At 71.8% G+C, this 56238-nt stretch carries 49 protein-coding genes, 1 tRNA gene and 1 pseudogene (2 of these 51 only partly in view); 25 read left to right on the top strand and 26 right to left on the bottom strand.

Annotated features, from left to right (window positions below):
- The 6 genes from pknB to ACIP5W_RS06495 form a co-directional block, all read right to left on the bottom strand.
- A protein-coding gene (gene pknB, locus ACIP5W_RS06470) for a Stk1 family PASTA domain-containing Ser/Thr kinase (RefSeq protein WP_401467557.1) crosses the window boundary here: on the bottom strand, window positions 1–1087 show its 5' portion. Its footprint begins 902 nt before the window's first position; the window shows 1087 of its 1989 coding nt (coding positions 1–1087); its start codon is at window positions 1085–1087; its stop codon lies off the left edge, out of view.
- A gap of 169 nt (window positions 1088–1256) precedes the next feature.
- Window positions 1257–2729, bottom strand: a complete 1473-nt coding sequence (locus tag ACIP5W_RS06475; RefSeq protein WP_401467560.1) for a penicillin-binding transpeptidase domain-containing protein — start codon at window positions 2727–2729, stop codon at window positions 1257–1259.
- Window positions 2726–4165, bottom strand: coding sequence for an FtsW/RodA/SpoVE family cell cycle protein (locus ACIP5W_RS06480; RefSeq protein WP_401467563.1), 1440 nt, complete (start codon window positions 4163–4165; stop codon window positions 2726–2728). Before ACIP5W_RS06480 ends, ACIP5W_RS06475 begins: the two co-directional genes overlap by 4 nt.
- A 27-nt stretch (window positions 4166–4192) precedes the next feature.
- Window positions 4193–5746, bottom strand: coding sequence for a Stp1/IreP family PP2C-type Ser/Thr phosphatase (locus tag ACIP5W_RS06485; RefSeq protein WP_401467566.1), 1554 nt, complete (start codon window positions 5744–5746; stop codon window positions 4193–4195).
- A 140-nt stretch (window positions 5747–5886) separates the two neighbouring features.
- Window positions 5887–6402, bottom strand: a complete 516-nt coding sequence (locus ACIP5W_RS06490; RefSeq protein WP_401467569.1) for an FHA domain-containing protein — start codon at window positions 6400–6402, stop codon at window positions 5887–5889.
- 10 nt (window positions 6403–6412) lie between these two features.
- Window positions 6413–7288, bottom strand: coding sequence for an FhaA domain-containing protein (locus ACIP5W_RS06495; RefSeq protein WP_401467572.1), 876 nt, complete (start codon window positions 7286–7288; stop codon window positions 6413–6415).
- A gap of 422 nt (window positions 7289–7710) precedes the next feature.
- Here ACIP5W_RS06495 and ACIP5W_RS06500 point away from each other — a divergent pair.
- From ACIP5W_RS06500 to ACIP5W_RS06520, 5 genes are all read left to right on the top strand, one after another.
- A tRNA-Leu gene (locus tag ACIP5W_RS06500) sits at window positions 7711–7794 on the top strand.
- Between the two features lie 502 nt (window positions 7795–8296).
- Complete coding sequence (locus ACIP5W_RS06505) at window positions 8297–9766, top strand: DUF2252 domain-containing protein (protein WP_401468005.1); 1470 nt, start codon at window positions 8297–8299, stop codon at window positions 9764–9766.
- A 21-nt stretch (window positions 9767–9787) separates the two neighbouring features.
- Window positions 9788–10258 carry a hypothetical protein gene (locus ACIP5W_RS06510; protein ID WP_401467575.1) on the top strand — a complete coding sequence of 157 codons (471 nt, stop codon included), beginning with the start codon at window positions 9788–9790 and terminating at the stop codon, window positions 10256–10258.
- 35 nt (window positions 10259–10293) lie between these two features.
- On the top strand, window positions 10294–11091 hold the full coding sequence (locus ACIP5W_RS06515; protein ID WP_401467578.1) for a J domain-containing protein: 798 nt from the start codon (window positions 10294–10296) through the stop codon (window positions 11089–11091).
- A 468-nt stretch (window positions 11092–11559) separates the two neighbouring features.
- Entirely contained in the window at window positions 11560–11889 is a 330-nt protein-coding gene (locus tag ACIP5W_RS06520) for a rhodanese-like domain-containing protein (RefSeq protein ID WP_401468008.1), read from the top strand.
- 361 nt (window positions 11890–12250) lie between these two features.
- Here ACIP5W_RS06520 and ACIP5W_RS06525 read toward each other — a convergent pair whose 3' ends face one another.
- Genes ACIP5W_RS06525 through paaA form a run of 5 tightly spaced genes read right to left on the bottom strand, consistent with a single transcriptional unit; the run spans window position 12251 to window position 15870 of the window.
- The gene (locus ACIP5W_RS06525) at window positions 12251–13312 is read right to left on the bottom strand and encodes a 2Fe-2S iron-sulfur cluster-binding protein (RefSeq protein WP_401467581.1); all 1062 of its coding nucleotides are present in this window, start codon (window positions 13310–13312) and stop codon (window positions 12251–12253) included.
- Window positions 13312–13833, bottom strand: coding sequence for a 1,2-phenylacetyl-CoA epoxidase subunit PaaD (gene paaD / locus ACIP5W_RS06530; RefSeq protein WP_401467584.1), 522 nt, complete (start codon window positions 13831–13833; stop codon window positions 13312–13314). Before paaD ends, ACIP5W_RS06525 begins: the two co-directional genes overlap by 1 nt.
- Window positions 13827–14549 carry a 1,2-phenylacetyl-CoA epoxidase subunit PaaC gene (paaC, locus tag ACIP5W_RS06535; protein WP_401467587.1) on the bottom strand — a complete coding sequence of 241 codons (723 nt, stop codon included), beginning with the start codon at window positions 14547–14549 and terminating at the stop codon, window positions 13827–13829. Before paaC ends, paaD begins: the two co-directional genes overlap by 7 nt.
- The gene (gene paaB, locus ACIP5W_RS06540; protein ID WP_363087670.1) at window positions 14546–14833 is read right to left on the bottom strand and encodes a 1,2-phenylacetyl-CoA epoxidase subunit PaaB; all 288 of its coding nucleotides are present in this window, start codon (window positions 14831–14833) and stop codon (window positions 14546–14548) included. Before paaB ends, paaC begins: the two co-directional genes overlap by 4 nt.
- Window positions 14830–15870 (bottom strand): 1,2-phenylacetyl-CoA epoxidase subunit PaaA, encoded by a 1041-nt coding sequence (gene paaA / locus ACIP5W_RS06545; RefSeq protein WP_401467591.1) that lies wholly within the window; start codon window positions 15868–15870, stop codon window positions 14830–14832. Before paaA ends, paaB begins: the two co-directional genes overlap by 4 nt.
- Before the next feature lie 393 nt (window positions 15871–16263).
- Between paaA and ACIP5W_RS06550 the strand changes: the two genes are divergently transcribed.
- The 3 genes from ACIP5W_RS06550 to ACIP5W_RS06560 are packed head-to-tail and all read left to right on the top strand — an operon-like array spanning window position 16264 to window position 19066.
- Entirely contained in the window at window positions 16264–17097 is an 834-nt protein-coding gene (locus ACIP5W_RS06550; protein WP_401467594.1) for a DUF5819 family protein, read from the top strand.
- Window positions 17094–18311 (top strand): HTTM domain-containing protein, encoded by a 1218-nt coding sequence (locus tag ACIP5W_RS06555; RefSeq protein ID WP_401467597.1) that lies wholly within the window; start codon window positions 17094–17096, stop codon window positions 18309–18311. The genes ACIP5W_RS06550 and ACIP5W_RS06555 overlap by 4 nt, the downstream gene beginning before the upstream one ends.
- On the top strand, window positions 18308–19066 hold the full coding sequence (locus ACIP5W_RS06560; RefSeq protein WP_401467600.1) for a TrmH family RNA methyltransferase: 759 nt from the start codon (window positions 18308–18310) through the stop codon (window positions 19064–19066). The genes ACIP5W_RS06555 and ACIP5W_RS06560 overlap by 4 nt, the downstream gene beginning before the upstream one ends.
- Before the next feature lie 15 nt (window positions 19067–19081).
- On the opposite strand, the gene paaN is transcribed toward ACIP5W_RS06560, so the two are convergent.
- Window positions 19082–20773 (bottom strand): phenylacetic acid degradation protein PaaN, encoded by a 1692-nt coding sequence (gene paaN / locus ACIP5W_RS06565; RefSeq protein WP_401467603.1) that lies wholly within the window; start codon window positions 20771–20773, stop codon window positions 19082–19084.
- Between the two features lie 160 nt (window positions 20774–20933).
- Here paaN and ACIP5W_RS06570 point away from each other — a divergent pair, with 160 nt between their 5' ends.
- Together ACIP5W_RS06570 and ACIP5W_RS06575 are read left to right on the top strand one after the other, a co-directional pair.
- Window positions 20934–22448, top strand: a complete 1515-nt coding sequence (locus ACIP5W_RS06570) for a 3-hydroxyacyl-CoA dehydrogenase (protein WP_401467606.1) — start codon at window positions 20934–20936, stop codon at window positions 22446–22448.
- Window positions 22445–23032 carry a TetR/AcrR family transcriptional regulator gene (locus tag ACIP5W_RS06575; RefSeq protein WP_401467608.1) on the top strand — a complete coding sequence of 196 codons (588 nt, stop codon included), beginning with the start codon at window positions 22445–22447 and terminating at the stop codon, window positions 23030–23032. The genes ACIP5W_RS06570 and ACIP5W_RS06575 overlap by 4 nt, the downstream gene beginning before the upstream one ends.
- A gap of 2 nt (window positions 23033–23034) precedes the next feature.
- Here ACIP5W_RS06575 and ACIP5W_RS06580 read toward each other — a convergent pair whose 3' ends face one another.
- The gene (locus ACIP5W_RS06580) at window positions 23035–23559 is read right to left on the bottom strand and encodes an Lrp/AsnC family transcriptional regulator (protein WP_401468011.1); all 525 of its coding nucleotides are present in this window, start codon (window positions 23557–23559) and stop codon (window positions 23035–23037) included.
- Between the two features lie 190 nt (window positions 23560–23749).
- Between ACIP5W_RS06580 and pdhA (ACIP5W_RS06585) the strand changes: the two genes are divergently transcribed.
- The 5 genes from pdhA (ACIP5W_RS06585) (at window position 23750) to ACIP5W_RS06605 (ending at window position 29827) form a co-directional block, all read left to right on the top strand.
- The gene (pdhA, locus tag ACIP5W_RS06585; RefSeq protein ID WP_401467611.1) at window positions 23750–24883 is read left to right on the top strand and encodes a pyruvate dehydrogenase (acetyl-transferring) E1 component subunit alpha; all 1134 of its coding nucleotides are present in this window, start codon (window positions 23750–23752) and stop codon (window positions 24881–24883) included.
- Window positions 24883–25887: an alpha-ketoacid dehydrogenase subunit beta gene (locus ACIP5W_RS06590; protein WP_363087661.1), complete on the top strand. Its 1005-nt coding sequence runs from the start codon at window positions 24883–24885 to the stop codon at window positions 25885–25887. The genes pdhA (ACIP5W_RS06585) and ACIP5W_RS06590 overlap by 1 nt, the downstream gene beginning before the upstream one ends.
- Window positions 25887–27293 (top strand): dihydrolipoamide acetyltransferase family protein, encoded by a 1407-nt coding sequence (locus ACIP5W_RS06595; protein ID WP_401467614.1) that lies wholly within the window; start codon window positions 25887–25889, stop codon window positions 27291–27293. Before ACIP5W_RS06590 ends, ACIP5W_RS06595 begins: the two co-directional genes overlap by 1 nt.
- Before the next feature lie 177 nt (window positions 27294–27470).
- Window positions 27471–28427: an NTP transferase domain-containing protein gene (locus ACIP5W_RS06600; RefSeq protein WP_401468014.1), complete on the top strand. Its 957-nt coding sequence runs from the start codon at window positions 27471–27473 to the stop codon at window positions 28425–28427.
- Window positions 28424–29827 (top strand): molybdopterin molybdotransferase MoeA, encoded by a 1404-nt coding sequence (locus tag ACIP5W_RS06605; protein WP_401467617.1) that lies wholly within the window; start codon window positions 28424–28426, stop codon window positions 29825–29827. The genes ACIP5W_RS06600 and ACIP5W_RS06605 overlap by 4 nt, the downstream gene beginning before the upstream one ends.
- Before the next feature lie 122 nt (window positions 29828–29949).
- Here ACIP5W_RS06605 and ACIP5W_RS06610 read toward each other — a convergent pair whose 3' ends face one another.
- Entirely contained in the window at window positions 29950–31065 is a 1116-nt protein-coding gene (locus ACIP5W_RS06610) for a potassium channel family protein (protein WP_401467620.1), read from the bottom strand.
- Window positions 31066–31178: 113 nt separating this feature from the next.
- Here ACIP5W_RS06610 and ACIP5W_RS06615 point away from each other — a divergent pair.
- Window positions 31179–31847: pseudogene (locus ACIP5W_RS06615) on the top strand (potassium channel family protein); the annotation flags it as partial.
- Between the two features lie 66 nt (window positions 31848–31913).
- On the opposite strand, the gene ACIP5W_RS06620 reads toward ACIP5W_RS06615, so the two are convergent.
- Together ACIP5W_RS06620 and ACIP5W_RS06625 are read right to left on the bottom strand one after the other, a co-directional pair.
- A complete protein-coding gene (locus ACIP5W_RS06620) occupies window positions 31914–32762 on the bottom strand; it encodes an ABC transporter permease (protein ID WP_401467623.1) in 849 nt (282 codons plus the stop codon).
- On the bottom strand, window positions 32759–33763 hold the full coding sequence (locus tag ACIP5W_RS06625; protein ID WP_401467626.1) for an ATP-binding cassette domain-containing protein: 1005 nt from the start codon (window positions 33761–33763) through the stop codon (window positions 32759–32761). Before ACIP5W_RS06625 ends, ACIP5W_RS06620 begins: the two co-directional genes overlap by 4 nt.
- Window positions 33764–33911: 148 nt before the next feature.
- Here ACIP5W_RS06625 and ACIP5W_RS06630 point away from each other — a divergent pair, with 148 nt between their 5' ends.
- Entirely contained in the window at window positions 33912–34892 is a 981-nt protein-coding gene (locus ACIP5W_RS06630; RefSeq protein WP_401467629.1) for an NAD(P)H-quinone oxidoreductase, read from the top strand.
- A gap of 71 nt (window positions 34893–34963) precedes the next feature.
- Here ACIP5W_RS06630 and ACIP5W_RS06635 read toward each other — a convergent pair whose 3' ends face one another.
- Window positions 34964–35374 carry a hypothetical protein gene (locus ACIP5W_RS06635; RefSeq protein WP_401467632.1) on the bottom strand — a complete coding sequence of 137 codons (411 nt, stop codon included), beginning with the start codon at window positions 35372–35374 and terminating at the stop codon, window positions 34964–34966.
- A gap of 534 nt (window positions 35375–35908) precedes the next feature.
- Here ACIP5W_RS06635 and ACIP5W_RS06640 point away from each other — a divergent pair.
- Window positions 35909–36457, top strand: a complete 549-nt coding sequence (locus ACIP5W_RS06640) for a bacterial proteasome activator family protein (RefSeq protein ID WP_363087653.1) — start codon at window positions 35909–35911, stop codon at window positions 36455–36457.
- Window positions 36458–36552: 95 nt separating this feature from the next.
- Here ACIP5W_RS06640 and ACIP5W_RS06645 read toward each other — a convergent pair whose 3' ends face one another.
- Window positions 36553–38187 carry a protein kinase gene (locus ACIP5W_RS06645; RefSeq protein ID WP_401467635.1) on the bottom strand — a complete coding sequence of 545 codons (1635 nt, stop codon included), beginning with the start codon at window positions 38185–38187 and terminating at the stop codon, window positions 36553–36555.
- Between the two features lie 345 nt (window positions 38188–38532).
- Here ACIP5W_RS06645 and ACIP5W_RS06650 point away from each other — a divergent pair, with 345 nt between their 5' ends.
- A complete protein-coding gene (locus tag ACIP5W_RS06650; RefSeq protein ID WP_401467637.1) occupies window positions 38533–40140 on the top strand; it encodes a protein kinase in 1608 nt (535 codons plus the stop codon).
- A 93-nt stretch (window positions 40141–40233) separates the two neighbouring features.
- On the opposite strand, the gene ACIP5W_RS06655 is transcribed toward ACIP5W_RS06650, so the two are convergent.
- Window positions 40234–41238, bottom strand: coding sequence for a phosphotransferase (locus ACIP5W_RS06655; protein WP_401467640.1), 1005 nt, complete (start codon window positions 41236–41238; stop codon window positions 40234–40236).
- Window positions 41239–41868: 630 nt separating this feature from the next.
- Between ACIP5W_RS06655 and pdhA (ACIP5W_RS06660) the strand changes: the two genes are divergently transcribed.
- The 3 genes from pdhA (ACIP5W_RS06660) to ACIP5W_RS06670 are packed head-to-tail and all read left to right on the top strand — an operon-like array spanning window position 41869 to window position 45599.
- Window positions 41869–43122, top strand: a complete 1254-nt coding sequence (gene pdhA / locus ACIP5W_RS06660) for a pyruvate dehydrogenase (acetyl-transferring) E1 component subunit alpha (RefSeq protein WP_401467643.1) — start codon at window positions 41869–41871, stop codon at window positions 43120–43122.
- Window position 43123: 1 nt separating this feature from the next.
- The gene (locus tag ACIP5W_RS06665; RefSeq protein ID WP_401467646.1) at window positions 43124–44101 is read left to right on the top strand and encodes an alpha-ketoacid dehydrogenase subunit beta; all 978 of its coding nucleotides are present in this window, start codon (window positions 43124–43126) and stop codon (window positions 44099–44101) included.
- Window positions 44102–44111: 10 nt separating this feature from the next.
- Entirely contained in the window at window positions 44112–45599 is a 1488-nt protein-coding gene (locus ACIP5W_RS06670; RefSeq protein WP_401467649.1) for a dihydrolipoamide acetyltransferase family protein, read from the top strand.
- 117 nt (window positions 45600–45716) lie between these two features.
- On the opposite strand, the gene ACIP5W_RS06675 is transcribed toward ACIP5W_RS06670, so the two are convergent.
- Window positions 45717–47030, bottom strand: a complete 1314-nt coding sequence (locus ACIP5W_RS06675; RefSeq protein WP_401467652.1) for a nitrate/nitrite transporter — start codon at window positions 47028–47030, stop codon at window positions 45717–45719.
- Complete coding sequence (locus tag ACIP5W_RS06680; protein WP_401467655.1) at window positions 47027–47689, bottom strand: GntR family transcriptional regulator; 663 nt, start codon at window positions 47687–47689, stop codon at window positions 47027–47029. Before ACIP5W_RS06680 ends, ACIP5W_RS06675 begins: the two co-directional genes overlap by 4 nt.
- 257 nt (window positions 47690–47946) lie before the next feature.
- Here ACIP5W_RS06680 and ACIP5W_RS06685 point away from each other — a divergent pair, with 257 nt between their 5' ends.
- Window positions 47947–48849 (top strand): D-alanyl-D-alanine carboxypeptidase family protein, encoded by a 903-nt coding sequence (locus ACIP5W_RS06685; protein ID WP_401467658.1) that lies wholly within the window; start codon window positions 47947–47949, stop codon window positions 48847–48849.
- A gap of 73 nt (window positions 48850–48922) precedes the next feature.
- Here ACIP5W_RS06685 and ACIP5W_RS06690 read toward each other — a convergent pair whose 3' ends face one another.
- Window positions 48923–49747 (bottom strand): maleylpyruvate isomerase family mycothiol-dependent enzyme, encoded by an 825-nt coding sequence (locus ACIP5W_RS06690; protein ID WP_401467661.1) that lies wholly within the window; start codon window positions 49745–49747, stop codon window positions 48923–48925.
- Between the two features lie 178 nt (window positions 49748–49925).
- On the opposite strand from ACIP5W_RS06690, the gene ACIP5W_RS06695 reads away from it, so the two are divergent.
- A complete protein-coding gene (locus ACIP5W_RS06695) occupies window positions 49926–50747 on the top strand; it encodes a carbon-nitrogen family hydrolase (RefSeq protein WP_401467664.1) in 822 nt (273 codons plus the stop codon).
- Between the two features lie 103 nt (window positions 50748–50850).
- Here ACIP5W_RS06695 and ACIP5W_RS06700 read toward each other — a convergent pair whose 3' ends face one another.
- A complete protein-coding gene (locus ACIP5W_RS06700) occupies window positions 50851–51345 on the bottom strand; it encodes an LURP-one-related/scramblase family protein (RefSeq protein ID WP_401467667.1) in 495 nt (164 codons plus the stop codon).
- Between the two features lie 87 nt (window positions 51346–51432).
- On the opposite strand from ACIP5W_RS06700, the gene ACIP5W_RS06705 reads away from it, so the two are divergent.
- Entirely contained in the window at window positions 51433–53247 is a 1815-nt protein-coding gene (locus tag ACIP5W_RS06705; RefSeq protein WP_401467671.1) for an NHL domain-containing thioredoxin family protein, read from the top strand.
- Window positions 53248–53260: 13 nt separating this feature from the next.
- Here the strand turns inward: ACIP5W_RS06705 and ACIP5W_RS06710 are convergent, their stop codons facing one another.
- From ACIP5W_RS06710 to ACIP5W_RS06720, 3 genes are all read right to left on the bottom strand, one after another.
- The gene (locus tag ACIP5W_RS06710; RefSeq protein WP_401467674.1) at window positions 53261–53500 is read right to left on the bottom strand and encodes a DUF6458 family protein; all 240 of its coding nucleotides are present in this window, start codon (window positions 53498–53500) and stop codon (window positions 53261–53263) included.
- 102 nt (window positions 53501–53602) lie between these two features.
- Window positions 53603–54901, bottom strand: coding sequence for a M18 family aminopeptidase (locus ACIP5W_RS06715; RefSeq protein ID WP_401467677.1), 1299 nt, complete (start codon window positions 54899–54901; stop codon window positions 53603–53605).
- A 175-nt stretch (window positions 54902–55076) separates the two neighbouring features.
- Window positions 55077–56238, bottom strand: partial view of an acyl-CoA dehydrogenase gene (locus ACIP5W_RS06720; protein WP_401467680.1) — the 3' portion only. Its footprint extends 680 nt past the window's final position; 1162 of the gene's 1842 nt are visible here — the last part of the coding sequence; the start codon falls outside the window, past its right edge; the stop codon is at window positions 55077–55079.

Genomic DNA, 56238 nt, shown 5'->3' on the forward strand with positions numbered 1-56238 from the left:
TCCCGATCAGGATCGCGCCCACCAGGACCAGCACGGCGGCGAGGATCAGCAGGATCGTCGAGGTGTTGGACTTCTTCTGGCGACGCCGGTCGGGACGGTCGTCGTAGCCGAAGCCGCCGCCGTCCGGGTTCACCGGGGGCATCATCGAGGTGGCGCCGCCGTCCGAGGAGCGCAGCGCGGTGGTCGGCTGGTCGTCCGGGTAGCCGCCGTAGCCGACCGAGCCCATGGCCGCCGTGGCGGCGACGGGCTGGCCGTCGAGGCAGGCCTCGATGTCGGCGCGCATCTCGTCGGCGGACTGGTAGCGGTAGTCGGGGTCCTTGACGAGGGCCTTCAACACGATCGCGTCCATCTCGGGCGTGATCTCGGGGTCGAAGACGCTGGGCGCCTGGGGCTCCTCGCGAACGTGCTGGTAGGCGACCGCGACCGGCGAGTCGCCGACGAACGGCGGCCGTACGGTCAGCAGTTCGTACAGCAGGCAGCCCGTGGAGTACAGGTCGGAGCGGGCGTCGACCTGCTCGCCCTTGGCCTGCTCCGGGGAGAGGTACTGGGCGGTGCCGATCACGGCCGAGGTCTGCGTCATCGTCATGCCGGAGTCGCCCATGGCGCGGGCGATGCCGAAGTCCATGACCTTGACCTGGCCGTTGCGCGTCAGCATGACGTTCGCCGGCTTGATGTCGCGGTGCACGATGCCGGCGCGGTGCGAGTACTCCAGGGCCTGGAGGATGCCGATGGTCATCTCCAGCGTCCGCTCCGGCAGCAGCTTGCGGCCGGAGTGGAGCAGCTCGCGGAGCGTGGAGCCGTCGACGTACTCCATGACGATGTACGGGATCGAGACCCCGTCGATGTAGTCCTCGCCCGTGTCGTAGACCGCGACGATCGCAGGGTGGTTGAGCGAGGCGGCCGACTGGGCCTCCCGGCGGAACCGGGCCTGGAAGGAAGGGTCGCGCGCGAGGTCCACGCGCAGCGTCTTCACCGCCACGGTGCGGCCGAGGCGGATGTCATGCGCGAGGTAGACCTCGGCCATGCCACCACGGCCGAGCACGTGGCCCAGCTCGTACCGGCCGCCGAGGCGACGCGGCTCTTCCATAGCTACCTACCAGCCCTCTCCGTCGGTCCCGACCGGCACACGTGTGCGGTCGGCGGCTGCCGCCCGGGCATACCGTACCCGGACGGCGCTGTGTGACCTGGCCAAGCCCGTCACCCGATACCGGACCGGTATCGCAACGTGCACCGATGTGTGGGCGACGTGATGGGGGTCACTTCTTGTTGCCGATGACTGCCTTCATCACGTCCCTCGCGATCGGGCCGGCGAGACCGCCACCGGTGATGTCACCGCGGTTGGCGGCACCGTCCTCGACGACGACCGCGACGGCGACCGGCGAGCTGCCGTCGGCCAGCTTCGCGTAGGAGATGAACCAGGCGTACGGCTTCTCGCTGTTGTTCAGGCCGTGCTGGGCGGTACCGGTCTTGCCGCCGACCTTGACGCCGGAGATCTTCGCCTTGCCGCCGGTGCCCTGCGGGTTGTCGACGACCGTCTCCATCATTTCCTGGAGCTTCTGCGCCGTCTCCGAGGACACCGCCTGGGAGAGTTCCTGCGGCTCGGTCGTCTCGATGGTGTCCAGGTTCGCGGCCTTGAGCTGGTCGACCATGTACGGCTTCATCAGCTTGCCGTCGTTGGCGACGGCCGCGGCGACCATGGCCATCTGGAGCGGGGTGGCGCGGTTGGAGGCCTGGCCGATGCCGTCCATGGCGTTCTGCGGCTTGTTGTCCTCGGGGTAGACGCTCTCGGAGGCGCGGACCGGGGTGTCCAGCTCCTTGTTGTTGTAGCCGAACTTCTTCGCCTGCTCGATCATCTTCTCGTTGCCGACGGTGTCGGCCAGCTTCGCGAAGACGGTGTTGCAGGACACCATGAGCGCGTACCGCAGGTTGGCGTTCTCGCACTCACCGTGCTCGTTGGTGAGGTCGGTGGTGGTGCCCGGCAGCTGGTACGGGTCCGGCGTCTTGGTGGCGTCGTCGATGCCGGAGACCACGCCGTTCTCCAGTGCCGCGGCCGCCGTGACGACCTTGAAGGTGGAGCCCGGCGGGTAGGTCTCGCGCAGCGCCCGGTTCAGCATCGGGTCGTCGGGGTTGTTCTTCTTCTGGACCGCTTTCCACGCCTCGGCGTCCTTGTCGGAGGCTCCGGCGAACTTCGACGGATCGTACGACGGGGTGGAGACGAGGGCGAGGATCTTGCCGGTGGCCGGGTCGATCGCGGCGACGGCGCCCTTCTTGTCGCCCAGACCCTCGTACGCGGCCTTCTGCGCGGCGGCGTTGAGGGTGGTGACGACGCTGCCGCCCTCCTTCTTCTTGCCCGTGATCATGTCGAGCGTGTTGCGGAAGAAGAGCCGGTCGTCGTTGCCGGTGAGGATGCCGTCCTCGAGCTTCTCCAGCTGGGTGGCGCCGAAGGCCTGGGAGGAGTAGCCGGTGACCGGCGCCCACATGGGGCCGTTGGTCCAGGTGCGCTTGTACTTGTAGTCGCCGCTGGTGGTCTCGACGGAGCCGGTGATGGCCTTGTCGCCGACGATGATGTCGCCGCGCGGGGTGGCGTACCGGGCGATGTTGACCCGGCGGTTGTCGTCGTCGGAGGCCAGGGTGTCGGCCTTGACGTACTGGAGGTAGTTGTCGCGGAGCAGCAGGGTGAGGATCAGGAGGCCGCAGAAGATCGCGATCCGGCGCAGGGGCTTGTTCATGACGGGCGGACCACCTGGGTCATCTCGGCGTCGGGGTTGGATGCGGGGGCCGGGGCCGGACGGCGCGCGGTGTCGCTGATTCTGATCAGGATGCCGATCAGTGCCCAGTTGGCGATGACGGAGGATCCGCCGTAGGCCAGGAACGGCATCGTCATACCGGTCAGCGGGATGAGGCCCATCACGCCGCCCGCGACGACGAACACCTGGAGGGCGAAGGCCCCGGAGAGGCCGATGGCGAGCAGCTTGCCGAACGGGTCGCGGGCGGCGAGGGCGGTGCGCACGCCGCGTTCCACGATCAGGCCGTACAGCAGCAGGAGCGCCATGAGACCGGCCAGGCCCAGCTCCTCGCCGAAGGTGGCGAGGATGAAGTCGGAGTTGGCGGCGAACCGGATCAGCTCGGAGTGGCCCTGGCCCCAGCCGGTGCCGAGGGTGCCGCCGGAGCCGAACGCCCACAGTGCCTGCATCGCCTGCTCGGAGTGGCCCACCTGGCCCTGCCGGGAGAGCAGGTACTCCTTCATCGGGTCGAGCCAGGCCTGGACACGCTGCTGGACGTGCGTCTCGAAGCTGGCCACGCCGACCGCGCCGCCCGCCGACATCAGCAGACCGAAGACGATCCAGCTGGTCCGCTCGGTGGCGACGTACAGCATGATGATGAACATTCCGAAGAACAGCAGCGAGGTGCCGAGGTCCGTCTCGAAGACCAGGATGAGGATCGAGATGAACCAGACGACCAGGATCGGGCCGAGGTCGCGGCCACGTGGCAGGTACAGGCCCATGAAGCGGCGGCTGGCGAGTGCGAGGGCGTCGCGCTTGACCATCAGGTAGCCGGCGAAGAACACGGCCAGGACGATCTTGGCGAACTCGCCGGGCTGGATGCTGAAACTGCCGACCTGGATCCAGATCTTGGCGCCGTAGATGTTCTTGCCGAGGCCCGGCACCAGCGGCAGCAGCAGCAGGAACAGCGCGCCCACCATGGAGATGTAGGTGTAGCGCTGGAGGACGCGGTGGTCCTTGAGGAAGATCAGCACCACGACGAAGAAGGCGATGCCCATCGCCGTGTACAGCAGCTGGCGGGGGGCGGCGTTGCCGGCCTGGTCGATGGACTGGAGCAGCTTGGACTGGTCCAGCCGCCAGATCGCCACGAGCCCGAGGCCGTTCAGCAGGGTGGCCAGCGGCAGCATCAACGGGTCTGCGTACGGCGCGAACTTGCGGACGACCACGTGGGCGACGCCGGCCAGCAGGCCGAGGCCCAGGCCGTAGCTGAGCAGGCCGGCCGGCACCTGCTCGTTGATGGCGAGGCCCACGTTGGCGTAGGCGAACACCGGGATGAGGACGGCGAACACCAGGAGCGCCAGCTCGGTGTTGCGCCGGCTCGGTGTGCCGATCGAGCCGATCGTGGACGTGTGGTGCGTCGGCGTGTTGGTTGTACTGCTCATCGTGTGACGGGGCCTCTCACGGCTTGCCTACTGCTTACCGCACAGCGAGACGACCTTCTGCTCATCCTCCGAGAGGGTGGGGCCGGGGCCGGGAGTGGCGGTCGCTGATGTGGACGGAGACGCGGACGGGGACGGCGCCGGTCCCGACGGGGTCGGGGTCGGCGATGCCTTGGACGTGAGGGAGACGGGAGTGGTTCCCGTGGTGGCGCCGGCCCCGCCCTCACCGGCCGTGGATCCGGCCTTGCCGGGGGCCGCGGCGGTCGCGGTGGTCGCCTCCGCCTGCTTGCGGCACGCGGACGCCTGCACGGCCAGTTCGTCGATCTTCTTCTGGGCGGTGGACCGGTTGCCCTCGGCGATCGTCGCCTCGACCAGCTTCTGCTGGTACTGCGGCAGGTACTTGAGTTCGATCTCGGGGTGGTCCTTCTCGACCTTCGAGAGCGAGACCCAGGCCAGGTCCTGGCTGATGCCCCGGTACAGCGCGACGTGCTCGCCCTTGGTGCCGACGTAGTACTGGGTCTGGGTCCAGTGCCAGCCGGCGTACAGCCCGCCGCCGATGACGGCGAGGGCGAGACCGCCGTACAGGGATCTCTTCAGCCACCGGCGGCCCTTGCGGGGCTTGACGAAGTCGTCGTCGGTGTAGTCGCCGAAGCCGTCGGTGGGGATGAAGCCGGTGACGTCGCCGGAGCCGGGCGGGCCGAACTCGCCGCCGCCCTGCCCGCGGCTCTGCCGGCCGAGGCCGGAGGCGCGGCCGGCCGGGGTCTGCATGATGCCGTTGACGTGCGGCTGGTTCTGGTTCTCGGCGACGGCGCCGACCACGACCGGGGTGTCGGACAGCTGCCCGGCGAGGGTGTCGCCGGTGTCCAGGTCCAGCACGTCGGCGACGATCACCGTGATGTTGTCGGGGCCGCCGCCGCGCAGCGCGAGCTGGATCAGCTCCTGCACGGTCTCCTGCGGGCCCTGGTAGCTGGCGAGGGTGTCCTCGAGCGTCTGGTGCGAGACGACGCCGGACAGGCCGTCGGAGCAGATCAGATAGCGGTCGCCGGCCCGCACCTCACGGATCGACAGATCCGGCTCCACATGCTCCCCGCTGCCCAACGCCCGCATCAGCAGCGAGCGTTGCGGGTGAGTGGTGGCCTCCTCCTCGGTGATCCGCCCCTCGTCGACGAGGCGCTGCACCCACGTGTGGTCCTGTGTGATCTGGCTCAGTACGCCGTCCCGCAGCAGGTAGGCGCGCGAGTCGCCGACGTGTACGAGCCCCAGCCGCTGGCCGGTCCACAGCAACGCGGTCAGCGTGGTCCCCATGCCCTCGAGCTGGGGGTCCTCCTCGACCAGCGAGCGCAGCTGGTCGTTGGCGCGCTGCACGGCCGTGCCGAGCGAGGTGAGGACGTCGGAGCCGGGCACGTCGTCGTCGAGGGCGACGATGGTGGAGATGGCCTCGGAGGAGGCGACCTCACCGGCGGCGGCGCCGCCCATGCCGTCGGCGATGGCGAGCAGGCGCGGACCGGCGTAACCGGAGTCCTCGTTGCCCTCCCGGATCATGCCCTTGTGCGATCCGGCGGCGAAGCGCAGTGACAGACTCATGCCCACCTCGCCCGTCGGCCCCGGGTACAGCCGGTCGTGTCGAGCCACACTGCCCACCCTCCGGTCGGGAGCGCGCCGGGGCCCTGGGTGCCGGCCGACCTGGCGTGCTCGCTCCGCTCGCGCTCACTCATGATGTAGCACTACTTCCGCAGCTCGATGACGGTCTTGCCGATACGGATCGGCGCGCCCAGCGGGATCGGTGTGGGAGTCGTCAGCCGCGTTCGGTCGAGGTACGTGCCGTTGGTGGAGCCCAGGTCCTCGACGATCCACTGGCCGTCGCGGTCCGGGTAGATCCTGGCATGGCGGCTGGAGGCGTAGTCGTCGTCCAGCACGATGGTGCTGTCGTGCGCGCGGCCCAGCGTGATGGTCTGGCCCTGGAGCGCGACGGTCGTGCCGGTGAGGGTGCCCTCGGACACGACCAGCTTCGTCGGGGCGTTGCGCCCCCTGCGTCCGCCCCCCGCGGCGGGTTGCTGGCGCTGTTGCGGAGGCGCCTGGCGCTGGGCCTGCTGCGGTCGGGCCGCCTCCCGGCGCGCACCGCGCTGGGTGACACGCGTACCGAACAGGTCGCTGCGGATGACCTGCACGGCCACGATCACGAACAGCCACAGTACGGCCAGGAAACCCAGCCGCATGACCGTGAGGGTCAGCTCTGACATTGCCCCCGCTTCACCCTTCGGCTTGCCGGTAAATGATGGTGGTGCTGCCCACGACGATCCGCGAGCCGTCGCGGAGCGTAGCGCGGGTGGTGTGCTGCCCGTCCACCACGATGCCGTTGGTGGACCCGAGATCCTGGATCGTCGAGGGCGTTCCGGTCCGGATCTCGCAGTGCCGACGAGAGACGCCGGGGTCGTCGATCCGCACGTCGGCCTCGGTGCTGCGGCCCAGCACGAGCGTCGCACGGGAGATCTGGTGGCGGGTGCCGTTGATCTCGATCCAGTGGCGGGTCCGGGAGCCGGGCGCCGGGGCACCTGCGAGTCCGCCGCCCGCCGGGCGCTGACCGCCGGCCGCGGGCGGATAGCCGTAACCGCCGGGGCGGCCGCCGGGCGCACCGGGCGGGGGTGCGGCGGGCATGGGGGGCGCGGACGCCGCACCCCCGGCCGCGGGCGGGTAGCCGTAACCGCCGGGGCGGCCGCCGGGCGCACGCTCGGGCGCCTGCGAGCCGCTGGCGGAGGAGGCGAGGGTGCGGCTCCGCACGCGGTACAGACCGGTGTCGAGATCCTCCGCCTTCTCCAGGTTGACCTTGATCGGCCCCATGAAGGTGTAGCGCTGCTGCTTCGCGTAGTCGCGGACCATGCCGGCCAGTTCGTCGCCGAGCTGGCCGGAGTAGGGGCTGAGCCGCTCGTAGTCCGGCGTGCTCAGCTCCACGATGAAGTCGTTGGGTACGACGGTCCGGTCGCGGTTCCAGATGGTCGCGTTGTTGTCGCACTCCCGCTGGAGCGCTCCCGCGATCTCCACGGGCTGCACCTCGGACTTGAACACCTTGGCGAAGGTGCCGTTGACCAGACCCTCGAGACGCTGCTCGAATTTCTTCAGGACTCCCATGGGGCACCTCCTCCGTCGTGACTTGCGTCCCGTGTCCTGCTGCCTACCTGGTACTGCTTACTGATCGTATCCACGCGCCGGTGGATCGGCCGGTTCCCCCTGTCGGCCCCGCCGACCGGTGTCGACGGCGTCCTCCGCGCGTCCTTCGCTCGTTCTTCTGCCCAGGATCGTAGAGGCGGTCGAGGACCAGTGTCCCGCACCTGACTGTGGAGCTCGCCCGCCCACGGGGGAGACGGCCGTCATAGGTACGAGGTTGATACGTGAACCGGTCGTCGCCGAGACGTACGGAGGTTGCCGCGGGCCTCTCGCGGTGACCTCTGCCCCGGAAGAAGGGATGTGAACGCACCCTGGCCCACGTGCTAATGTTCTGCATGTCGGAAGGCGCCGGGACGCAAGCCCAACAGCCTGATGGCACACCCAATGCGCGGGTGGCGGAATAGGCAGACGCGCTGGATTCAGGTTCCAGTGCCCGCAAGGGCGTGGGGGTTCAACTCCCCCCTCGCGCACAGCTGAAAGCCCCGCAGATCTTCGGATCTGCGGGGCTTTCGCGTGTTCGGGGGTGTGGATGCGTGCGGGATGCGTGGACCCATGGGTGTGGACGCATGGCCATGGAGGTCCGGACGCGGGCAGGCGTGCAGGTGGGGTGCCCGGACGCCCGGATGCCCGGACGCCCGGATGCCCGGACGCCCGGATGCCCGGACGCCCGGACGCCCGGATGCCCGGACGCCCGGATGCCCGGACGCGTGGGCGCGTGGATGCGGCTCGCGCGCGTGAGGTATCTCACGGGCGACGGGGCGGGGCGGGGCGAACGGGCGCGGACAGGGTCGACCTGGCGGAGGGGCGGCCAGCCGTGGTCGCGGGGGCGTCCCGTACGGGGGAGAGGGACGGCGTTGCGGGCGGGGCCGGGCGGGGCCGGGGTGGTTGTCCACAGGGTCTGACGGGTTTCGGCCGTCGGCGGTACGGTCTGCAGGAGTTGGTGTTCGTCCGGGTGCGGGGGAGGCGGTCGTGGTGACAGAGGTCGGTGCGGGGGTGGGTGCGAGCGCGGGTACGGACGGGGTCGCGGCTGAGGGGGCGCGGGCGATCAGGGGTGAGGGACCGCGCCTTCCCAGAACGCGCGGGTTCGCCGAGTGGCCCCCCTCGGGCTCACCGAAGGAGGAGGGCAAGGCCCTGCGCCGCCAGGTGCCGCGCGCGGCGCACGCCGGGCTCGACCTGGACCCCTCCCGCCCCGACGCGGTGACCGCGGTCGAGGAGTCCGGCCGTGGCCGCCTCCCCGGACTCACGCCGATACGGGTGGGGCGGATGGCTGCCACACCGTTCGCGTTCCTGCGGGGTTCGGCGGGCCTCATGGCCCATGACCTGGCCCGCACGCCGATGACCCGCGTCACGGCGCAGATCTGCGGCGACGCGCACGCGGCCAACTTCGGCCTGTACGGCGACGCCCGCGGCGGCCTGGTCATCGACCTGAACGACTTCGACGAGACGGTCGACGGCCCCTGGGAGTGGGACCTCAAGCGGCTGGCCGTGTCCCTGGTGCTCGCGGGCCGGGAGGCCGGCGCCGACGAGGACACCTGCCGCCAGGCGGCGCACGACGCGGTCGGCGCCTACCGCCGCACCATGCGCCTGCTGGCCAGACTTCCGGTGCTGGACGCTTGGAACGCCATCGCGGACGAGGAACTCGTCTCGCACGCCGACGCCCACGACCTGCTGGGCACGCTGGAGCGGGTCTCGGAGAAGGCGCGGGCCAACACGAGCGGGCGGTTCGCCGCGAAGTCGACCGAACCGACCCCGGAGGGCGGGCGCCGCTTCGTCGACGCGGCGCCGGTGCTGCGTCGCGTCCCCGACGCGGAGGCCGCTGCGGTGGCCGCGTCCCTCGAGCATTACGTGACCACGCTGCCGGAGGACCGGCTGCCCCTGCTGGCCCGGCACGCGGTGCACGACGTGGCCTTCCGCATCGTCGGCACGGGCAGCGTGGGCACCCGGTCCTACGTCGTCCTGCTGCTGGACCACCGGGGCGAGCCCCTCGTGCTCCAGGTGAAGGAGGCGCGGCGCTCGGTGCTGGTGCCGCATCTGGCGAGCGCCGGTTTCGAGCCTCCGGCCGTCGAGCACGAGGGTCGGCGGGTGGTCCTCGGGCAGAAGCGCATGCAGGTGGTCAGCGACTCCCTGCTGGGCTGGACCACGGTCGAGGGCCGGCCCTTCCAGGTCCGGCAGTTCCGCAATCGCAAAGGCAGCGTGGACCCCGCCGCTCTCGCCGCCGACCAGGTCGACGACTACGGCCGCATGACCGGTGCCCTGCTGGCCCGTGCCCACTCGCACAGTGCCGACCCGCGGCTCATCGCCGGCTACTGCGGCAAGAACGAGGAACTGGACGAGGCGATGGCCGCCTTCGCCGTGGCATACGCCGACCGCACGGAAGCGGATCACACGGACTTGGTGACGGCGGTACGGACGGGGAGGATCGCGGCGGAGACGGGGGTGTGAGCGCGGAATGAGCGGCGTTCGGTGAAGTACGTAGAGCTGGACGGCCGGGCCGGTGACCTCTCCGGGGTCCTCGACCCGAGGCCGTACCTGGAGCGGCTGCCGGCGCTGCGCGGGCAACTGCCCCCCGGGGCAAGGGCGTTCGCCACCGATCCGGATCACTACGACTTCTCGGGCAGGCGGTGCGTGAAGGATCTCCTGCCGGTGGAGGCCCACCGGACGGGGGACGAGGACCTGGAGATCCGCTTCGGGCACAACTGCTGGAAGCACGACGAGGACCTCGTCGTCCGTTACACGGGTGTCTCCCGCTTCCAGGCCGACGTCCTCGACGTCTGCGCTCTCGACGACATCGGCGCGGTGATGCTCGACGAGGTCCTCCCGCACCCCGGCGGCTGCATCCACGAACTGGCCTGCCGTCCCGGCACACTCCTCGTGGTCTGCCGGGATCTGGAGGCGGAGTGGGTGGCGGCGGACTGCCCGGAGCACCGGGACTGAGGGAGGTCCCCTCCGAGGTGGCCTACGCTGGTCGGGTGACGACCCCCGAAGCTGAGCAGTCGCGGCCCGAGGAGCGGCTCGAGAAGGCCGTGCGGGCCGCTGAGCAGGCGCTGATCGAGTTCGAGATCGCGGTGGAGACCTTCCGCGTCGAGGTCGAGAACTTCTCGCGGCTCCACCACCAGAAACTCGGTCCGATGTACGCCCGGCTCGATGAGCTGGAGGCGCAGATCGCCGAGGCCACGGCCGCCCGCACCGGTGATCCGGAGGACCTGCGCAAGGCGGACGAGGCGCGCGCCCGGGTCATGCCGATGCCCGGGGTCGAGGAGCTGTTCCACGGCTGGATGGACGGCAACGGGCTGTTCCCGGAGGCCGAGGCCATGCTCACGGACCAGTCGGTGCGGCCCCCGCAGCGGGTGCGGCCCAGCGACGAGGCCCGCAAGCTCTACCGGGATCTGGCCCGCAAGGCCCATCCCGACCTGGCGCAGGAGGATGCGGAGCGGGCCCGGCGCGAGGAGTTCATCACGCGGGTCAACGCCGCCTACGCCCGGGGCGACGAGGCCGCGCTGCGGGAGCTCGCCGAGGAGTGGGCGGCCGGCCCGGCGCCCGAGGAGCGGCGGCCGAGCCCCAGCGAGGAGCTGTACGCCCGGCTGGAGTGGCTCGCCGAGCGCAAGGAGATGCTGGCGCTGGTGGCCCGGGAGCTGGAGGAGGGTGCGATCGGCGCGATGCTCCGGATGGCGCCGGACGACCCCGACCGGCTTCTGGAGGAGATCGCCGAGCAGCTCCTGGCCGAGGTGGCGAAGCGGGAGACCGAGCTGGCTGAGCTGAGGGGCTGAGGGACGAGGGGCGAAGGGCTTCCGGTTCGGGGTGGCGGTCCGGGTCCGCAGCGGGCTCTGTCGTTCGGCGGCGGGGCTGCCGGTCCGGTTCTGCCGGTCCGGTTCTGCCGGTCTGGGGCTGCCGGGCTGGGGTTGCCGGGCTGGGGTTGCCAGTCTGGGGTTGTCCTCCGGGCCGCCGCTCCGGTCTGTCGTTCGGCGGCGGGGCTGCCGGTCCGGTTCTGCCGGTCCGGTTCTGCCGGTCTGGGGCTGCCGGGCTGGGGTTGCCAGTCTGGGGTTGTCCTCCGGGCCGCCGCTCCGGTCTGTCGTTCGGCGGCGGGGCCCTGTGCCGGTCGGTGGCAGGGCTCGGCAGCCGGGTGTGCGGCGCGGTCCCGGGGCGGAGCCCTGCGGCGGGACATCGGACTCGCGGCGGGGCCGTCCGGGGGGTGCGGGGCGTCCGGTAGCGTCGGGGCCATGAGTTTCGGAGCTGGTGTGCCCACGGTCGGGGTCGAGGACCTCAAGGACGGCGACTTCCTGCTGGACGTCCGGGAGGACGACGAGTGGAAGGCGGGCCATGCCGAAGGGGCACTGCACATTCCCATCAGCGAGTTCGTCGCGCGTTACGGCGAGCTGACCGAGGCGGCTCCGCAGGACGGGCGGGTCCATGTGATCTGCCGCTCCGGTGGCCGCTCCGCCCAGGTCACCATGTACCTCGCGCAGCAGGGCATCGACGCGGTGAACGTGGACGGCGGCATGCAGCACTGGTCGGCCGTGGGCCGCCCGGTCGTCACCGAAGACGGGCAGCCCGGCTTCGTCCTGTAGTCCCGCAGCCGCCTGCGCTGGACCTGCGGGTCCGTGTGGCTGCGGGCGGGTGGGGGTTCAGCCGAGGTGTGGGCGGCCGGCAGGTCGCCCAGGGCCTCCTCGTGTGCCGCCGCGGGCCCCAGGGACAGCTCCGGGTGTTGGACCCACGTGCGGTGGCGGTGCAGCGGACAGCCGATGTCGGCGAAGACGCCTCGCGCGGCCTCGGACGCCGCCTGCTGCTCCTCGGCGAAGCCGAAGTCCGCGGGCCGGTCTCCCGACGGGTCAGCCGATCTGACGGTCCGTCGAGCTGGAACAGGTTCCGGGGAAGGGAACGGGAGTGGCCGGGCGCCGTGCACCGGCCGGTCGCCTTCTCCTTCCCCGCTCATCGGTCGAAGTCCACCTCCACCGCCTCGGTCAGGGGATGCGACTGGCACGCCAGTACATAGCCGGCCTCGGTCTCCTCCGGCTCCAGCGCGAAGTTGCGGTCCATGCGCACCTCGCCGGCGACGAGGAAGGCCCGGCAGGTTCCGCACACCCCGCCCTTGCAGGCGTAGGGCGCGTCTGGCCGGTTGCGCAGCACCGTCTCCAGGACCGACTCGCCGTCCGCCACGGCCCAGCTGCCGCCGCGGCCGTCGAGCCGGGCGGTGACCGTGCTGCGCGCCGGGGCGGGGGTGGTGGAGGCGGGAGCTGTGACGTCCACGTGGAAGATCTCCTCGTGGATGCGGGCGCGGGCGACGCCGAGCTCTCGCAGGGCCTGCTCCGCGCCCTGCACCAGGCCGAACGGCCCGCACAGGAACCAGCCCGCCACGTCCGCCACGGGCAGCAGCGCCGGCAGCAGCCCGGTCAGCCGCTCCCGGTCCAGCCGCCCGGACGGCAACCCGGCCTGCTGTTCCTCCCGGGAGAGCACGGTGACCAGGTGCAGCCGCTGCGGATACCGGTCCTTGAGGTCGGCGACCTCCTCCAGGAACATCGTCGACGCTGCCGTACGGTCGCTGCGTATCAGGCAGAACCGGGCCTCGGGTTCGCGCGCCAGCAGGGTGGAGACGATCGACAGCACCGGGGTGATGCCGCTGCCGCCCACGACCGCCGCATACAGACCGGGTGCGGGATCGAGGGTGAACCGGCCCGCCGGTGTCATCACCTCGAGCTCGTCCCCGATGTTGATCTCCTTGAGCGCGTAGGTCGAGAAGGCGCCGCCCTCGACCAGCCGCACGCCCACCCGCAGGGTGCGCGGGCCCTTTGCGCCGGGCTCCGGCGCGGGCGAGCAGATCGAGTACGTCCGCCGGATCTCGGTCCCGTCGGCCCTGCGCCGCAGGGCGAGGTGCTGGCCCGGCATGTGCCGGTACTCCTCGCGCAGTGCGGCGGGGACGGTGAAGGTCAGGGCCACGGAGTCGTCGGTGAGCCGGTCCACCGCGGCCACGGGGAGCGGGTGGAAGCGGGCCATCACAACTCCTTGAAGTGGTCGAAGGGTTCACGGCAGGCCAGACAGCGCCGCAGCGCCTTGCAGGCGGTGGAGGAGAAACGGCTGAGCAGTTCGGTGTCGGCAGAGCCGCAGTGGGGGCAGCGGACCGGGTCCTGCTCGGCGGTGCGGGTCGGTCCGAGGGTGACGCCGACCGGTCCGGCCGTGCGCCGGGCGCGCGGCGGCGCGATGCCGAACTCCCGCAGTTTGCGGCGGCCTTCGGCGGAGATGTCGTCCGTCGACCAGGCTGGGGTGAGCACCGTGCGCACGGTGACCTCGCGCATGCCGTGGTCGCGCAGTGCCCGCTCGATGTCCGTGGACATGGCCTCCACGGCAGGGCAGCCGGTGTAGGTCGGGGTCAGTTCGACCTCGACGGCGTCCGTGTCGCGCACATGGACCGCGCGCAGGACGCCCAGCTCCTGGAGGGTGAGCACGGGCAGCTCGGGGTCGGGCACCGAACCGGCGACCGCGAGGAGTTCCGCCTCCAGGGGGGTGAGGGTCACCATGACGCCCCCGGGTGGCTGCGGTGCAGGTGCTGCATCTCGGCGAGCATCCGTCCGAAGGACTCCGTGTGCAGGCCCTGACGGCCCGCGCCCGCGCGCCATGCTCCGGTCCGCGGTCCCTGGGGCATCTCCAGTCCGGCCCGGCGCAGCACGGCTCCGACCGACTCCAGCCAGACGGTCTCCAGGCCGGCCGGGTCGGTGTCGACGCCGTCCACCGGCTGGAACATCTCGCCGGTGAACCGCCACAGGGCGTCGCAGGCCCGTCGCATCCGCGCGTGGCTGACCTCGGTGCCGTCGCCGAGGCGCAGGGTCCACTGCTCGGCGTGGTCGCGGTGGTAGGCGACCTCCTTGACGGCCTTGGCCGCGAGTCCCGCGAACGGTCCGTCTCCGGCGGCCAGCCGGTCGTAGAGCAGGTGCTGGTAGGTGGAGAAGTACAGCTGGCGGGCGATGGTGTGGGCGAAGTCGCCGTTGGGCTGCTCCACCAACTGGAGGTTGCGGAAGGCGCGTTCCTCGCGGAGGTAGGCCAGTTCGTCCTCGTCGCCGGCCATCGACAGCAGGATGCGGGCCTGGCCCAGCAGGTCGAGGGCGATGTTGGCGAGAGCGACCTCCTCCTCCAGGACGGGCGCGTGGCCCATCCACTCCCCCAGACGGTGGGAGAGCACCAGGGCGTCGTCGCCGAGGGCGAGAGCGGCGGTGTCCGTGCGCGCGGTCGTGGTCACAGGTGCTTCACCCCCTCCGGGATCTCGTAGAACGTCGGGTGCCGGTACGCCTTGTCGGCGGCCGGGTCGAAGAACGGGTCCTTCTCGTCCGGCGAGGAGGCGGTGATCGCGGCGGACGGCACGACCCAGAGCGAGACGCCCTCGCCGCGCCGGGTGTACAGGTCACGGGCGTTGCGCAGGGCGAACTCCGCGTCCGGCGCGTGCAGGCTGCCCGCGTGGGTGTGGGAGAGGCCGCGGCGGGAGCGCACGAAGACCTCCCACAGGGGCCAGTCGGTGTTCGTCATGGCTGCTTCGCTCCCGTCCCACGGTTCTCGCGGCTCTCGTCGTCTTCTCGGCTGTGCTTGGCCGCGTGGGCCGCGGCGGCCTCCCGGACCCAGGCGCCCTCTTCGTGCGCCCGGGTGCGCTGGGTGAGCCGCTGCTCGTTGCACGGGCCGTTGCCCTTGAGGACCTCCTTGAACTCCGTCCAGTCGATCGGGCCGAAGTCGTGGTGGCCGCGCTCCTCGTTCCACTTCAGGTCCGGGTCGGGGAGGGTGAGGCCCAGGGACTCGGCCTGCGGGACGCAGATGTCGACGAAGCGCTGGCGCAGTTCGTCGTTGGAGTGCCGCTTGATCTTCCAGGCCATCGACTGGGCGGAGTGCGCGGACTCGTCGTCGGGCGGGCCGAACATCATCAGTGAGGGCCACCACCAGCGGTCCACCGCGTCCTGGGCCATCGCGTGCTGTTCGGGGGTGCCGCGGCTGAGGGCCAGCAGCAGTTCGTATCCCTGGCGCTGGTGGAAGGACTCCTCCTTGCAGACGCGGATCATCGCGCGTGCGTACGGACCGTAGGAGCAGCGGCACAGGGGGACCTGGTTGGTGATCGCGGCGCCGTCCACCAGCCAGCCGATCGCGCCGACATCGGCCCAGGTCAGGGTGGGGTAGTTGAAGATCGAGGAGTACTTCTGGCGGCCGGTGTGCAGCTTGTCCAGCAGTTCCTCGCGGCTCGTGCCGAGCGTTTCGGCCGCACTGTAGAGGTACAGGCCGTGGCCCGCCTCGTCCTGGACCTTCGCCATGAGGATGGCCTTGCGGCGCAGGGAGGGCGCACGCGTGATCCAGTTGGCTTCCGGCTGCATGCCGATGATCTCGGAGTGTGCGTGCTGGGCGATCTGGCGGACCAGCGTCGCGCGGTAGGCGTCGGGCATCCAGTCGCGCGGCTCGATGCGTTCGTCGGCGGCCACCGTGGCGTCGAAGGCGCGCTCCCAGGCGTCCTGCTCGCCGTCGACCGTTTCCCGGCCGCCGTACCGCCGTGTGCGGGCCGTCTGGTGCGCGGCTGCTGTCGCCATGCGGTCCCCCTCGACCTAGGGCTCTCTGCGAGCCGTCTCCCGACCGATCGTTCGGTCCGTGCGATTCCATGGTGAGACGGCCGTCGTAAGGTGTCAACCGCTGTGGACAACCTGCGGGCCTCCCTGGGGAAAACCCGGGCGGCCCGTCGGCGGCGGGGCCTCGCGGCCGCCTGCCGGGCCGGCCCCGCTCGGGGGGAGGGCTGCGCGGGGCGGGGCGGGCTGAGTACCGTTCCGTGCGACGACTGTGCGACGGCCGTGCGAAGGCCGTCCCGACCCGTGCTCGCGCACGCGGTGCGCGAGAGCGGGTCGACGTGGACGCACCGGCGGGTACGACGGGTCGCCGTGGCCCGGCGAGCAGGCGGAAGACGGACCGGAATCGGGGAACGGGGCGGAATGAACGCGTACGACGGAGGCGCCGGCCCCCCGCGGGAGGCCGAGGCGCCGCGGGGGCCGGAGGCGCCGGCGGAGCAGCAGCTGCGGGACGACCTGCCCGGCGCCCGGATCGAGGCAGCCCGGGACGACCTGCCCGGCGTCCGCCTCGGGGCCGTGCAGGACGGGCCCGAGGCCGGGGCCGAGCCACGGGGCGGCGTTGCCGCTCTCTCCCCGCGCTACCAGGTCGTCGCCGCTCTGGCGCTCGCCGTCGTCGCGGTCGCCGTCTGTGTCCACGTCGGCATGGTGTTCCTCCATGTCGCGCCGTCCAACACGGTCACCAAGGCACACGGCAAGGCGATCGACGAATACGTCTACCCGGAGTTCGAACAGAACTGGAAGCTCTTCGCGCCCAACCCGCTCCAGCAGAACATCGCCGTCCAGGTCCGTGCCGACGTCCGCACCGCCGACGGCACGGCACGCACCACCGGCTGGTTCGACCTGTCCGCCCAGGACGGCCGGGCCATCGACGGCAACCTGGTGCCGAGCCACACCCAGCAGAACGAGCTGCGCCGCGCCTGGGACTTCTACGTCGGCTCGCACGACTCCGACAACCGTTCGGCCGGGCCGCGCGGCACGCTCGCCGAGACCTACCTGCGCAACATCGTCGTGCTGCGGCTGGAACGCGGTGAGGCGGCCGGCCGGGGCGGCACCATAGAACGCGTCCAGGTCCGCTCCCGCACCACCAACGTGCCGGCGCCCTCCTGGAGCACCGACAAGGTCTCGTCGAAGCCGGTCTACCGGGTGCTGCCCTGGTGGCCACTGGCCGCCGGTGACACCGAGGGAGACGCGCGGTGAACCGGTTCTCCCTGTCGGTGTCCGCCGTGATCGCGCGCGTCACCGGGTCGGCGCTCGGGCCGTACCAGAGCGCCGTCGTCCGCATCGGGTTCAGCCTGACCTGGCTGTTGTTCCTGCTGCGCGAGCTTCCCCACCGTGCGGAGCTGTACGGTCCCGACGGCCCGTGGAGCTGGGAGCTGGCCCGGCGGCTGATCGACGACAACGGCGCCTTCACGGCCCTGATGTGGTCGGACGGCCGGGGCTGGTTCGAGGCGGTGTACGCGCTGTCGGTCCTGTCGAGCCTGCTGTTGCTGCTGGGCTGGCGCACCCGCACCATGTCGGTGCTGTTCATGGTGGGCGTGCTCTCGCTGCAGAACCGCAGCGTCTTCGTGGGTGACGGCGGCGACAACGTGCTGCACCTGATGTCGATGTACCTGGTCCTCCTGCGCTGCGGCCGGGTCTGGTCGCTGGACGCACGGCGGGAGCGGCGCGCGGCCGAGGCACGCGCGCGTGGGGAGCGCGTCACCGACCGGGTCGGGCCCGCCCTGTGGAGCGTGTTCGGCGTGGTGCTGGTCGCGGTGACCGCGGGCGGCCGGCTCGACGGCGACTGGACCGTGCCGGTGATCCTGTGGACGGTGTGGGCCGCGCTGGGCGTGCGGTGGGCCGTCGGGCGCCTCGCGACGTCCGCGCAGCCCCGGATCCTGCTCGACGTGATCACCGACGTCCTGCACAACGGCGCCCTGCTGGTGATCATGGCGGAGGCCTGTCTGATCTACGCGACGGCCGGCTGGTACAAGATCCAGGGCTCGCGCTGGCAGGACGGCACCGCCGCCTACTACCCGCTGCACCTGGACTACTTCTCCCCCTGGCCGGCGCTCGGCGACCTGCTGTCGTCCAGCGGCACCATGGTGATGCTCGTGACGTACGGGACGGTCGTCGTGCAGGTCGCCTTCCCGTTCACCCTGTTCAACCGGCGGGTGAAGAACGTCCTGCTCGTCGCCATGATCGCCGAGCACACCGCGATCGCGGTGCTCCTCGGGCTGCCGTTCTTCTCCCTGGCGATGATCGCGACGGACGCGGTCTTCCTGCCGACGTCGTTCCTGCGGAGGCTGGGCGGCTGGGCCGCGCGCGTGTGGGAGGCGTTGCTGCCGCGGCGCGGTGCCGCGGTGCCCGCGCCGCGGGGAGCGCACGAGCCCGAGGACGCCGAGCCCAGCCGCGTAGGCTTCTCGGCATGACCGATCCCGATCCGCTCGGCCGGTGGCGCCGGCTCGCCGACGGCTGTGTGCTGCTCGACGGCTTCCACGCCGTGAAGCACGCCGTGCGCTTCGGGGCCGACGTGCCGGTGGCGGTCGCCGTGGACCGGCGGGCGGCGCTCGCCCTCGCCGACGATCTCGCCCCCGACGTGAGGGCGGCACTGGAGGCACTCCTGACGGAGGTGCCGCAGGCGGTCTACGCCTCGCTGGTGCCGAGGCCGCACCCCACCGCCGTGGCCGCCCTGGCGGTACGGCCCTCCCGCGAGGCCAATCTGCGGGTGCTGTCCCGCACGCCCCGTCCGGCGCCCGTCGTGGTCCTCGACGATCCGCGCAACCTCGGCAACGCGGGTGCCGTGATCCGCCTGGCCGCCGGTTTCGGGGCGACCGGCGTGGTCACCACCGGCACGCTCGACCCCTGGCACCCGACCGTGGTGCGCGGCGGCGCCGGGCTGCACTTCGCGACCGCCGTGGAGCGGCTGACCGCCGACGAGCTGCCGGCCGGACCGGTGTTCGCGCTCGACCCGGAAGGGGAGGACATCCGGGGCGTGAAGCTCCCGGACGACGCCGTCCTCGCCTTCGGTTCGGAGCGCAGCGGGCTGTCCGGGGCGCTGCGCGCGCGGGCCGACCATCTGCTGGCCCTGCCGATGCGCCCCCAGGTCTCCAGCTACAACCTCGCGACCAGTGTGGCCATGACGCTGTACCACTGGAGCGCGACCGGGGGCGCCACGCGCGCGTAGGCCCCGCGCGGGTCCTCAGGCCTCCCGGCGGACCTCGACCACGCGGAAGCGGTTCGCCACGAACGCGCCGTCGGTGAGCGCGGCGTTGGCCGCCGGGTTGCCGCCCGAGCCGTGGAAGTCGGAGAAGGCGGCCGTCTGGTTGACGTACACCCCGCCGGTGAGGTTGAGCGAGAGCTGTGCCGCCTCCTCGAGGCAGACCTCCTGGACGGCCCGCTCCACCTCCTCGTCGGTCGTGTACGCGCCGACCGTCATCGCGCCCTTCTCGCGGACCGTGCGCCGCAGCAGTTCCACGGCGTCCGCCGCCGAGTCGACCGCGACGGCGAAGGAGACCGGTCCGAAGCACTCGCTCATGTAGGCCGCCTCGTCGTCGGGCTTGGCCCCGTCGAGCTTGACGATCACGGGAGTGCGCACGACGGCGTCCGGGAACTCGGGGTTGCTCACCTCGCGGGAGGCCAGGGCGACTTCGCCGAGACCGGCCGCGGCCTCCAGTCGGGTCTTCACGTCCGGGTTGACGATCGCGCCCAGCAGGGCGTTCGCGCGCGCGTCGTCGCCGAGGAGGCCGTCGACCGCGCGGGCCAGATCGGCGACGACCTCGTCGTAGGTCTTGGGCCCCTCGTCGGTACGGATGCCGTCGCGGGGGATCAGCAGGTTCTGCGGGGTGGTGCACATCTGGCCGCTGTACAGGGACAGCGAGAACGCCAGGTTGGACAGCATGCCCTTGTAGTCGGCGGCCGACTCCACGAGCACCGTGTTGACGCCGGCCTTCTCGGTGTAGACCTGCGCCTGGCGGGCGTTGGCCTCCAGCCAGTCGCCGAAGGCGGTCGAGCCGGTGTAGTCGACGATCCTGATCTCGGGGCGGGTGGCCAGGGTCTTGGCGATGCCCTCGCCGGGCCGCTCGGCGGCGAGCGCCACCAGGTTCGGGTCGAAGCCCGCCTCCGCGAGCACCTCGCGCGCGACGGCCACGGTCAGCGCGAGCGGCAGCACCGCGCGCGGGTGGGGCTTCACCAGGACCGCGTTGCCGGTGGCGAGGGAGGCGAACAGGCCCGGGTAGCCGTTCCACGTCGGGAAGGTGTTGCAGCCGATCACCAGGGCGATCCCGCGCGGCACCGGCGTGAACTGCTTGGTCAGGGCCAGCGGGTCGCGCTTGCCCTGCGGTTTGGTCCACTCCGCCGTGTCGGGTGTGCGGACCTGCTCCACGTACGCGTACGCCACCGCCTCCAGGCCGCGGTCCTGCGCGTGCGGGCCGCCCGCCTGGAACGCCATCATGAAGGCCTGGCCGGAGGTGTGCATCACCGCGTGCGCGAACTCGTGGGTCCGGTCGCTGACGCGCTTGAGGATCTCCAGGCAGACCACCGCGCGCATCTCCGCGCCCGCGTCCCGCCAGGCGCGCTGACCGGCCTTCATGGCGGGCAGCAGCTCGTCGATGTCCGCGTGCGGATACTCGACGCCCAGCTCGATGCCGTACGGCGAGACCTCGCCGCCCACCCAGCCGTCGGTGCCGGGCTGGCCGAGGTCGAGGCGGGTGCCCAGGACGCCGTCGAAGGCCGCCTTGCCCGCCGCCGCGTCCAGGCTGCCGTCGGCGCCGTAGGCCTTGGGGTGCTCGGGGTGCGGGGACCAGTACGCGCGGGTGCGGATCGCTTCCAGGGCCTGGTCGAGGGTGGGCCGGTGCTTGGCGATCAAGGCGTGAGCGGTGAGTTCGGCGGCCATGCGGGACCAACTCCTCGTCTGGAGAACTCTTCGTCGAGCTCTGGACCTGGGCGGAAACAGGGACAGGAACGGGCAGTCAGGGTTAGAGTAACCGAACGATCGGTCGGGACAAGGGGGTCCGCCGCATCTGTGGAAAACCCCGTGCGGGAGGATCGCGCACATGACAGCACTCGACCTCAGCAGCCCCGTGGCCGTCGTCGGCACCGGCACCATGGGCCAGGGCATCGCCCAGGTCGCGCTGACCGCGGGCCACCCGGTGCGGCTGTACGACGCCGTCGCCGGGCGCGCGGGAGAAGCGGCCGCCACGATCGGTGCCCGTCTAGACCGGCTCGTCGAGAAGGACCGGCTCACCGCCGTCGAGCGGGACGCCGCCCGCGCCCGCCTCACACCCGTGGACAGCCTCGCCGCACTCGCGGACTGCGCGCTGGTCGTGGAGGCCGTCCTGGAGCGGCTGGACGTCAAGCAGGAGCTGATGCGTGGCCTGGAGGACGTGGTCGGCGAGGACTGTCTGCTCGCCACGAACACCTCCTCCCTGTCGGTGACGGCCATCGGGGGCGCCCTGCGCAACCCGGGCCGTCTCGTCGGTCTGCACTTCTTCAACCCGGCGCCGCTGCTGCCGCTGGTCGAGGTCGTCTCGGGGTTCGCCACCGACGTCTCGTCGGCCACGCGCGCGTACGAGACCGCCCGTGCCTGGGGCAAGACGCCCGTCGCCTGCGCCGACACCCCGGGTTTCATCGTCAACCGCATCGCCCGGCCCTTCTACGCCGAGGCCTTCGCGGTCCACGAGGCGCAGGGCGCCGACCCGGCCACCATCGACGCGGTCCTGCGCGAGTCCGGCGGCTTCCGGATGGGGGCGTTCGAACTCACCGACCTGATCGGCCAGGACGTCAACGAGTCCGTCACGCACTCCGTGTGGCAGTCCTTCTTCCAGGACGTGCGCTTCGCCCCCTCGCTGTCCCAGCGCCGCCTGGTCGAGTCCGGCCGCCTGGGCCGCAAGACCGGGCAGGGCTGGTTCGACCACCGCGACGGCGCCGAGCGGGCCGAGCCGCACACCGCGGAGAAGCGCCGGCCGCCCGCGTACGTGGTCGCCGAGGGCGACCTGGGGCCCGCCTCGGAGCTGCTCGCGATGATCCGCGAGGCGGGCATCCAGGTCCGCGAGGAGGACGAGGACGGCGGCACCCGACTGGTGCTGCCGAGCGGCGGCCAGCTCGCCCTCGCCGACGGCCAGACCTCGGTGGAGTTCCGGGACGTCGTCTACTTCGACCTCGCCCTGGACTACCGCAAGGCGACCCGCATCGCCGTGTCCGCCTCCCAGGACACCCCCCAGCAGACGCTCTCCGAGGCCATCGGCCTCTTCCAGGCGCTCGGCAAGGACGTCAGCGTCATCGGCGACGTCCCCGGCATGATCGTCGCCCGTACGGTCGCGCGGATCGTCGACCTCGCCCACGACGCCGTCGCCAAGGGCGTGGCCACCGAGGAGGACGTCGACACCGCGATGCGCCTGGGCGTCAACTACCCGCTCGGTCCCTTCGAGTGGAGCCGCAGGCTCGGCCGGGTCTGGGCCCACGACCTCCTGGAGGAGCTGCACCTGCGCGAGCCCTCCGGCCGCTACGCGCCCTCTCTGGCGCTCTACCGCCACGGACACTCCGCCGACAAGCGGGAGGGCACCTCATGACCACGGCCAAGCGCGACACGTACACCCCGGAGACCCTGCTGTCGGTCGCCGTGCAGGTCTTCATCGAGCGCGGCTACGACGGCACCTCCATGGAGCACCTCTCCAAGGCGGCCGGCATCTCCAAGTCGTCGATCTACCACCACGTCAGCGGCAAGGAGGAACTGCTGCGGCGGGCGGTGAGCCGGGCGCTGGACGGCCTCTTCGCGATCCTCGACGAGGAGCACGCGCGCGTGGGACGTGCCGTGGAGCGCCTGGAGTACGTGGTGCGGCGCATGGTCGAGGTGCTCATCTCCGAACTGCCCTACGTGACGCTGCTGCTGCGGGTACGCGGCAACACCGGTACCGAGCGGTGGGCGCTGGAGCGGCGGCGCGACTTCGACCACCGGGTGGCCGCGCTGCTGAAGGCGGCCGCCGCCGACGGGGACGTACGCGGCGACGTGGAGGTGCGGCTCGCGACCAGGCTGGTCTTCGGCATGATCAACTCGATCGTCGAGTGGTACCGCCCGGACGGGCGGGGCATGGGCGAGCGCGAGGTGGGCGACGCGGTCGTCCGGCTGGTGTTCTCAGGGCTGCTGCGGGCCTGAGGTCACCCCTGCGGCTCCAGGTCCTCCTCCTCGAACACCAGCAGCGTGCGCGTGCTGAGCACCTCCGGGATCGCCTGGAGGCGGGTGAGCACCAGTTCGCGCAGTGCCCTGTTGTCGGGTGTGTGCACCAGCAGCAGGACGTCGAAATCGCCGCCCACCAGGGCGATGTGGGAGGCGCCGGGCAGCCGTCTGAGCTGCTCGCGGACCGTGCGCCAGGAGTTCTGGACGATCTTCAGCGTGACGTAGGCGGACGTTCCGTGGCCGGCGCGCTCATGGTCCACGCGCGCGCCGAAGCCGCGGATCACGCCGTCCTCGACGAGCCGGTTGATGCGTGCGTAGGCGTTGGCGCGCGACACGTGGACCCGCTCGGCGACCGACCGTATCGAGGCGCGGCCGTCCGCCTGGAGCATCTGGAGGATGTCCTGGTCGATGGCGTCGAGCGGCCGGGGCGGGGCCTTGGCTTCCGTGCGCGGCGGGGCCGTGGTCTCCGCGCGCGGCGGTGAGCTGCCGTCCGGGCTCTCGGCCATTTGTTCAGCTGTCATGTCCCCCCGCCTCTTCGCCGTGGACGTCCTGCACCCATCCCAGGTTGTGAAGAACCGTTTGTCCACAGCCTGAGGGGCCCTGTAGCCAAAATGTGCCGACGACCGAACAATCGGTAGGTGAGGCGGGTCACAGCCGACCCGTCCCCCGTAGCCACTCCCACGAGGAGGTGCCGTCATGACGGTCATGGAGCAGCGGGGCGGATACCGGCCGACACCGCCGCCCGCCTGGCAGCCCCGCACCGACCCCGCGCCGCTGCTGCCCGACGCGGAGCCGTACCGCGTCCTCGGCACCGAGGCGGCCGCGCAGGCCGACCCGGAGCTGCTGCGCAGGCTCCACGCCCAGCTGGTGCGCGGCCGTCGGTACAACGCGCAGGCCACCGCCCTGACCAAGCAGGGCCGCCTCGCCGTCTACCCCTCCAGCACCGGCCAGGAGGCCTGCGAGGTCGCCGCCGCCCTCGTCCTCCAGGAGCAGGACTGGCTCTTCCCCAGCTACCGCGACACCCTCGCGGTCGTCGCCCGCGGCGTGGACCCGGTGGAGGCCCTCACGCTGCTGCGCGGCGACTGGCACACCGGCTACGACCCGTACGAGCACCGTGTGGCCCCCCTGAGCACCCCGCTCGCCACACAGCTCCCGCACGCCGTGGGCCTCGCGCACGCCGCCCGCCTCAAGGGCGACGACGTGGTGGCGCTCGCCATGGTCGGTGACGGCGGCACCAGCGAGGGCGACTTCCACGAGGCGCTGAACTTCGCCGCCGTCTGGCGGGCGCCGGTCGTCTTCCTCGTCCAGAACAACGGATTCGCGATCTCCGTCCCGCTCGCCAAGCAGACCGCCGCGCCCTCGCTGGCCCACAAGGCCGTCGGATACGGCATGCCCGGCCGGCTGGTCGACGGCAACGACGCGGCCGCCGTGCACGAGGTGCTCGCCGACGCCGTACGGCACGCGCGCGCGGGCGGCGGTCCCACGCTCGTCGAGGCGATCACCTACCGTGTGGACGCCCACACCAACGCCGACGACGCGACCCGCTACCGCGGCGACGCCGAGGTCGAGACCTGGCGCGGGCACGACCCGATCGACCTGCTGGAGCACGAGCTGACCGCGCGCGGTCTGCTCGACGAGGAGACGAGGCAGGCGGCCCGGGACGCCGCCGAGACCATGGCCGCCGACCTGCGCGCCCGCATGAACCAGGACGCCCCGCTCGACCCCATGGACCTCTTCGCCCATGTGTACGCCGAGCCCACCATGCAACTTCGTGAACAGCGCGCCCTGCTGCAGGCCGAGATCGAGGCGGAGCAGGGAGGGACGCACTGATGACCACCGTCGCCGTCAAGCCCGCCACCATGGCGCAGGCCCTCACGCGCGCCCTGCGCGACGCGATGGCCGCCGACCCGTCCGTGCACGTCCTCGGTGAGGACGTGGGCACCCTCGGCGGCGTCTTCCGGGTCACCGACGGACTCGCCGCGGAGTTCGGCGAGGACCGTTGCACGGACACCCCACTGGCCGAGGCCGGCATCCTCGGCACTGCGGTCGGCATGGCCATGTACGGCCTGCGCCCGGTCGTGGAGATGCAGTTCGACGCCTTCGCCTACCCGGCGTTCGAGCAGCTCGTCAGCCATGTCGCCCGCATGCGCAACCGCACCCGCGGCCGCATGCCGCTGCCCGTCACGATCCGCGTCCCCTACGGCGGCGGCATCGGCGGCGTCGAGCACCACAGCGACTCCTCCGAGGCCTACTACATGGCCACCCCCGGGCTGCACGTCGTCACGCCCGCCACGGTCGCCGACGCCTACGGTCTGCTGCGTGCCGCCATCGCCTCCGACGATCCGGTCGTCGTCCTCGAGCCCAAGCGCCTGTACTGGTCGAAGGACTCCTGGAACCCGGAGGAGCCGGCAGCCGTTGAACCCATCGGCCGCGCGGTGGTGCGGCGCTCGGGCCGGAGCGCCACACTCATCACGTACGGGCCGTCGGTGCCCGTGTGCCTCGAAGCCGCCGAGGCGGCCCGGGCCGAGGGCTGGGACCTCGAAGTCGTCGACCTGCGCTCCCTGGTGCCGTTCGACGACGAGACGGTCACCGCCTCGGTGCGGCGGACCGGACGGGCGGTCGTCGTCCATGAATCGGGCTCCTTCGGAGGCCCGGGCGGGGAGATCGCGGCCCGCGTCACGGAGCGCTGCTTCCACCACCTGGAAGCGCCGGTGCTGCGCGTCGCCGGGTTCGACATCCCCTACCCGCCGCCGATGCTGGAGCGCCACCACCTGCCCGGCGTCGACCGCATCCTGGACGCCGTGGCGCGTCTGCAGTGGGAGGCCGAGAGCTGATGGCACAAGTGCTGGAGTTCAAGCTCCCCGACCTCGGGGAGGGACTCACCGAGGCGGAGATCGTCCGCTGGCTGGTCGAGGTCGGTGACGTCGTCGCCGTCGACCAGCCGGTCGTCGAGGTCGAGACGGCCAAGGCCATGGTCGAGGTGCCCTGCCCCTACGGCGGTGTGGTCACCGCCCGCTTCGGCGAGGAGGGTACGGAACTGCCCGTCGGCGCCCCCCTGATCACGGTCGCCGTGGGCGCACCGGCCGCCGGCGGCTCGACGGACGCCCCGGACGCCCCGGTCACCCAGGGCACGCCGGCCGCCGCGGGCGGCCAGGGCTCGGGCAACGTCCTCGTGGGGTACGGCACCTCCGAGGCGCCCGCGCGCCGCCGCAGGGTGCGGCCGGACCGGCCGGCCCCCGCCCCCGCCCCCGCCCCCGTGCCCGTGGCGCCGGCGGTGGCCTCGGTGAACGGAGGAGCACGGACCGCCGAGACGGCGGACGGCCCCGTGGCGGTGATCTCCCCCCTCGTGCGCAGGCTGGCCCGTGAGAACGGCATCGACCTGAGGGAGCTGACCGGTTCCGGTCCCGACGGCCTGATCCTGCGGGCCGACGTGGAGTACGCGCTGCGGGCCGCGGCCGCGCAGGGCCGGACCACGACGGCGGCTCCCGAGCCGCACCCGCGCGTGGCCCCACCGGCGGCGGTCGTCACCCCCGTCCCCACCACGGCCACGGCCGGCACCCGCATCCCGCTCAAGGGCGTTCGCGGAGCCGTGGCCGACAAGCTCTCCCGCAGCCGACGCGAGATTCCCGACGCGACCTGCTGGGTCGACGCGGACGCGACCGAGCTGATGCGTGCCCGTACGGCGATGAACGCGGCCGGAGGACCGAAGATCTCCCTCCTGGCGCTCCTGGCCCGGATCTGCACCGCGGCCCTGGCCCGCTTCCCGGAGCTCAACTCCACCGTCGACCAGGAAGCCAGGGAGGTCGTCCGCCTGGACCACGTCCACCTCGGCTTCGCCGCCCAGACCGAGCGGGGTCTCGTGGTGCCCGTCGTCCGCGACGCGCACGCCCGCGACACCGAGGGCCTCGGCGCGGAGTTCGCCCGGCTCACCGAGGCGGCCCGCACCGGCACCCTCACACCGGCCGATCTGACCGGCGGCACGTTCACGCTGAACAACTACGGCGTCTTCGGCGTCGACGGCTCCACGCCGATCATCAACCACCCCGAGGCCGCCATGCTCGGCGTCGGCCGCATCGTCCCCAAGCCCTGGGTGCACGAGGGCGAACTGGCCGTGCGTCAGGTCGTCCAGCTCTCGCTCACCTTCGACCACCGGGTGTGCGACGGCGGCACGGCGGGCGGCTTCCTGCGCCATGTGGCGGACTGCGTGGAACAGCCGGCGGTGCTGCTGCGCACCCTGTGACCGTGTGGGCACTCCGCCGTTCCGTGTGATCGGAGTGCCCCGCATACTCGGGGGGTGACTCCGAACGAGCCGCGGGCGGTCACCTCCGGCGACCGCCCCGACCAGGACGCCGCCGTGCCTTTCGGGCAGGGCGTCGGCGTCCCCCTCGTCCGCCATGCCGTCGTCCACGACGCCGTCGTGCTCGCCGGCGGCGGCGCCCGCCGGCTCGGCGGCGCCGACAAGCCCGGTGTGCGGGTGGGCGGACGCGCCCTGCTCGACCGGGTGCTCGACGCCTGCGCCGACGCGGAGACCACGGTCGTCGTCGCGGACCCGCGGCCGACCGTCCGGCCCGTGCGCTGGGCACGCGAGGATCCGCCCGGCGCGGGACCGGTGGCGGCACTCGGCGCCGGGCTGCGCCACGCCACCGCGGACTCCGTCGTCGTCCTCTCCGCCGACCTGCCGTTCCTCGCGGCCGACACCGTCCGGCGGCTGCTGGCAGCCCTGAACACAGAGGGCTCGCAGGGCGCCGAGGGCGCGCTGCTCACCGACGCCGACGGGCGCGACCAGCCGCTCGTCGCCGCCTACCGCACGTCCGCCCTGCGCCGCGAACTGTCGGCGCTCGGCGAGGAGCACGGCGGCCTCACGGGGCTGCCCCTGCACCGGCTGACCGCCGGTCTCGACCTCACCCGCGTCCCCGACCCCGTCGCGTCCTTCGACTGCGACACCTGGGACGACATCGCCGCCGCCAGAGCACGCATCAGGGAGCATGGCCACGTGTTGGACGAATGGATTTCCGCAGTCAAGAACGAACTGGGCATCGATCTCGAGGTCGACACCGGTGCTCTCCTCGACCTCGCCCGCGACGCCGCCCACGGAGTGGCACGGCCGGCGGCTCCCCTGACCACCTTCCTGGTGGGCTACGTCGCCGGGCGGGCCGGGGGAGGCCCGGAAGCCGTCGCCGAGGCGACCCGCAAGGCCACCGCCCTGGCGATCCGCTGGGCGGAAGAGGCCGGCGAGACCGACGGAGCCGACGGGACGGGTGGGACCGGTGGGACGGACGGGTCCGCTCCCGGTGCCGGGTCCGCCCCGGGACAGCCCGCCGCCGCCCCCGCTGCCCCCGACGTCACGCCCGACACCCGCCCGGACGCCGGATGACCGCCCCCGGCATCCGCGACGGTGAGGACGCCGAAGAGGATCTCGACGTCGAGGAGGTGCTCGCCCTCGTGAAGCACGGCAACCGACCCGCCCGTCCGGCCACCGGCGCCACACCCGCCCCGGCGGTCACGCACGGCGAGGGCCATGGCTCGCACGCCGGCACCGCCCCCGCCCGCGAAACACGCCACGGGAAAGCCGTCGCCACCCCCTGGGCCGACGCCCGTGCCCGCGCCGGTCGTGCCGCCCGTTCCCGCGCCGCCCGCAGTACACCCGTCTCCGTGGCTCTCGAAGACGCCCTCGGCCTCGTCCTGGCCGCTCCCCTCACCGCCCTCACCGACCTGCCCTCCTTCGACACCTCCGCGATGGACGGCTGGGCGGTCGCCGGGCCGGGTCCCTGGGCCGTACGCGACCAGGGTGTTCTGGCCGGAGGGGCCGGACCCGCACGTCTCGTCGACGGCGAGGCCGTCCGGATCGCCACCGGCGCCCGGATCCCCTCGGACACGACCGCGGTGCTGCGCAGCGAGCACGGCCGCACCGACGAGAAGGGCCGGCTGCACCCCGACCGGGACCTCCAGCACGGGCAGGACATCCGTCCACGTGGCCAGGAGTGCCGCAGCGGTGATCAGTTGCTCCCCGTCGGAGCGGTGGTGACCCCGGCCGTGCTCGGGCTCGCCGCGGCCGCCGGATACGACACGCTTGCCGCGGTCCCCCGCCCCCGTGTCGAGGTGCTCGTCCTGGGCGATGAACTCCTCACCGAGGGCCGCCCGCACGACGGACTCATCCGAGACGCGCTCGGACCGATGCTTCCGCCGTGGCTGCGGGCGATGGGCGCCGAGGTGGTGGCGCTGCGCAGGCTCGGCGACGACGCCGAGGCCCTGCACCAGGCCCTCACCACGTCCACGGCCGATCTCATCGTCACCACCGGCGGGACGGCCGCGGGGCCCGTCGACCATGTTCACCCCACTCTGCGCCGCATCGACGCCGAACTGCTGGTCGACGGGGTCGAGGTGCGTCCCGGGCATCCGATGCTGCTGGCCAGGATCGCGGAGGACCGGCACCTCGTCGGCCTGCCGGGCAATCCCCTCGCGGCCGTCTCCGGGCTCCTCACGCTCGCCGAGCCCCTGCTGCGCACCCTCGCCGGCCGCCCCGCCCCGGAGCCGTACACGTTGCCCCTGCGGGAAGCGGCGCACGGTCACCCGCGGGACACCCGGCTCGTCCCGGTCGTCCTGCGAGGTGATCACGCTGTGCCGCTGCACTACAACGGCCCGGCGATGCTGCGGGGCATCGCGGCCGCCGACGCGCTCGCCGTCGTGCCGCCCGGCGGTGCGGGGGCCGGCCAGGAGACGGAACTGCTTGATCTTCCGTGGGCGACCGCCGGGGTCGATGCCTGTTTCACGTGAAACAGGCGAAGAGGTCGATTCATCTGGTTGTTTCACGTGAAACACCTGGATGGGGCCTGTAGCGCTGTTTCACGTGAAACATCACTGCGGAAGAGTGTGCCGTCGGAAGCGCGGCGCCCGGCTCACGACTGTTCGACCACCTTCGCCCGGCTCACCGTGATCACCCGGTCCCCCGCCTGAAGCTGCGTGAGGCGGGGGTCGGCGAAGTCCAGCAGGTCCTTGCCGCGGACGACCGCCACCACCAGGTCCGTGGAGGCGCGCGGCGACTTGCCCGCCTCCTGCCGGGTGACGGGGCGCTCGGTGAGATCCAGGCCGCTGCCCAGAGTCATGAGGTCCTCCAGGGTTCTGGCCACGGTCGGGCTGACCATGGAGACGCCCAGCAACCGGCCGGCGGAGCTGGAGCTGGTGACCACGGTGTCCGCGCCGCTCTGCTTGAGCAGCGGCACGTTCTCGTCCTCCCTGGCGGCGACGACGATCGTGGCGCGCCTGTTCAGTTGGCGGGCGGTGAGCGTGACCAGGGCGGCGGTGTCGTCGCGCTGCGGGGCCACGATCACCCGGGAGGCGTGGGAGACCTCGGCCTTGAGCAGCGTCTCCGAACGGGTGGCGTCCCCCAGCACCGACACCAGCCCGTCGTCCCCGGCTGCGTGCGCGGCCTTGCTCTGGGCGTCCACCACGACGATCTGCTCCTTGGGGACGCCCTGTCCGACGAGCGTCTTCACCGCGTGCCGGCCCTTGGTCCCGTAACCGACGACCACGACATGCTGATGGGTGCGGCTGCGCCAGCGGTGGATGCGGACCTGCTGACGGGTGCGCTCGGTGAGGACTTCGAGGGTCGTGCCGACCAGGATGATCAGGAACAGCACGCGCAGCGGCGTGATGACGAGGATGTTGACGAGCCGGGCCGAGTCGCTGACGGGGGTGATGTCGCCGTAGCCGGTGGTGGAGAGGGTGACGGTGGCGTAGTAGGCGGCGTCGAGGAAGTCGACGGAGCCGTCGGAGTTGTCGTTGTAGCCGCCGCGGTCGAGGTAGACGATCAGTGTGGTGACCATCAGCACCAGCAGGCCGAGGGCGAGGCGCCGCAGCACCTGCTGGAGCGGAGGGAGGGAGCTCTGCAGCGGCATCGTGATGGAGCGGCCCGCCTCGGCGTCGTCCCGTGCTTCGGCGCGCGAGCGGTACCACAGGGACCGGAAGAGAGAGAGCCGTCCCGGCCCGGCCGGCTGTCGTTCATGGTCTCGCATCGCGTGGCCCCCTGTGGTGGTGATCCGATCGGTGGGCACCATGGTTCACGGCGGTGTCGTACCCATCGCACGCGACACCCGTTTGCGTACCCAGCTTTCGCCCAGCAACCCGGAGGTCCCCCTTGCGCGACCACACTGTCGTCGTCGGATTCGGCACGAAAGGCCGGTCCGCGATCCGGACCGCCTGTACGGCGGGGCTGCGGAAGGAGCAGGTCGTCGTGATCGATCCCGGTGCCAGGATGATCGAGGCGGCGACAGCCGAGGGTTACGAGGGTGTGGTCGGTGACGGCACCCGCAGTGACGTCCTGCGGCGGGCGGAGGTGCAGCGGGCCGGGCGGATCATCATCGCGACGGAACGCGACGACACGGCCGTGCTCGTGGCCCTGACGGCCCGCCAGCTCAATCCGCGGGCGAAGATCGTGGCCGCGGTGCGCGAGGAGGAGAACGCGCCGCTGCTGAAGCAGTCCGGCGCCGACGAGGTCATCACCAGTGCGGGAGCGGCCGGGCGGCTTCTCGGCCTGTCCGTGCTCAGTCCCGCGGCGGGCCGGGTGATGGAGGACCTCATCCACCAGGGCAGTGGCCTCGACCTCGTCGAACGGCCGGTCACCAAGGCCGAGGCGGGGCGCACCCCGCGCCAGACGGACGACCTGGTGGTGAGCGTCGTGCGTGGTCACCGGGTGCTGGCCTACGACGATCCGTCCGTCGGGGTGCTGGAGTTGACGGACCGTCTCGTCACCATCGTGCGTGTGCCGCCGGAGGCGCCGAAGGCCCTGCGCTTCTGACCGGACCGCACACCCCGACCTGCGGTGGAGAGGCGCAACCGCAAGCCGGGGTCGTAGGGACAACCGCTACTTGCGGTTGTAGAGGCGCATCGTCACGGGCCCGAAGACCAGCACGAACATTCCCGCCCAGCCCAGGGACCAGGCGATTTCGGCGGCCGGCCGGTCGCCGGCCATCAGCCCGCGCACCGCGGACGCGAGATGGGTGACCGGGCTGTTGTTCACGAACGCCTGGAGCCAGCCCGGCATGGTCCTCGGGTCGACGAACACGTTGGACAGGAAGGTCAGCGGGAAGATCACCATCATGCTGACGCCCATCACCGACTTCTCGGTACGCAGCAGCAGCCCGAACATGGTCCAGATCCACGAGAACGCGAACGAGAAGACGATCAGCAGGGCGACGCCGGCGAGGACCCCGAGAACCCCGCCGTCCGCCCGGTAGCCGAGGATCATGCCGACGGTGAGCATCACCACGGACGCGATGGCGTAGCGCAGGGCGTCGCCGAGGAGGTAGCCGACCATCGTCGACGGCCGCCAGATCGGCAGCGAGCGGAACCGGTCGAAGACGCCCTTCTCGATGTCCGTGTTCACTGATACGCCCGTGTACATGGTGATCATCACGACCGACATCACGAGGATGCCGGGCAGCAGGAACTGGATGTACTCCTCGGGTGACCCGGCCAGAGCGCCTCCGAAGAGGTACGTGTACATCAGCACCATCATGATCGGGAACGCCGTGACGTCGAACAGCTGCTCCGGCACGTGTTTGATCTTGAGGACGGCCCGCCAGCCGAAGGTGAGGGAGGCCGACCAGGCGCTCGGCCGCCGCGGGCGTTCCTTGGCGACCAGCAGTGCCGCCAGGGAGTCGGCGCGGACCGGCGCGAGGTCCCGGGTCTCGTTCGTCGTCGCGGTGCTCATGCGGCCACCTCGTTGCTCACGGCGTCGTCCGCCTGGGTGTCGTGTCCGGTGAGGGCGAGGAAGACCTCGTCCAGGCTGGGCTGGCCCAGCGAGAAGTTGTCGACGGTGACACCGCTCCTGGCCAGCTCGCCCAGCGCCCGGGCGGCCTGCTCGGCGGCCGTGTCGACGGCCGTCGCGGCCAGCCGGGCCGTCAGGGCCACCGGGTCGGGGTCGTGCTGCACCCGTGCGTCCAGCACCCTGCTCAGTACCTCAGCGGCCCGCTGACGCTGCGCGGCGTCCCGCAGCCGCAGATGGACGGACCCGGCGCCCACGGACGCCTTCAGCTCGCCCTTCGTGCCCTCGGCGATCACCTTGCCGCGGTCGATGACGGCGATGCGGGACGCCAGCTGGTCGGCCTCGTCCAGGTACTGCGTGGTCAGCAGCACGGTGGTGCCCTGCGCGACCACCGCTCGCACGATGTCCCACACCTGGTTGCGGCTGCGCGGGTCGGGCCCGGTCGTCGGCTCGTCGAGGAAGAGCAGGTCGGGCGTGCTGAGGATGGACGCGGCGATGTCGATACGGCGGCGCATGCCGCCCGAGTAGTGCTTGACCTGCTTCGAGGCCGCGTCGGTGAGCCCGAAGGCCTCCAGCAGCTGCGCGGACCGCTCACGCGCGGCCTTCTTGGCGTGCCCGAGGAGCCGGGCCAGCAGCACCAGGTTCTCGGCGCCGGTGAGGTCCTCGTCCACGGACGCGTACTGCCCGGTGAGGCTGACCAGGCCGCGCACCGCGTCGGCCTCGCGGACGACGTCGCGGCCGAAGACGTGGGCCTGGCCGCCGTCGGGCCGCAGCAGGGTGGCGAGCATCTTCACGGTGGTGGTCTTGCCCGCGCCGTTGGGGCCGAGGACGCCGTAGACGGTGCCTGCGGGGACGGCGAGGTCCACGCCGTCCACCGCCCTGGTCTCGCCGAACGTCTTCACCAGGCCCGCGGTCTCGATCGCCAGGCCGACGGTGTGCTGGCTCATGGTGGGGTGTCCTTCCGCGCAGGTGGGTGCTGCATGGGGAGACCTTTACCGTCGCGCGAATTCATCGGTCGCGCACAGGGTTTTTGCCACGGTCCGGCCCGGCGGGCGGGACGGCTGCGACCGGCCACCGCGGGGTAGCGTCGCTCTCATGCATGCGATCACGATTCCCGAACCTGGTGGTCCCGAGGCGCTGGTGTGGGACGAGGTCCCCGACCCCGTACCCGGCGAGGGCGAGGTCCTGGTCGAGGTGGCGGCCAGTGCCGTCAACCGTGCCGACGTCCTCCAGCGGCAGGGCTTCTACAACCCGCCGCCGGGGGCCTCGCCCTACCCCGGCCTGGAGTGCTCCGGCCGGATCGCCGCGCTCGGTCCCGGCGTCTCCGGCTGGGCCGTCGGCGACGAGGTGTGCGCTCTGCTCGCGGGTGGCGGATACGCCGAGAAGGTCGCCGTACCGGCCGGGCAACTGCTGCCGGTGCCCGGGGGGGTCGACCTCGTGCGGGCCGCGGCGCTGCCCGAGGTGGCCTGCACGGTCTGGTCGAACGTCTTCATGATCTCCCACCTCCGTCCCGGAGAGACGCTGCTGGTGCACGGCGGCTCCAGTGGCATCGGCACGATGGCGATCCAGCTGGCCAAGGCCGTCGGCGCCACGGTCGCCGTCACCGCGGGCAGCGCGGAGAAGCTGGAGCGGTGCGCCGCGCTGGGCGCGGACATCCTGATCAACTACCGCGAGCAGGACTTCGTCGCCGAGATCGGGAAGGCCACCGACGGCGTCGGCGCCGACGTCATCCTCGACAACATGGGCGCCAAGTACCTGGACCGCAACGTCCAGAGCCTCGCCGTCAACGGCCGGCTGGCGATCATCGGCATGCAGGGCGGGGCCAAGGGCGAGCTGAACATCGGTGCGCTCCTCGGCAAGCGCGCCACGATCAGCGCGACCTCGCTGCGGGCCCGCCCCCTCGGCGAGAAGGCGTCGATCGTCACGGCCGTACGCGAGCACGTCTGGCCGCTGCTCGCCGCCGGCCAGGTCCGTCCCGTCGTGGACCGCGAACTCCCGATGAGCGACGCCGCCGCGGCGCACCGGGTCGTTGAGGACAGCGGGCACGTCGGCAAGGTCCTGCTGGTCGCCCGCTGAATTGGCATGACCGGCCCCAGGGTCTTTCGTTCGGGTCGGGCCGGAACCCGGCCCGACCCGAACGAAAGGCCCTAGTCGCGGCGCAGCCGCAGGCCGAGGAAGGCGAGGCCGAGGCCCATGCCGATGAGGACCAGACCGCTGCCGAGGGGCAGGATCCGCAGCATTCGTCCGACGGGCCGCTCCTCGGCGGCTTCGGCCTGCTGCACGGCCCGCGGTGACGGGGAGGGGACGAGCCGGGCCTCGTGCGGAGCCTCCTCCGGGGCGGTCGTCTCCTCGGCCGCCGTCTCGGCCGGCTCCTCGTCGTAGCCCTCCCGGTCACCGGCGTCCGTGGCCTCGTCGACGGCCTCGGGTTCCGTCTCCGCCGCCTCCTTGGTGCGGCCGGGGCGTGCCCGTCCCTCCCCGGCCCGGCTTCCGGCCCGGTCGGGGCCGCCGGATGACGCCGAGGCGGAGACGGACGGCGACGCGGTCAGGGACGCCGCCACGGGCACGGACGACGGCAGAACGGTTGTCGGCGGGACGCGGTCGTGTCCGGCACCCTGCGAGGGCGTCGAGACGGGACGCCCGTACGCCGGACCGGTCCCGCGCGCCGGACCAGGACCGTGCGTCTCTCCGGGACCGTGCGTCTCTCCGGGACCGTGCGTCCCTCCGGGACCGTGCGTCGAGCCACGGCCGGAGGCCGGCCGGCTCCCGTCCGCCGACGTGCTCCCGTCCGCCGCCCTGCTCTCGTACGCCGTCCCGGAGCCGTACGCCGGTGCCGCCGCGTCCGCCCGCACACCCCCGTACGGGAGCACGGCCACCAGCAACCCCGTCCCCATTCCCACCCCGCACAGCCCCCGCCGCCATGGAGTCACGCCCGTGACCCCCTCCCGGTGTTCAGTCGTCACGAAATGAGGCCACAAGCCTCACATGACGGACCGGGCGTCGCATTCCGGACTGCGCTGAACGGGAAAACGGTGGATCACCCTTCGCGGGGGGCGCCACGGTGATGAGGTGTACGGGTGCGAGAGAATGGCGGCATGGAGATGCCGAGGAACGAACGGTCGCCGGAGAACGCCCAGAAGATCCTGGTCGTAGGCCAGGACGGCATGGCTCTCGGTGGCATCGACGCGGACGACGACTCCCGTGAGATCCCCGTGACCGAGCAGGTCGAGCAGCCGGCGAAGGTCATGCGGATCGGCAGCATGATCAAGCAGCTGCTGGAGGAGGTGCGTGCGGCTCCCCTCGACGAGGCCAGCCGTGTCCGTCTCAAGGAGATCCACTCGAGCTCGGTGAAGGAGCTGGAGGACGGCCTGGCGCCGGAGCTGGTCGAGGAGCTGGAGCGGCTCTCCCTGCCGTTCACCGAGGGGTCGACCCCGAGCGACGCGGAACTGCGGATCGCGCAGGCCCAGTTGGTGGGCTGGCTGGAGGGCCTTTTCCACGGCATCCAGACCACGCTGTTCGCCCAGCAGATGGCCGCGCGGGCTCAGCTGGAGCAGATGCGCCGTGCCCTGCCGCCGGGGGTGGGCGGCCCGGAGGGCCCCGACGACCCGCGCGCGGGCGGCCGTTCGGGCGGCCCGTACCTGTAGAGCCCTGCCTGACGAATCGATCCGAACCGATCACATCCGTACCGACGAGGAAGGGCCCGGCGGCCGACGCCGGGCCCTTCTCGGTTGCGCGGGGGTCAGGACGGCGGGTTGCCCGTGGAGACGCTCAGTTCGATCTCCGGCATGTCCTCCGGGTCGACGTCCGTCCCGGCGGAGGGGAACTGGTCCATGACCGTGCCGTCGCCGTAGGTGTTCTCGTCCTGGTCCTTCGTCTTGATCGACCAACCGGCGGCCTGGAAGCAGGCCTTGACCGAGTCGATGTTCTTGAACTTGAAGTTGGGGACCCGGATCTTGTCGGGGTCGTTGTACGACTCCTGCGGCTCCGTGCACTCGGTCGTGTCGATCGTCTTGGCCGTGTCCGGGCCCCGGTAGCCGTCGGCCTTCGTCGACGAGGCGGAGGCGATGGTGACGGGCTCGCCGCCCTTGTCCTCACCGTCGCCGTTGGAGGCGAGGGTGCCGATCAGGGCGCCGACGGTCGCGACGGCGACGATCGCCGATCCGACGAGCGCTCCCGTGTTGCTCTTGCGGCCGCCGCCCGGCGCTCCCGAGACCGGGGCCTGCTGGTTCATGGGGTACCCGGGCGGCGTCTGCGGTCCCTGCTGGTGGCCGTAGGCCGGGGCGGGCGTCTGGTAGCCCTGCTGCGGATAGCCGTACGACGGGGCGGGCGTCGAGGGCGTGCCGTACGGGTTGGGCGTCGGGGCCGGCTGGTACGGCGTCTGGACGTTGCCCACCGGGGTCTGGGGGTTCTGGCCGACCGGCGGGAAGACCGCGGAGCCGACGCCCGAGCCGCTCTGCGCGGGGGTGCCGGGCACGATGCTCGGCGGTGCGGGCTGGAGGGAGGCCGCGACGCGCAGGCACTCGTCGCGCATGGCGACGGCGGTGGGGAAGCGCTCGTTCGGGTTCTTCTTCAGCGCGCGGGCGATCAGTGCGTCGACGGCCGGCGGCAGCGCGCGGTTGATGGCGGACGGCGCCACCGGCTCCTCCTGCACGTGCGCGTACGCGATCGCCAGCGGCGAGTCGGCGTCGAACGGCAGCCGTCCGGTGACCAGTTGGAAGAGCATGATGCCGACCGAGTACAGGTCGGAGCGGGCGTCCACGGCGCGGCCGAGGGCCTGTTCGGGCGAGAGGTACTGCGGGGTGCCGACGACCATGCCGGTCTGCGTCATCGAGGTGACCCCGGACTGCATCGCGCGCGCGATGCCGAAGTCCATCACCTTGACGACGCCGCGCTTGGTCATCATCACGTTGCCCGGCTTGATGTCGCGGTGGACCAGGCCCATCTCGTGGCTGATCTCCAGCGCGGCCAGCACGTCCGCGGTGATCTTCAGGGCCTTGTCGGCGGGCATCGCGCCCTGCTGCCGTACGTCCTCGTCGAGCACCGAGCCGAGCGGGCGGCCCTCGACGTACTCCATGACGATGTACGGCGTGGTCAGGCCGTCGACGTCGTCCTCGCCGGTGTCGAAGACCGAGACGATGTTGGTGTGGGTGAGCTTGGCCACGGCCTGGGCCTCGCGGCGGAAACGCTCGCGGAAGGCCTGTTCGCGGCCGAGTTCGGTGTGGAGCGTCTTGACCGCGACCTGCCGGTCGAGCACGGAGTCGTAGGCGAGGTGGACCGAGGCCATGCCGCCCTCGCCGAGCAAGTCGCGCAGCTGATAGCGGCCACCGGCGAGCGCCCGCCCCGCGTACCGGCCCTGCGCGCCGTCCTGGCTCATTCTCTGCGTCCCCCGTCGGGCCCTCGGCACTGCCGCTCGCCGTGGCTTGCCCATTGATCGAAAGTGCTATTCCCGGCCAAGTCTGCCCCAGGGCACCGACACGTCAAGCTCGGTGCCCGTTCCGTGACCGTACGCGCAAGAAGAGTCGCGGAAGCGTTACAGGTGCCGTACCGCCGGTGCACAGAATTTGCACGCCGGCGCGGAGTGCGGGTTTGATGGCCGATCCGTATGGGTCCGATACCCGGGCTGATCCCGGACCGGCGGCTTGCGCGGAGGCTGTAGCGTGGCCGACGGAGACCGTGACAACACCGCGCGCACCGCGGGCAGAAACGACGGCGAGGACTGATGGCACAGCAGCAGCGCGCTCAGGGCCCGTCCGACCCCGAGGCGGCTGGCGGCGGTATGTCAGATGCGCCGGAGATGTGGGGTAACGGCGGACTTGTCGGAGACGGCCGTTACCGGCTGACCGGCAGACTCGGGCGGGGCGGCATGGCGGAGGTGTTCGCCGCCGAGGACGTACGTCTCGGCCGTACCGTCGCAGTCAAGCTGCTGCGCGCCGACCTCGCCGAGGACCCGGTGTCCAAGGCCCGCTTCACGCGCGAGGCCCAGTCGGTGGCCGGCCTCAACCACCATGCGATCGTCGCCGTGTACGACTCCGGTGAGGATGCCGTCGGCGGCCAGAGCGTGCCGTACATCGTGATGGAGCTGGTCGAGGGGCGGACGATCCGCGACCTGCTCCTCAACGCCGAGGCGCCGGGCCCCGAGCAGGCTCTGATCATCGTCTCCGGGGTGCTGGAGGCGCTCGCCTACTCGCACCAGCACGGCATCGTGCACCGCGACATCAAGCCGGCGAACGTGATCATCACCGACAACGGCGCGGTGAAGGTGATGGACTTCGGCATCGCGCGTGCCCTGCACGGGGCGTCGACGACGATGACGCAGACCGGCATGGTGATGGGCACCCCGCAGTACCTCTCCCCGGAGCAGGCGCTCGGCAAGGCCGTCGACCACCGTTCCGACCTGTACGCCACCGGCTGCCTGCTGTACGAACTGCTCGCGCTGCGGCCGCCCTTCACCGGTGAGACCCCGCTGTCGGTGGTCTACCAGCACGTGCAGGACATCCCGGTGCCGCCGTCGCGGACCTCGGACGGCGTGTGCCCGCCGGAACTCGACGGCCTCGTCATGCGTTCTCTCGCCAAGGACCCCGACGACCGTTTCCAGACCGCGGAGGAGATGCGCGGCCTCGTCCAGTACGGGCTCCAGATGCTGTACGACCAGGGCGCCCACACCGGCACCTGGAACACCGGCCCGGTCGGGGCGGGCACCGGCGCGGGTGCCGCAGCGGCGGGCTTCGCGAGCACCAGCGTGCTGCCGCAGGGCGCCGACGGCTCCCACACCTCGCAGATCCCGCAGCCGATCCTTCCCGCGGGCTACGGCCACGGCGACGACGGCGGGTTCGAGGGGCACGGCAACCAGGGCAACGGCCGCGGCAAGCTCTGGATCCTCGCCGTCCTCGCGGTGGTCGCCATCGCCGCGGGTGTCGCGCTCGCGCTGAACACCACCGGGGGAGACGGCAGCGGCGGGAGCAAGACGTCGACGTCACCGAGCGCCACACCGTCCGCCTCGGACGATCAACCGAGCGCGTCGCCGAGCGAGGAGGAGTCCAGCGATTCCTCGCAGGACTCCTCCGACGGCAGCACCGGTTCGAACTCCGGGTCCAACTGGACGCCGTCGTACACGCCGTCGTACTCGCCGTCCCCGAGTTACACCAGTGAGCCGTCGGACGAGCCGTCGGATCCGGCGACGAGCGACCCGGTGACGGAGGAGCCGAGCGACCCGCCGGTGTCGAGCGACCCCGGCACCACCGACGGCGGCACGTCCGACGGCGGTACGTCCCAGGGCGGCACCATCTCCGGCGTCACCACCGGCGGCAGTGCCGGCGAGGCCGGCTGACCGCCCGCACGACGCCGCGCACGCGCGCGTGAGCCCTTTTGGCGGGGCCTCACGCGCGCGTACGCGTTGTGGGGTGCTCTCCCCCCGGAGCCCTCAGTCCGTGAACGCGTCGCACACCGCGTCGTACTCCCGTGTCCACCACACCACGAGGGCGGAGGCGGCCGGGAACTGCGGGTCGGCGCGGGTGTCGCCGCGCTGGTAGTGCCAGCGCAGCATCCAGAAGTCGTTCAGGCGCTCCCACCACACCCGGTGCACGGCCGCCGCCAGCTCGCAGGACGTGGCCCCCGCGGCGGGCCGGTACGCGCGCGCGTAGGCCCGCGCCTTCGGCAGGTCGAGGGTGCCGTCGGGCCGGACGAAGAAGATCGCGGCGGCGCGTACGGCCTCCTCGGCGCGGGGCTGCACGCCGAGCCGGTCCCAGTCGACGATGGCTGCGGGCGCCTCCCCGCGGTAGAGCAGGTTGAACGGGTGGAAGTCACCGTGCACCCAGCCGGCCGGGCCGGCGTGCGGGGGACGCCGGTCGGCGTGCCGTTCCAGCAGGGTGCGGCGCTCCAGGAGCCGGTGGTGGGCCAGTTCGTCGAAGGAGTCGGCGGGACGGTGCCGGCGCACGCGCGCGAGGAGGTCGTCGATCAGGGCGAAGGTGTCGGCGGGCGCGGGGCTCTCGGCGGGAGTGGCGCGGGCCCGCGCGTGGGCAGGCATCACGCGTTCCAGGCTCGCGTGGACCATCCCCAGCAGCGCCCCCAGACGCCCGCACGCGCCGGGGGTGAGCTGGGCACCGTGACGGTGCCGGCCGTCGACCCAGGGGTGCAGGGCGTAGGCGTGGCCGCCGACGACGGCGACCGTGCGCCCGTCGCGGCCGGGCAGCGGAGGCGCGACCGGGACACCGAGGTCGGCGAGGCGCTGGGTGGCCCGGTGCTGCCGGACGATCGAGACCGGGTCGGCGGTGTCGGGATCGAAGTGGTGCTTGAGGAAGTAGCGGCCGCGGGTGGTGCGCAGCCGGTAGCCGCGGTTCAGCAGCCCCTGGTCGACGGGCTCGCAGGCGAGCGCGGAGCCGGCGGCGTAGCGCCGGAGCAGGGCGCCCACAGGGGGCGCGTGGGTCATCAGGGGTGGTACACAGGAGCGCGGCACGCGCCGATGGTAGGGCACGCAGTGAGGCTGTGAGCTGGGCGTTGTCACAGAAAGTCACCGGCTGTCACAAATGATCTCGGGTGGTCGTCCTGGGGTGCGCCTCGGCGGTGAAGTGGTCCCGTCGGGTGTCGTCCGCCGCGTGGGCGGTCGCTCGTCACGGGGTGACCGGCGGGGGGTCGGCGGGGGCCCGGCGGCCCGGCGGGAGCGTCGCGGTCGGCCTTCCGGGGTGCGGGTCCGGAGGGGAACCGTGAAGAAATGTGCCTATTTGTCCAAATGTGCGCGCGACGGCACTCCCGAGCGGAAACTCTTCCCGTGACCTGGGTGCGCGGGATAACGTGCCGTTGCTCCGGCCTCCTGCAAGGCTGTGACCAGGCTCCTTCCGGACTTTGCCGATTTACTTGGAAATCCAAGCAAAAACGCAGGTCAAGTGGGGTTTCACAGAAATGTGTCGCACTGGGTAACGTGAGGCTTGCAGGGCGCTCGCCGGGGCACCTGTCACGCCTGTTCCGGCCGAGGGCACCCACCCCGTGCACGGGTTTCGAAACAGGTGAGCCGCACTGGTCACCCGGCAACCCCGGGGGCCGGACCGACGGAGGAGCACACGTGACCGTGGAGAGCACTGCCGCGCGCAAGCCGCGACGCAGCGCCGGAGGCAAGGCCGGCGCCACCGGCACCGGGACGGCGGCCGAGGCCACCGGCACGGCGGCCAAGGCCACCGGCACCAAGCGCACCACCCGCACCAGCCGCGCCGCCGCCGGGAAAGGCACTGCCGAGCCTCAGCTCGTGCAGCTGCTGACGCCTGAGGGCGAGCGCGTGAAGAACGCCGAGTACGACCCGTACGTCGCCGACATCACGCCCGAGGAGCTGCGCGGTCTCTACCGCGACATGGTGCTCACCCGCCGCTTCGACGCCGAGGCCACCTCCCTCCAGCGCCAGGGCGAGCTGGGCCTGTGGGCCTCGCTGCTCGGCCAGGAAGCCGCCCAGATCGGCTCCGGCCGGGCCCTGCGCGACGACGACTACGTCTTCCCGACCTACCGCGAGCACGGCGTCGCCTGGTGCCGCGGTGTCGACCCGGCGAACCTGCTCGGCATGTTCCGCGGCGTCAACAACGGCGGCTGGGACCCCAACAGCAACAACTTCCACCTGTACACGATCGTCATCGGCTCCCAGACGCTGCACGCCACGGGCTACGCCATGGGCGTGGCCAAGGACGGCGCGGACTCGGCGGTCATCGCCTACTTCGGCGACGGCGCCTCCAGCCAGGGCGACGTGGCCGAGTCGTTCACCTTCTCCGCGGTCTACAACGCGCCGGTGGTGTTCTTCTGCCAGAACAACCAGTGGGCGATCTCCGAGCCGACCGAGAAGCAGACCCGCGTGCCGCTCTACCAGCGCGCCCAGGGCTACGGCTTCCCGGGCGTCCGCGTCGACGGCAACGACGTCCTCGGCTGCCTCGCGGTCACCAAGTGGGCGCTGGAGCGGGCCCGCAGGGGCGAGGGGCCGACCCTCGTCGAGGCGTACACGTACCGCATGGGTGCCCACACCACCTCCGACGACCCGACGCGTTACCGTCACGACGACGAGCGGGCGGCCTGGGAGGCGAAGGACCCGATCCTGCGCCTGCGCCGGTACCTGGAGGCCTCAAACCACACGGACGAGGGATTCTTCGCGGAACTCGAGTCCGAGAGCGAGGCGTTGGGCAGGCGAGTGCGCGAAGCGGTCCGTTCGATGCCGGACCCGGACCACTTCGCCATCTTCGAGAACGTGTACGCGGACGGGCATGCGCTCGTCGACGAGGAGCGGGCCCAGTTCGCCGCCTACCAGGCGTCGTTCGCGGACTCTCCCGAGGGGGGCAACTGAGATGGCGGAGAAGATGGCCCTGGCCAAGGCGATCAACGAGTCGCTGCGCAAGGCCCTGGAGTCGGACCCCAAGGTCCTCGTCATGGGTGAGGACGTCGGCAAGCTCGGCGGCGTGTTCCGGGTGACGGACGGCCTCCAGAAGGACTTCGGCGAGTCCCGCGTCATCGACACCCCGCTGGCCGAGTCGGGCATCGTGGGCACGGCGATCGGCCTGGCCCTGCGCGGCTACCGCCCGGTGGTGGAGATCCAGTTCGACGGCTTCGTCTTCCCGGCCTACGACCAGATCGTCACCCAGCTCGCGAAGATGCACGCGCGTGCGCTCGGCAAGGTCAAGATGCCGGTCGTCATCCGTATCCCCTACGGCGGCGGCATCGGCGCCGTCGAGCACCACTCGGAGTCCCCCGAGTCGCTCTTCGCGCACGTGGCGGGCCTGAAGGTGGTCTCCCCGTCGAACGCCGGCGACGCCTACTGGATGATGCAGCAGGCCATCCAGAGCGACGACCCGGTGATCTTCTTCGAGCCCAAGCGGCGCTACTGGGACAAGGGCGAGGTCGACCCCGAGGCGATCCCCGGCCCCCTGCACAAGGCGCGGGTCGTCCGCGAGGGCACCGACCTGACCCTCGTCGCCTACGGCCCGATGGTCAAGCTCTGCCAGGAGGCCGCCGCCGCGGCCGCCGAGGAGGGCAAGAACCTGGAGGTCCTGGACCTGCGGTCGGTCTCCCCGCTCGACTTCGACTCCATCCAGGCCTCCGTGGAGAAGACCCGTCGTCTGGTCGTCGTCCACGAGGCGCCGGTGTTCTTCGGCTCGGGCGCGGAGATCGCGGCCCGGATCACGGAGCGCTGCTTCTACCACCTGGAGGCCCCGGTGCTCCGGGTCGGCGGCTACCACGCCCCGTACCCGCCGGCGCGTCTGGAAGAGGAGTACCTGCCGGGTCTGGACCGGGTACTCGACACCGTCGACCGCGCCCTGGCGTACTGAGGAGAGGGTCGTGACGACGATGACGGAAGCGTCCGTGCGCGAGTTCAAGATGCCCGACGTGGGCGAGGGACTCACCGAGGCCGAGATCCTCAAGTGGTACGTCCAGCCCGGCGACACGGTGACCGACGGCCAGGTGGTGTGCGAGGTCGAGACGGCCAAGGCGGCCGTCGAACTGCCCATCCCCTACGACGGTGTGGTGCGGGAGCTGCGGTTCCCCGAGGGCACCACGGTCGACGTGGGCGTGTCGATCATCGCGGTGGACGTGTCGGGCGGGCCGGCCCCGGCCGACATCCCTGCCTCCGCGCCCGCCCCCGCTGTGGAGCGGCAGCCCGAGGAGCCGAAGGCCGAGGGGTCCGGCCGCCAGCCGGTTCTCGTCGGTTACGGCGTGGCCGCGTCCTCCACCAAGCGCCGTCCGCGCAAGGGCGCCGAGGTCCCGGCCCAGGAGCCGGCGGCTGTCACCACGGCCGTCCAGGCGGAACCGAACGGACACGGCACGGCCCCCGCGGCCGCCCCCGCCCCGGTCACCCCCGCTCCCGCCGCCGCGGCCGCCGACCGGCCCCGCCCGCTGGCCAAGCCGCCCGTGCGCAAGCTGGCCAAGGACCTGGGCGTGGACCTCGTCTCGGTGGTCCCGTCCGGCCCGGACGGCATCATCACCCGCGAGGACGTCCACGCCGCCGCGGCTTCCGCGCAGGCCCCGGTCCTGCCGACGGCACCGCAGCCCGCGCCGGCCACCGCCCCGGAGCCGGCCACCGCCCCCGCGCAGGCTCCGGTCGCCTCGTACGACACGGCACGCGAGACCCGTGTCCCGGTCAAGGGCGTCCGCAAGGCGACGGCGGCGGCGATGGTGGGCTCGGCGTTCACGGCGCCGCACGTCACCGAGTTCGTGACGGTCGACGTCACGCGCACGATGAAGCTCGTCGAGGAGCTCAAGCGGGACCCCGACAAGTACGGGATGCAGGGCCTGAGGGTCAACCCGCTCCTGCTGATCGCCAAGGCCCTGCTGGTCGCCATCAGGCGCAACCCGGACGTCAACGCGTCCTGGGACGAGGCCAACCAGGAGATCGTGCGCAAGCACTACGTGAACCTGGGCATCGCGGCCGCGACCCCGCGCGGGCTGATCGTGCCGAACATCAAGGACGCCCACGACAAGACGCTGCCGCAGCTGGCCGAGGCACTCGGCGAGCTGGTGGCGACGGCGCGCGAGGGCAGGACGCCTCCGGCGGCCATGCAGGGCGGCACGGTGACCATCACCAACGTCGGCGTCTTCGGCGTCGACACCGGTACGCCGATCCTCAACCCCGGCGAGTCCGCGATCCTCGCGGTCGGCTCGATCAAGCTCCAGCCGTGGGTCCACAAGGGCAAGGTGAAGCCGCGTCAGGTCACCACGCTGGCGCTGAGCTTCGACCACCGCCTGGTCGACGGCGAACTGGGCTCCAAGGTGCTCGCCGACGTGGCGGCCGTCCTGGAGCAGCCGAAGAGACTGATCACCTGGGGCTGACCCGCGCACACCCCGTCCGCAGGGGCCGCGCACCCGAAACGACGGGGACGCGGCTCCTCCGGAGGGGGCCGCGAGGACGTGGACAGCCGGAGACGGCGGGCACGCCGGTGGTCCGGGTCAAGCGGGTACGTGGATGGACGACACGCGGCTGGCGACCAGGCGTTCCCGTTCCCGGCGGGCCGCGCGTGAGCGCAACCGCAGGATCTGGCTGACCCCGAGTGCCTGGAGCGCGAACACCGAGGAGAAGGCGATCCGGTAGTCGTCGCCGGTCGCGTCCAGCAGGACGCCGATCGCGAGCAGGGTCGACATGGAGGCGACGAACCCGCCCATGTTGGTGATGCCGGACGCGGTGCCCTGCCGCTCCGGCGGATTCGCGGGCCGCGCGAAGTCGAAACCGAGCATCGACGCCGGTCCGCAGGCGCCCAGCACCGTGCACAGCACGACGAGCAGCCACATCGGCGCGTGCTCGCCGGGGTAGGCCAGCGTGGCCGCCCACAGCAGGGCGGTCGCCCCGACCGTGCCGAGCGCCAGGGGGAGCCGCGCCCCTTGGTGCCGGGCGACGACCTGGCCGTAGACGAGTCCGACGGCCATGTTGGACAGGACGACCAGGGTCAGCAGTTCGCCGGCCGTGGCGCGGCTGAGGCCCTGCGCCTCGACGAGGAACGGCATGCCCCACAGCAGCAGGAACACCATCGCCGGGAACTGGGTGGTGAAGTGCACCCACAGGCCCAGCCGCGTTCCCGGCTCCCGCCAGGACTCGGCGATCTGCCGCCGTACGTAGGCGGCGCCCCGGTGCGGGAACGGCTGGGGCTCGTGGCCCTCGGGGTGGTCCTTCAGGAACAGCAGGAGCAGGACGAGTACGACGACCCCGGCGAGCGCGCTGCCCGCGAACGCGGCCGTCCATCCGACGCCGTGCAGCAGCCGGGCCAGGAGCAGGGTGGAGACCAGGTTGCCCGCCATGCCGGCCAGGCCCGCGAGCTGCGCGACGAGGGGGCCGCGCCGGGCCGGGAACCAGCGGGTGCCGAGTCGCAGCACGCTGATGAACGTCATCGCGTCGCCGCAGCCGAGCAGCGCGCGTGAGGCGAGGGCGGTGCCGTAGGTGGGGGAGAAGGCGAAGCCGAGCTGTCCGGCGGTGAACAGGACGACCCCGATGGCCAGCACCTTCTTGGTGCCGAGCCGGTCGACCAGCAGTCCGACGGGTATCTGCATGCCGGCGTAGACCAGCAGCTGGAGGATCGAGAAGGTCGACAGGGCCGAGGCGTTCACGTCGAAGCGGTCGGCGGCGTCGAGGCCGGCCACCCCGAGGGACGTACGGAAGATGACGGCGACGAAGTAGACGGAGACGCCGATCCCCCATACGGCTGCCGCGCGCCGTCCGCCTGGGGGTGCCCCCTCTGGGGGAGGGTCACCCGGCAGGGTGATGTTGCTCATCGGACCTCGCCCCGCGCCAGGTGCGAGAACCAGCCGACGTGCCGGTGGACGATCCCCACGGCCGCTTCCGCGTCGCCGGAGCGCAGGGCCCGGAGTATCTCCTCGTGTTCGGCGAGGGTCTTGGCGATCCGGTCGGGGTGGGAGTGCATCACCGCGACGCCCATCCGCAGTTGGCGGTCGCGCAGCTGGTCGTAGAGCCGGGACAGGATCTCGTTGCCGCCGCTGCGGACTATCTCGGCGTGGAAACAGCGGTCGGTGACGGCGGCCCCGGCGAGATCACCGGCGGCGGCCTGCGCCTTCTGCTGCGCCAGGAGTTCTTCGAGCCGCCGGATCAGCCCGGCGGGGGCGGGGACGGCCTTGCGCGCCGCGTGCTCCTCGACCAGCAGCCGGGTCTCCACGACGTCCTTGATCTCCTGCGCGGAGACCGGCAGGACCAGGGCGCCCTTCTTCGGGTAGAGCTTGAGCAGCCCCTCGGCCTCCAGGCGCAGCAGTGCCTCGCGCACCGGTGTCCGCGAGACCCCGACGGCCTCGGCCAGCTCGCCCTCGGTGAGGAGGGCGCCGCCCTCGTAACGGCGGTCCAGGACACCCTGCTTGACGTGCGTGTAGACGCGTTCGGCTGCGGGAGGCTGCTTGACGGGCGCGGGTGCGGCGGAAGGCATGCGGACAGCATAGATACAACAGGTGCGCAAAGGGGAGCCGGGTCCAGCATGCGGAACGGGCGCCCGACGGACGCCCGCGCGGCCCGGGGTGAGGGGCGATGCGCGAGGGGCGATGCGCGAGGGGCGGGTCCGAAATTCCTCGCAGCGGACGCACAACCATCTGTGCTACTTACGTGTCACACACATGCGGCCCCTTCTGCTTTCCCCTTCAACTCGGCCGCACCGCAGGGGCATTCGACGTAATCGGGGTATTTCAGTTGATAACCGCCATCAAGGGCTTCCGGGTCCGCAGAGCCGCAGCCGTCGCTGTCACGGCCGGCGCAGTGCTCGCGACCGGCGCCCTCACCGCGGCGCCCGCGCAGGCTGTCACGACGCCCACCATCACCGCCAAGGGCGCGTACCTGATGAACAGCGCGACCGGCGCGACGCTCTACAGCAAGTCCGCCGACTACAAGAGGCTCACCGCCTCCACCACGAAGGTCATGACCGCGAAGGTCGTGCTCTCGCAGTCGAACCTGAACCTCGACACCAGGGTCACGGTCAGGAAAGAGGTCAGCGACTACATGGTCCGCGAGGGCTACCCCTCGTCGGCCAGGCTGATCGTCGGTGACAAGGTCACCGTCCGTCAGCTGCTGTACGGGATGATGCTGCCGTCCGGCTGCGACGCGGCGATGGTCCTCGCCGACAAGTTCGGCACCGGCACGACCGTCGCGGCCCGCACCAAGAACTTCATCGCCAAGATGAACACCACGGCCAAGAACCTGGGCATGACGAACACGCACTTCGATTCGTTCGACGGCCTCAGCAACGGCTCCAACTACTCGACGCCGCGCGACCTGACGAAGCTCGCCCGCAGCGTGATGAAGAGCTCCACGTTCAAGGCGGTCGTGAAGACCAAGGCCTACACGGCGAAGACGATCACCAAGACCGGCGCCACCCGCACCATGGGTACCTGGACCAACACCAACACGCTGCTCGGCTGGAACGGCACGCTGGGCATCAAGACCGGCTCCGGCACCGAGGCCAAGTACTGCCTCATCTTCGCCGCCACGCTCAACGGCGAGTCGGTCGTGGGCACCGTCCTCACGGCCCCCGACGCGGTGAACCGCACGAACGACGTGAAGAAGCTCATCAACTACGGCTACGCCAGGATCAGCTGACGCCGGCACATCCGTGCGACGGGCCCGCCGTGATCCTCACGGCGGGCCCGTTCCGTCGCGACCGCCCCGGCGGCTACCTGGTCACCGCGAAGTTCCTGAGGATCGCCGCCGTCAGTTCCGGCTCGCCCTCGGCCTTCACACGGTCCGCCACCGCCTCCGGGGTGACCCGGCCGCAGGCCAGGCGGACGTACGTCTCCCAGTCGAGGGAGAAGGAGGCGGCCGGGCCGAGCGCGGGGGCCGTCTCCAGCGTGCCGCGGCCCTGGATGTCGACGCGGATCGTGCGCAGGAACTCGACCGGCCCGTGGACGTCGAAGACGATCGCGGAGCTGCGCGGGGCGTCGGCCTTCTCGGCGACGACGGCCGGCAGCGCTTCGAGCAGCACGTCGCGGGCGATGTGCGCGCCGGGGGAGTCGAGGTTGCCGGGGCGACCGAGGGCGGCCCGCAGGTCCTGCTCGTGCACCCACACGGCGAACGCGTGGTTGCGCATCGACTCCTCGAGGGTCAGCTCGGTGCCGAGGTGGCCGCGGACCATGGTGCCCGGCTGACGTGTCTCGTTCCGCAGCTGACGGTTGCGGCGGATGATCATGAGTTCCAGCTCGGAGGTCATCTCCGGCGCCGTGTGGTGGCGGCGGACGTCGACCTGCATCTCCATGTAGCGCTGGAAGTCGTTCGTGACGTGGAACAGGTCGCGCGGGAGCGAGTGGATGGGGCGCGGATCGCCGTACATCTCGCTGTCCAGGCCGATGACGTGCGAGACGAGGTCGCGGACCGACCAGCCGGGGCACGGCGTCCGCCTGTTCCACTCACCCTCGACAAGCGGCTGCACCAGCTCGGATATCGCTTCGACGGAGTCGCTCCAGGCGTCGGCGTAGGGCTGGAGGGTGGGATGCAGACTCACGGAACGGGACCCCTCGGCGGTCGGTACACGGGCGGGTGATGGCGGCGTTGCCAGCGGGAGGCGGCTCTCGGCGGTGTCTCGAAACGCTAAGTTACGCTGCTGTGAGGCACCCCGGCAGTGCTTTCGTGTGACGATCGTAGGCCCGTGTGGACGGCTCGAATGCCAGGACGGTGGTAGTGTGCGCGCCTCTCTGATCCAAATCGCCGTGGATGAGGGTGAATCGGCCGAATCGCGGCGGGGCCGGGTCGCGGCTCTGGTGCGGGATCAGGCCGGTGTCGCCGACCTGGTGGTCCTGCCCGAGCTGTGGACGACCGGCGCCTTCGCCTACGAGGAGTTCGCCGCCCGGGCCGAGCCGCTGGAGGGGCCGACGCACGAGGCGATGGCCAAGGCGGCGAGCGACGCGGGCGTGTGGCTGCACGCGGGCTCGATCCCCGAGCGGGCTCCCTCCGACGGAGGCTCCGCCGCTGGGCAGGGTGCCCTCTACAACACCTCGCTGGTCTTCTCCCCCTCCGGTGAGCTGGTCGCCTCGTACCGCAAGATCCACCGCTTCGGCTTCGACAAGGGCGAGGCCGTGCTGATGGGTGCGGGCCAGGACCTGGTGACGGTGCGGCTGCCCGGGACGACCCTGGGCGTGGCCACCTGCTACGACCTCCGTTTTCCCGAACTCTTCCGCGGTCTCGTCGACGCCGGCGCCGAGACCCTGGTCGTCCCCGCGGGCTGGCCGGAGCGCCGCAGGGCGCACTGGACGCTGCTGGCTCAGGCGCGGGCGGTGGAGAACCAGGCGTTCGTGCTCGCGTGTGGAACGGCCGGGACGCACGCCGGGGTTCCGCAGGCGGGTCACTCGATCGTGGTCGATCCGTGGGGCGAGGTGCTGGCCGAGGCCGGGGCCGGCGAGGAGATCCTCACCGTGGAGTTCGACCCGGCGAAGGTCGCGGCGACCAGGGAGCAGTTCCCTGCCCTGAAGGACCGGGTACTGGGGCTGCGGCCACCGCGCCGCTGACGAGCCCGGGGCGCCCGGACGCCCCGGCCCGGCCCGGCCCGTCCCCGTTCCCGGCCCTCCGGCCCGCGTCGGCCCTCCGGCCTCCCTCAGCCCTCCCGGCCCCTCAGTCCTCCCGTTCCTTTTCCGCCAGGTGGATCACGCACACCGCGACCGCGATCAGCAGCGCCGGATCGGCGTCGTCCCGGACGACGTCGACGCCGTACGTCTCGCGCACGTGCAGCCAGCGCCGTGAGACGACGGCGAGCAGCTCACCGTCGTACTCGACGGCGAACTCGCGGTCGAGGATCTTGCCGCTGACGTCCAGCACGGTGCGGCCGTCCGCCAGGGAGACGCGGTAGTGGTTGCGCAGCAGGGACAGCCGTTTGCGGCGGATGGTGGCCAGGGGCTCGCCGTCCCGCTCGATCACCATCGTGTCGCGCAGCGCGAACATCTTCTGGTGGATGTCGATCAGGACCCGCCCGCGGGTGTCCTTCAGCTCGAAGGTGTCCCGCAGCCGGATCGCCTTGCCGTCGACGAGGAAGACCTTGTTGCCCTGGTCGTCCTCGATCCAGTAGTCGTCGCCGAAGCCCAGGATGCGGTCGCGCACGAGGAATCTCATGGCACTACGGCTTCCCCGCGGGGCCGCGCGGAACGCCGTGACTAGCCCGACGGGCCGAGTGCCGCAGCCGGGTGGCACCCTTGGTCCATGGCCGAGTCCGCACCCCGCCGACGTGCCCGTGTCCGTGCCCCCGAGCTGACCGGCAAGGGCGGCTGGCTGAACACCGGAGGCAGGGAACTCACCCTCGCCGGCCTGCGAGGCAAGTGCGTTGTTCTCGATTTCTGGACGTTCTGCTGTGTGAACTGCCTGCACGTCCTGGACGAGCTGCGGGAGCTGGAGAGGAAGCACCGGGACACCCTGGTCGTCATCGGGGTGCACTCGCCGAAGTTCGTCCACGAGGCGGAGCACCGGGCCGTGGCCGACGCCGTGGAGCGGTACGGCGTGCAGCACCCCGTGCTGGACGATCCGGACCTGGCCACCTGGAAGCAGTACGCCGTGCGGGCCTGGCCGACGCTGGTGGTCGTCGACCCGGAGGGGTATGTCGTCGCACAGCACGCCGGCGAGGGACATGTGCACGCCATCGAGCGCCTCGTGACGGAGCTGGAGGCGGAGCACGCCGCGAAGGGCACGCTGCGGCGCGGCGACGGACCGTACGTGGCGCCGGAGCCGGAGCCGACAAACCTGCGGTTCCCCGGGAAGGCGGTGCTGCTGCCGTCCGGGAATTTCCTGGTCAGCGACACCACGCGGCATCAGCTCGTGGAGCTGGCGGCCGACGGGGAGAGCGTGGTGCGGCGGATCGGGTCGGGCGCGCGCGGCTTCGCCGACGGTCCGGCGGGGACGGCGGCCTTCAACGAGCCGCAGGGCCTGGCCCTGCTGGACGACTCCTGTGTGGTCGTCGCCGACACGGTCAACCACGCCCTGCGGTGCCTCGACCCGGAGTCCGGCCGCGTCACCACCCTCGCGGGCACCGGGAACCAGTGGATGCGGGGGGCGCCGGACGCCGGCCCCGCGCGTGAGGTCGACCTCTCCTCCCCCTGGGACGTCGCCCGGTGGCAGGGCAAGGTGTGGATCGCCATGGCGGGCGTTCACCAGCTGTGGACGTACGATCCCGCCGACCGGACGGTCTCCGTCGCCGCCGGCACCACCGACGAGGGGCTGGTCGACGGCCCCGCCGCCGAGGCCTGGTTCGCGCAGCCCTCGGGGCTCGCGGCGACCGCCGACCGGCTCTGGCTGGCCGACTCCGAGACCTCCGCCCTGCGCTGGGTGGACCACGACGGCGTCGTCCGCACCGCCGTGGGCACCGGCCTGTTCGACTTCGGGCACCGGGACGGCGCCGCCGGCCAGGCACTCCTCCAGCATCCGCTGGGCGTCACCGCGCTGCCGGACGGTTCGGTGGCCGTCTGCGACACCTACAACCACGCCCTGCGCCGCTACGACCCGGCGACGGGCGAGGTGACCACGCTGGCGACCGACCTGAGGGAGCCCAGCGGCGCCGTCCTCGCCGGGGACGACATCGTCGTCGTGGAGTCGGCCCGGCACCGGCTGACCCGGCTCGGGCTGCCCCGGGAGGCGGTCGGGGCCGACGCCGGCCGCTCCGTGAGTGCCGCCGTCGAAGTGGCGCCGGGCGGCCTGCGGCTGGACGTGGTCCTGCGGGTGCCGGCCGGTCAGAAGCTCGACACGCGGTACGGCCCCGCCACCCGCCTGCTGGTCTCCGCGTCCCCGCCCGAGCTGCTGCTCGCCGGGGAGGGTGCGGGCACCGGCCTCGTGCGCACGCTGGAGCTGAACCCGGCGGTGCCCGAAGGGGTCCTGCACGTCTGCGCGACGGCCGCGTCCTGTGACGACGAGCCGTCGGCCGAATATCCCGCCTGCCGTGTCCACCGGCAGGACTGGGACGTTCCGGTGACGCTCACCGAGAGCGGCGCCGGCCGGCTGCCGCTGGTGGCGGCAGGCTGGGGCGCCTGATCCCGGGGAGCGGTCACACGCCGTATCCGTCGCGGTGGTGGTGCCGTTCCGTCTCGACCACGGTCGTCGAGGCCGGGGGGACCATCACGCGGCGACGCCGGGCGATGCTGCTGAAGGTCGTCACGCCGATCAGACCGACGATCATCAGAATGACGCCGACCAGGTCGACGTTGACGCCCTGCATGTCCCAGTCGGTCGCGAATGTGAGAATGGCTCCCACGGCGATGAGGATGATGCACCCGCCGAGGCCCATGATGTCGCCTCCCTGCTCGGTGTACCGGTCGTTCCGGTCACGGCAACCGGGTACCCCGGCGGGCAACTCCCATGCGGGAGAACATCCTTGGCCGGCCGCCGGCTAGCCCTCCAGGAACGCCACCAGCGCGTTGGCCAGCAGGTACGGGTCGTCCGCGCCGCTCAACTCCCGTGCGCTGTGCATCGACAGGATGGCCACGCCGATGTCGACCGTGCGGATGCCGTGCCGGGCCGCGGTGATGGGGCCGATGGTGGTGCCGCACGGCATGGAGTTGTTGGAGACGAACGACTGGAAGGGCACGCCCGCCTTCTCGCAGGCGGCGGCGAAGACGGCCCGTCCCGAACCGTCGGTGGCGTAGCGGTTGTTGACGTTGACCTTGAGGATCGGCCCGCCGTTGACGCGCGGGTGGTGCGTCGGGTCGTGCCGCTCCGCGTAGTTGGGGTGGACCGCGTGCCCGGTGTCCGAGGACAGGCAGACGGTGCCCGCGAAGGCCCGCGCCCGGTCCTCGTACGACCCTCCGCGCGCGAACACCGAACGCTCCAGCACCGTGCCCAGCAGCGGCCCGTCCGCGCCGGTGTCCGACTGCGAGCCGTTCTCCTCGTGGTCGAAGGCGGCGAGCACCGGGACGTACGGCAGACCCGCGCCGCTCGTCGCGACGGCCGCCAGGGCCGCCGTGCCGGCGTGCACGGACAGCAGGTTGTCCATGCGGGGGCCGGCCAGCAGTTCCTCGTCGCGGCCGAGGTAGGCGGGCGGTTCGACGGAGTGCACCATCAGGTCCCAGCCGGCGACCTCGCCCGCGGCCAGCCCGGACTCCTCTTCCAGGAAGGCGATCAGATCGCCGTCGCGCACGTCGCCGCCGAGGCCCCAGACGGGCTGGAGGTGCCGCTGCTTGTCCAGCTTGAGGCCGTCGGTGTTGACCGCCCGGTCGAGGTGGACGGCGAGCTGCGGCACCCGCAGCAGCGGCCGGCCGATGTCGACCAGGTGGGTCGAGCCGTCGCGCAGGGTGAGGCGGCCGGCCAGGCCCAGGTCGCGGTCGAGCCAGGAGTTGAGCAGCGGCCCGCCGTAGATCTCCACGGCGACCTGGCGCCAGCCGTGTGCACCGGTGTCGGGCAGCGGCTTGACGCGGAGGTTGGGCGAGTCGGTGTGTGCGCCGATGATCCGGAAGGGGGTGTGCGGCGCGGCGCCCTCGGGGACGTACCAGGCCACGATCGCGCCCCCGCGGAGCACGTACTTTCCGCCGCTCGTCCCTTCCCAGGCGTCCGTCTCGGCGACCTGGCGGAACCCTGCCTTCTCCAGCCGTTCGGCGGCGGTCGCCACGGCGTGGTACGGCGAGGGGCTCGCCGTCAGGAAGGACATGAGGTCGTCGGTGTGGCCGCGGTCGAAGCGGGAGGGTTCGCTCATGGGGTTCACCTTAACGACGTACGAAAGCCCGCTCCCGGTGATGGGGAGCGGGCCTTCGTGTGGACGGTGTGGAGTTCGGGCAACCGTGCCGAAGTGGACGGGCGCCGGTCCGGACGGTGCCCGTCGGCACGCGTTTTGACGTGTGCCGGTACGTGTGCCGGCGTGTGCCGGGGGGCTAGAAGGCGGCCTCGTCCAGTTCCATCAGGTCCAGCTCGACACCGGTGGCGATCTTGCGGGCCAGGGTGACGCCCGGCAGGACGTTGGCCGCGAAGAACTTCGCCGCGGCGATCTTGCCGGTGTAGAAGGCCACGTCCTTGGAGGACAGAGCCTTGGTGGAGGCCGTCTCCAGCTTCTCGGCGGCGATCGCGGCGCCCTTGAGCAGCAGGTAGCCCACGACGACGTCGCCGGAGGCCATCAGCAGGCGGGTGGTGTTCAGGCCCACCTTGTAGATGTTCTTGACGTCCTGCTCGGTGGCCGCGAGGTCGGTCAGCATCAGGCCGACGATGGCCTCCAGCTCGACGGCGGCCTTGGCCAGGTGCTCGCGGGCGCCCGCCAGCTCCTCGCCGCCCGTGCCGAGCTCCAGGAACTTCTTGATGTCCTCGGCGAGGGAGTTCAGTGCGGCGCCCTGGTTGCGGACGATCTTCCGGAAGAAGAAGTCCTGGCCCTGGATCGCGGTGGTGCCCTCGTAGAGGGTGTCGATCTTGGCGTCGCGGATGTACTGCTCGATCGGGTACTCCTGGAGGAACCCGGAGCCGCCGAAGGTCTGGAGCGACTGGGCGAGCTGCTCGTAGCCCTTCTCGGAGCCGTAGCCCTTGACGATCGGCAGGAGCAGGTCGTTCAGCGCGTGCTCGGTGCCGGAGTCCTCGCCGTTCGCCTCCTTGACGGCGATCGCGTCCTGGATCGAGGCGGTGTAGAGGACGAGGGCGCGCATGCCCTCCGCGTACGCCTTCTGCGTGATCAGCGAGCGGCGCACGTCGGGGTGGTGGGTGATGGTGACCTTGGGCGCGGCCTTGTCCATGAAGTTCGCCAGGTCGGGACCCTGGACGCGCTCCTTGGCGTACTCCAGCGCGTTGAGGTAGCCGGTGGAGAGGGTGGAGATGGCCTTCGTGCCGACCATCATCCGCGCGAACTCGATGATCCGGAACATCTGCCGGATGCCGTCGTGCTTGTCGCCGATCAGCCAGCCCTTGGCGGGGTGCCGGTCGCCGAAGGTCATCTCGCAGGTGTTGGAGGCCTTCAGGCCCATCTTGTGCTCGACGTTGGTGGCGTAGACGCCGTTGCGCTCGCCCAGCTCGCCGGTCTCGAAGTCGAAGAGGTACTTCGGGACGAGGAAGAGG

Origin of the sequence: Streptomyces sp. NPDC088766, from assembly GCF_044750845.1 — a bacterium.
In the GTDB taxonomy this organism is placed as follows: Bacteria; Actinomycetota; Actinomycetes; order Streptomycetales; family Streptomycetaceae; genus Streptomyces.

Bases quoted from the DNA above. Each gene is read 5' to 3' on its own strand.
- ACIP5W_RS06645 (WP_401467635.1), bottom strand. From the start codon at position 38,187: ATGAGCCAGGACGGCGCGCAGGGCCGGTACGCGGGGCGGGCGCTCGCC.
- ACIP5W_RS06480 (WP_401467563.1), bottom strand. From the start codon at position 4,165: ATGAGCAGTACAACCAACACGCCGACGCACCACACGTCCACGATCGGC.
- ACIP5W_RS06525 (WP_401467581.1), bottom strand. From the start codon at position 13,312: ATGGCCCGCTTCCACCCGCTCCCCGTGGCCGCGGTGGACCGGCTCACC.
- ACIP5W_RS06475 (WP_401467560.1), bottom strand. From the start codon at position 2,729: ATGAACAAGCCCCTGCGCCGGATCGCGATCTTCTGCGGCCTCCTGATC.
- ACIP5W_RS06630 (WP_401467629.1), top strand. From the start codon at position 33,912: ATGCATGCGATCACGATTCCCGAACCTGGTGGTCCCGAGGCGCTGGTG.
- ACIP5W_RS06590 (WP_363087661.1), top strand. From the start codon at position 24,883: ATGACCACCGTCGCCGTCAAGCCCGCCACCATGGCGCAGGCCCTCACG.
- ACIP5W_RS06575 (WP_401467608.1), top strand. From the start codon at position 22,445: ATGACCACGGCCAAGCGCGACACGTACACCCCGGAGACCCTGCTGTCG.
- paaD (WP_401467584.1), bottom strand. From the start codon at position 13,833: ATGGTGACCCTCACCCCCCTGGAGGCGGAACTCCTCGCGGTCGCCGGT.
- ACIP5W_RS06610 (WP_401467620.1), bottom strand. From the start codon at position 31,065: ATGCGAGACCATGAACGACAGCCGGCCGGGCCGGGACGGCTCTCTCTC.
- ACIP5W_RS06710 (WP_401467674.1), bottom strand. From the start codon at position 53,500: ATGGGCCTCGGCGGGTGCATCATCCTCATCGCCGTGGGAGCCATTCTC.
- ACIP5W_RS06595 (WP_401467614.1), top strand. From the start codon at position 25,887: ATGGCACAAGTGCTGGAGTTCAAGCTCCCCGACCTCGGGGAGGGACTC.
- ACIP5W_RS06715 (WP_401467677.1), bottom strand. From the start codon at position 54,901: ATGAGCGAACCCTCCCGCTTCGACCGCGGCCACACCGACGACCTCATG.
- ACIP5W_RS06485 (WP_401467566.1), bottom strand. From the start codon at position 5,746: ATGAGTCTGTCACTGCGCTTCGCCGCCGGATCGCACAAGGGCATGATC.
- ACIP5W_RS06625 (WP_401467626.1), bottom strand. From the start codon at position 33,763: ATGAGCCAGCACACCGTCGGCCTGGCGATCGAGACCGCGGGCCTGGTG.
- pdhA (WP_401467611.1), top strand. From the start codon at position 23,750: ATGACGGTCATGGAGCAGCGGGGCGGATACCGGCCGACACCGCCGCCC.
- paaN (WP_401467603.1), bottom strand. From the start codon at position 20,773: ATGGCCGCCGAACTCACCGCTCACGCCTTGATCGCCAAGCACCGGCCC.
- ACIP5W_RS06605 (WP_401467617.1), top strand. From the start codon at position 28,424: ATGACCGCCCCCGGCATCCGCGACGGTGAGGACGCCGAAGAGGATCTC.
- ACIP5W_RS06705 (WP_401467671.1), top strand. From the start codon at position 51,433: ATGGCCGAGTCCGCACCCCGCCGACGTGCCCGTGTCCGTGCCCCCGAG.
- ACIP5W_RS06580 (WP_401468011.1), bottom strand. From the start codon at position 23,559: ATGGCCGAGAGCCCGGACGGCAGCTCACCGCCGCGCGCGGAGACCACG.
- ACIP5W_RS06495 (WP_401467572.1), bottom strand. From the start codon at position 7,288: ATGGGAGTCCTGAAGAAATTCGAGCAGCGTCTCGAGGGTCTGGTCAAC.
- ACIP5W_RS06650 (WP_401467637.1), top strand. From the start codon at position 38,533: ATGGCACAGCAGCAGCGCGCTCAGGGCCCGTCCGACCCCGAGGCGGCT.
- ACIP5W_RS06490 (WP_401467569.1), bottom strand. From the start codon at position 6,402: ATGTCAGAGCTGACCCTCACGGTCATGCGGCTGGGTTTCCTGGCCGTA.
- paaA (WP_401467591.1), bottom strand. From the start codon at position 15,870: ATGGCGACAGCAGCCGCGCACCAGACGGCCCGCACACGGCGGTACGGC.
- ACIP5W_RS06655 (WP_401467640.1), bottom strand. From the start codon at position 41,238: ATGACCCACGCGCCCCCTGTGGGCGCCCTGCTCCGGCGCTACGCCGCC.
- ACIP5W_RS06560 (WP_401467600.1), top strand. From the start codon at position 18,308: ATGACCGATCCCGATCCGCTCGGCCGGTGGCGCCGGCTCGCCGACGGC.
- ACIP5W_RS06550 (WP_401467594.1), top strand. From the start codon at position 16,264: ATGAACGCGTACGACGGAGGCGCCGGCCCCCCGCGGGAGGCCGAGGCG.
- ACIP5W_RS06640 (WP_363087653.1), top strand. From the start codon at position 35,909: ATGGAGATGCCGAGGAACGAACGGTCGCCGGAGAACGCCCAGAAGATC.
- ACIP5W_RS06665 (WP_401467646.1), top strand. From the start codon at position 43,124: ATGGCGGAGAAGATGGCCCTGGCCAAGGCGATCAACGAGTCGCTGCGC.
- ACIP5W_RS06680 (WP_401467655.1), bottom strand. From the start codon at position 47,689: ATGCCTTCCGCCGCACCCGCGCCCGTCAAGCAGCCTCCCGCAGCCGAA.
- ACIP5W_RS06700 (WP_401467667.1), bottom strand. From the start codon at position 51,345: ATGAGATTCCTCGTGCGCGACCGCATCCTGGGCTTCGGCGACGACTAC.
- ACIP5W_RS06620 (WP_401467623.1), bottom strand. From the start codon at position 32,762: ATGAGCACCGCGACGACGAACGAGACCCGGGACCTCGCGCCGGTCCGC.
- paaB (WP_363087670.1), bottom strand. From the start codon at position 14,833: ATGACGAACACCGACTGGCCCCTGTGGGAGGTCTTCGTGCGCTCCCGC.
- ACIP5W_RS06675 (WP_401467652.1), bottom strand. From the start codon at position 47,030: ATGAGCAACATCACCCTGCCGGGTGACCCTCCCCCAGAGGGGGCACCC.
- ACIP5W_RS06570 (WP_401467606.1), top strand. From the start codon at position 20,934: ATGACAGCACTCGACCTCAGCAGCCCCGTGGCCGTCGTCGGCACCGGC.